This is a genomic window from Pedococcus sp. P2_E4 (genome assembly GCF_056403935.1).
Genome location: NZ_JBFUEO010000022.1, coordinates 1 through 56,652, shown reverse-complemented (window position 1 = coordinate 56,652; position 56,652 = coordinate 1). Strand labels below are relative to the sequence as shown.

General features: G+C 70.9%; 51 protein-coding genes (1 of these 51 only partly in view). 14 read left to right on the top strand and 37 right to left on the bottom strand.

Annotated elements, in window-relative coordinates; translation table 11 throughout:
* Together AC1DV7_RS11855 and AC1DV7_RS11850 are read right to left on the bottom strand one after the other, a co-directional pair.
* Nucleotides 1–314, bottom strand: partial view of a response regulator gene (locus AC1DV7_RS11855; protein WP_477597328.1) — the beginning only. 364 nt of this gene lie to the left of the window's left edge; only the first 314 of its 678 coding nucleotides appear in the window; its start codon is at nucleotides 312–314; its stop codon lies off the left edge, out of view.
* Nucleotides 307–1,965, bottom strand: coding sequence for a sensor histidine kinase (locus AC1DV7_RS11850; protein ID WP_477597327.1), 1,659 nt, complete (start codon nucleotides 1,963–1,965; stop codon nucleotides 307–309). Before AC1DV7_RS11850 ends, AC1DV7_RS11855 begins: the two co-directional genes overlap by 8 nt.
* A 116-nt stretch (nucleotides 1,966–2,081) precedes the next feature.
* On the opposite strand from AC1DV7_RS11850, the gene AC1DV7_RS11845 reads away from it, so the two are divergent.
* Complete coding sequence (locus AC1DV7_RS11845) at nucleotides 2,082–3,452, top strand: cation:dicarboxylate symporter family transporter (RefSeq protein WP_477597326.1); 1,371 nt, start codon at nucleotides 2,082–2,084, stop codon at nucleotides 3,450–3,452.
* A 75-nt stretch (nucleotides 3,453–3,527) separates the two neighbouring features.
* On the opposite strand, the gene AC1DV7_RS11840 is transcribed toward AC1DV7_RS11845, so the two are convergent.
* From AC1DV7_RS11840 to AC1DV7_RS11825, 4 genes are read right to left on the bottom strand one after another with little or no spacing between them, the layout of a single operon-like run.
* Nucleotides 3,528–4,298 carry a hypothetical protein gene (locus AC1DV7_RS11840; protein ID WP_477597325.1) on the bottom strand — a complete coding sequence of 257 codons (771 nt, stop codon included), beginning with the start codon at nucleotides 4,296–4,298 and terminating at the stop codon, nucleotides 3,528–3,530.
* The gene (locus AC1DV7_RS11835; protein WP_477597324.1) at nucleotides 4,295–5,716 is read right to left on the bottom strand and encodes a wax ester/triacylglycerol synthase family O-acyltransferase; all 1,422 of its coding nucleotides are present in this window, start codon (nucleotides 5,714–5,716) and stop codon (nucleotides 4,295–4,297) included. The genes AC1DV7_RS11840 and AC1DV7_RS11835 overlap by 4 nt, the downstream gene beginning before the upstream one ends.
* Nucleotides 5,704–7,986, bottom strand: a complete 2,283-nt coding sequence (locus tag AC1DV7_RS11830) for a molybdopterin-dependent oxidoreductase (RefSeq protein WP_477597323.1) — start codon at nucleotides 7,984–7,986, stop codon at nucleotides 5,704–5,706. The genes AC1DV7_RS11835 and AC1DV7_RS11830 overlap by 13 nt, the downstream gene beginning before the upstream one ends.
* Nucleotides 7,983–8,945 (bottom strand): alpha/beta fold hydrolase, encoded by a 963-nt coding sequence (locus AC1DV7_RS11825; RefSeq protein WP_477597322.1) that lies wholly within the window; start codon nucleotides 8,943–8,945, stop codon nucleotides 7,983–7,985. The genes AC1DV7_RS11830 and AC1DV7_RS11825 overlap by 4 nt, the downstream gene beginning before the upstream one ends.
* A gap of 126 nt (nucleotides 8,946–9,071) precedes the next feature.
* On the opposite strand from AC1DV7_RS11825, the gene AC1DV7_RS11820 reads away from it, so the two are divergent.
* On the top strand, nucleotides 9,072–9,626 hold the full coding sequence (locus AC1DV7_RS11820) for a GNAT family N-acetyltransferase (protein ID WP_477597321.1): 555 nt from the start codon (nucleotides 9,072–9,074) through the stop codon (nucleotides 9,624–9,626).
* Between the two features lie 18 nt (nucleotides 9,627–9,644).
* On the opposite strand, the gene AC1DV7_RS11815 is transcribed toward AC1DV7_RS11820, so the two are convergent.
* Nucleotides 9,645–10,064 (bottom strand): Hpt domain-containing protein, encoded by a 420-nt coding sequence (locus AC1DV7_RS11815; protein ID WP_477597320.1) that lies wholly within the window; start codon nucleotides 10,062–10,064, stop codon nucleotides 9,645–9,647.
* The gene (locus tag AC1DV7_RS11810; protein WP_477597319.1) at nucleotides 10,064–10,474 is read right to left on the bottom strand and encodes a response regulator; all 411 of its coding nucleotides are present in this window, start codon (nucleotides 10,472–10,474) and stop codon (nucleotides 10,064–10,066) included. Before AC1DV7_RS11810 ends, AC1DV7_RS11815 begins: the two co-directional genes overlap by 1 nt.
* A 274-nt stretch (nucleotides 10,475–10,748) precedes the next feature.
* Here AC1DV7_RS11810 and AC1DV7_RS11805 point away from each other — a divergent pair, with 274 nt between their 5' ends.
* Nucleotides 10,749–13,361, top strand: a complete 2,613-nt coding sequence (locus tag AC1DV7_RS11805; protein ID WP_477597318.1) for a response regulator — start codon at nucleotides 10,749–10,751, stop codon at nucleotides 13,359–13,361.
* A gap of 13 nt (nucleotides 13,362–13,374) precedes the next feature.
* Here the strand turns inward: AC1DV7_RS11805 and AC1DV7_RS11800 are convergent, their stop codons facing one another.
* The 5 genes from AC1DV7_RS11800 to AC1DV7_RS11780 form a co-directional block, all read right to left on the bottom strand.
* On the bottom strand, nucleotides 13,375–14,907 hold the full coding sequence (locus AC1DV7_RS11800) for an MFS transporter (RefSeq protein ID WP_477597317.1): 1,533 nt from the start codon (nucleotides 14,905–14,907) through the stop codon (nucleotides 13,375–13,377).
* 212 nt (nucleotides 14,908–15,119) lie between these two features.
* Nucleotides 15,120–15,938: an ABC transporter permease gene (locus AC1DV7_RS11795; protein ID WP_477597316.1), complete on the bottom strand. Its 819-nt coding sequence runs from the start codon at nucleotides 15,936–15,938 to the stop codon at nucleotides 15,120–15,122.
* On the bottom strand, nucleotides 15,935–16,852 hold the full coding sequence (locus tag AC1DV7_RS11790; RefSeq protein ID WP_477597315.1) for an ABC transporter ATP-binding protein: 918 nt from the start codon (nucleotides 16,850–16,852) through the stop codon (nucleotides 15,935–15,937). The genes AC1DV7_RS11795 and AC1DV7_RS11790 overlap by 4 nt, the downstream gene beginning before the upstream one ends.
* Before the next feature lie 34 nt (nucleotides 16,853–16,886).
* A complete protein-coding gene (locus AC1DV7_RS11785; protein ID WP_477597314.1) occupies nucleotides 16,887–17,633 on the bottom strand; it encodes a DUF4386 domain-containing protein in 747 nt (248 codons plus the stop codon).
* Nucleotides 17,634–17,685: 52 nt separating this feature from the next.
* A complete protein-coding gene (locus AC1DV7_RS11780) occupies nucleotides 17,686–17,937 on the bottom strand; it encodes a hypothetical protein (RefSeq protein ID WP_477597313.1) in 252 nt (83 codons plus the stop codon).
* A 335-nt stretch (nucleotides 17,938–18,272) separates the two neighbouring features.
* Here AC1DV7_RS11780 and AC1DV7_RS11775 point away from each other — a divergent pair, with 335 nt between their 5' ends.
* Nucleotides 18,273–19,475, top strand: coding sequence for an MFS transporter (locus AC1DV7_RS11775; RefSeq protein WP_477597312.1), 1,203 nt, complete (start codon nucleotides 18,273–18,275; stop codon nucleotides 19,473–19,475).
* Nucleotides 19,476–19,529: 54 nt separating this feature from the next.
* On the opposite strand, the gene AC1DV7_RS11770 is transcribed toward AC1DV7_RS11775, so the two are convergent.
* From AC1DV7_RS11770 to AC1DV7_RS11760, 3 genes are all read right to left on the bottom strand, one after another.
* A complete protein-coding gene (locus AC1DV7_RS11770) occupies nucleotides 19,530–22,277 on the bottom strand; it encodes a winged helix-turn-helix domain-containing protein (protein ID WP_477597311.1) in 2,748 nt (915 codons plus the stop codon).
* Between the two features lie 181 nt (nucleotides 22,278–22,458).
* Nucleotides 22,459–22,734: a hypothetical protein gene (locus AC1DV7_RS11765; RefSeq protein ID WP_477597310.1), complete on the bottom strand. Its 276-nt coding sequence runs from the start codon at nucleotides 22,732–22,734 to the stop codon at nucleotides 22,459–22,461.
* A 76-nt stretch (nucleotides 22,735–22,810) separates the two neighbouring features.
* Complete coding sequence (locus AC1DV7_RS11760; RefSeq protein ID WP_477597309.1) at nucleotides 22,811–23,755, bottom strand: NAD(P)/FAD-dependent oxidoreductase; 945 nt, start codon at nucleotides 23,753–23,755, stop codon at nucleotides 22,811–22,813.
* An 80-nt stretch (nucleotides 23,756–23,835) separates the two neighbouring features.
* Between AC1DV7_RS11760 and AC1DV7_RS11755 the strand changes: the two genes are divergently transcribed.
* Entirely contained in the window at nucleotides 23,836–24,420 is a 585-nt protein-coding gene (locus AC1DV7_RS11755; RefSeq protein ID WP_477597308.1) for a helix-turn-helix domain-containing protein, read from the top strand.
* An 87-nt stretch (nucleotides 24,421–24,507) separates the two neighbouring features.
* Here AC1DV7_RS11755 and AC1DV7_RS11750 read toward each other — a convergent pair whose 3' ends face one another.
* Entirely contained in the window at nucleotides 24,508–27,255 is a 2,748-nt protein-coding gene (locus AC1DV7_RS11750; RefSeq protein WP_477597307.1) for a helix-turn-helix transcriptional regulator, read from the bottom strand.
* Between the two features lie 144 nt (nucleotides 27,256–27,399).
* Nucleotides 27,400–28,263 (bottom strand): CPBP family glutamic-type intramembrane protease, encoded by an 864-nt coding sequence (locus AC1DV7_RS11745; RefSeq protein WP_477597306.1) that lies wholly within the window; start codon nucleotides 28,261–28,263, stop codon nucleotides 27,400–27,402.
* Nucleotides 28,264–28,477: 214 nt separating this feature from the next.
* Between AC1DV7_RS11745 and AC1DV7_RS11740 the strand changes: the two genes are divergently transcribed.
* Nucleotides 28,478–28,741: an SHOCT domain-containing protein gene (locus tag AC1DV7_RS11740; protein ID WP_477597305.1), complete on the top strand. Its 264-nt coding sequence runs from the start codon at nucleotides 28,478–28,480 to the stop codon at nucleotides 28,739–28,741.
* Between the two features lie 20 nt (nucleotides 28,742–28,761).
* On the opposite strand, the gene AC1DV7_RS11735 is transcribed toward AC1DV7_RS11740, so the two are convergent.
* A complete protein-coding gene (locus AC1DV7_RS11735; RefSeq protein ID WP_477597304.1) occupies nucleotides 28,762–29,727 on the bottom strand; it encodes an NAD(P)-dependent alcohol dehydrogenase in 966 nt (321 codons plus the stop codon).
* Nucleotides 29,728–29,770: 43 nt separating this feature from the next.
* On the bottom strand, nucleotides 29,771–30,535 hold the full coding sequence (locus tag AC1DV7_RS11730) for an HD domain-containing protein (protein ID WP_477597303.1): 765 nt from the start codon (nucleotides 30,533–30,535) through the stop codon (nucleotides 29,771–29,773).
* A 228-nt stretch (nucleotides 30,536–30,763) separates the two neighbouring features.
* Here AC1DV7_RS11730 and AC1DV7_RS11725 point away from each other — a divergent pair, with 228 nt between their 5' ends.
* A complete protein-coding gene (locus tag AC1DV7_RS11725; RefSeq protein ID WP_477597302.1) occupies nucleotides 30,764–32,137 on the top strand; it encodes an alpha/beta fold hydrolase in 1,374 nt (457 codons plus the stop codon).
* A gap of 205 nt (nucleotides 32,138–32,342) precedes the next feature.
* Nucleotides 32,343–33,698, top strand: a complete 1,356-nt coding sequence (locus AC1DV7_RS11720) for a DJ-1/PfpI family protein (RefSeq protein WP_477597301.1) — start codon at nucleotides 32,343–32,345, stop codon at nucleotides 33,696–33,698.
* A gap of 77 nt (nucleotides 33,699–33,775) precedes the next feature.
* On the opposite strand, the gene AC1DV7_RS11715 is transcribed toward AC1DV7_RS11720, so the two are convergent.
* Entirely contained in the window at nucleotides 33,776–34,096 is a 321-nt protein-coding gene (locus AC1DV7_RS11715; RefSeq protein ID WP_477597300.1) for a hypothetical protein, read from the bottom strand.
* A 214-nt stretch (nucleotides 34,097–34,310) separates the two neighbouring features.
* Here AC1DV7_RS11715 and AC1DV7_RS11710 point away from each other — a divergent pair, with 214 nt between their 5' ends.
* The 3 genes from AC1DV7_RS11710 to AC1DV7_RS11700 are packed head-to-tail and all read left to right on the top strand — an operon-like array spanning nucleotide 34,311 to nucleotide 37,792.
* Nucleotides 34,311–35,048: an MFS transporter gene (locus tag AC1DV7_RS11710; protein ID WP_477597299.1), complete on the top strand. Its 738-nt coding sequence runs from the start codon at nucleotides 34,311–34,313 to the stop codon at nucleotides 35,046–35,048.
* The gene (locus tag AC1DV7_RS11705; RefSeq protein ID WP_477597335.1) at nucleotides 34,970–35,752 is read left to right on the top strand and encodes an MFS transporter; all 783 of its coding nucleotides are present in this window, start codon (nucleotides 34,970–34,972) and stop codon (nucleotides 35,750–35,752) included. The genes AC1DV7_RS11710 and AC1DV7_RS11705 overlap by 79 nt, the downstream gene beginning before the upstream one ends.
* A gap of 51 nt (nucleotides 35,753–35,803) precedes the next feature.
* Entirely contained in the window at nucleotides 35,804–37,792 is a 1,989-nt protein-coding gene (locus AC1DV7_RS11700; protein ID WP_477597298.1) for a thioredoxin domain-containing protein, read from the top strand.
* On the opposite strand, the gene AC1DV7_RS11695 is transcribed toward AC1DV7_RS11700, so the two are convergent.
* The 8 genes from AC1DV7_RS11695 to AC1DV7_RS11660 form a co-directional block, all read right to left on the bottom strand.
* Nucleotides 37,770–38,390, bottom strand: a complete 621-nt coding sequence (locus AC1DV7_RS11695; protein ID WP_477597297.1) for a histone deacetylase — start codon at nucleotides 38,388–38,390, stop codon at nucleotides 37,770–37,772. The two genes, AC1DV7_RS11700 and AC1DV7_RS11695, sit on opposite strands and share 23 nt — an antisense overlap.
* A 21-nt stretch (nucleotides 38,391–38,411) precedes the next feature.
* Entirely contained in the window at nucleotides 38,412–39,170 is a 759-nt protein-coding gene (locus AC1DV7_RS11690) for an FAD:protein FMN transferase (RefSeq protein ID WP_477597296.1), read from the bottom strand.
* Complete coding sequence (locus AC1DV7_RS11685) at nucleotides 39,167–39,688, bottom strand: FMN-binding protein (RefSeq protein ID WP_477597295.1); 522 nt, start codon at nucleotides 39,686–39,688, stop codon at nucleotides 39,167–39,169. The genes AC1DV7_RS11690 and AC1DV7_RS11685 overlap by 4 nt, the downstream gene beginning before the upstream one ends.
* Nucleotides 39,689–39,699: 11 nt before the next feature.
* Entirely contained in the window at nucleotides 39,700–41,142 is a 1,443-nt protein-coding gene (locus AC1DV7_RS11680; protein WP_477597294.1) for a ferredoxin reductase family protein, read from the bottom strand.
* Nucleotides 41,143–41,232: 90 nt separating this feature from the next.
* On the bottom strand, nucleotides 41,233–41,913 hold the full coding sequence (locus tag AC1DV7_RS11675; RefSeq protein ID WP_477597293.1) for a nucleoside/nucleotide kinase family protein: 681 nt from the start codon (nucleotides 41,911–41,913) through the stop codon (nucleotides 41,233–41,235).
* 5 nt (nucleotides 41,914–41,918) lie between these two features.
* Complete coding sequence (locus tag AC1DV7_RS11670) at nucleotides 41,919–42,701, bottom strand: TSUP family transporter (protein ID WP_477597292.1); 783 nt, start codon at nucleotides 42,699–42,701, stop codon at nucleotides 41,919–41,921.
* Nucleotides 42,694–43,494 (bottom strand): HAD family hydrolase, encoded by an 801-nt coding sequence (locus AC1DV7_RS11665; protein WP_477597291.1) that lies wholly within the window; start codon nucleotides 43,492–43,494, stop codon nucleotides 42,694–42,696. Before AC1DV7_RS11665 ends, AC1DV7_RS11670 begins: the two co-directional genes overlap by 8 nt.
* Nucleotides 43,491–45,275: a proline--tRNA ligase gene (locus AC1DV7_RS11660; RefSeq protein ID WP_477597290.1), complete on the bottom strand. Its 1,785-nt coding sequence runs from the start codon at nucleotides 45,273–45,275 to the stop codon at nucleotides 43,491–43,493. Before AC1DV7_RS11660 ends, AC1DV7_RS11665 begins: the two co-directional genes overlap by 4 nt.
* Before the next feature lie 191 nt (nucleotides 45,276–45,466).
* Between AC1DV7_RS11660 and AC1DV7_RS11655 the strand changes: the two genes are divergently transcribed.
* Nucleotides 45,467–46,087 carry a pyridoxamine 5'-phosphate oxidase family protein gene (locus AC1DV7_RS11655; protein ID WP_477597289.1) on the top strand — a complete coding sequence of 207 codons (621 nt, stop codon included), beginning with the start codon at nucleotides 45,467–45,469 and terminating at the stop codon, nucleotides 46,085–46,087.
* A gap of 125 nt (nucleotides 46,088–46,212) precedes the next feature.
* Here the strand turns inward: AC1DV7_RS11655 and AC1DV7_RS11650 are convergent, their stop codons facing one another.
* From AC1DV7_RS11650 to arfA, 6 genes are all read right to left on the bottom strand, one after another.
* Nucleotides 46,213–46,608: a DoxX family protein gene (locus AC1DV7_RS11650; RefSeq protein WP_477597288.1), complete on the bottom strand. Its 396-nt coding sequence runs from the start codon at nucleotides 46,606–46,608 to the stop codon at nucleotides 46,213–46,215.
* 28 nt (nucleotides 46,609–46,636) lie between these two features.
* Nucleotides 46,637–47,428, bottom strand: coding sequence for a carbohydrate ABC transporter permease (locus tag AC1DV7_RS11645; protein WP_477597287.1), 792 nt, complete (start codon nucleotides 47,426–47,428; stop codon nucleotides 46,637–46,639).
* Nucleotides 47,429–47,586: 158 nt separating this feature from the next.
* Complete coding sequence (locus AC1DV7_RS11640; RefSeq protein ID WP_477597286.1) at nucleotides 47,587–48,543, bottom strand: carbohydrate ABC transporter permease; 957 nt, start codon at nucleotides 48,541–48,543, stop codon at nucleotides 47,587–47,589.
* Between the two features lies 1 nt (nucleotide 48,544).
* Nucleotides 48,545–49,879, bottom strand: coding sequence for an ABC transporter substrate-binding protein (locus AC1DV7_RS11635; RefSeq protein ID WP_477597285.1), 1,335 nt, complete (start codon nucleotides 49,877–49,879; stop codon nucleotides 48,545–48,547).
* 47 nt (nucleotides 49,880–49,926) lie between these two features.
* The gene (locus tag AC1DV7_RS11630) at nucleotides 49,927–52,200 is read right to left on the bottom strand and encodes a glycoside hydrolase family 43 protein (protein WP_477597284.1); all 2,274 of its coding nucleotides are present in this window, start codon (nucleotides 52,198–52,200) and stop codon (nucleotides 49,927–49,929) included.
* A gap of 14 nt (nucleotides 52,201–52,214) precedes the next feature.
* Entirely contained in the window at nucleotides 52,215–53,762 is a 1,548-nt protein-coding gene (gene arfA / locus AC1DV7_RS11625; protein ID WP_477597283.1) for an arabinosylfuranosidase ArfA, read from the bottom strand.
* 217 nt (nucleotides 53,763–53,979) lie between these two features.
* Between arfA and AC1DV7_RS11620 the strand changes: the two genes are divergently transcribed.
* Nucleotides 53,980–55,044, top strand: a complete 1,065-nt coding sequence (locus AC1DV7_RS11620) for a LacI family DNA-binding transcriptional regulator (RefSeq protein ID WP_477597282.1) — start codon at nucleotides 53,980–53,982, stop codon at nucleotides 55,042–55,044.
* Here AC1DV7_RS11620 and AC1DV7_RS11615 read toward each other — a convergent pair.
* Both AC1DV7_RS11615 and AC1DV7_RS11610 read right to left on the bottom strand, forming a co-directional pair.
* Nucleotides 55,023–55,262, bottom strand: a complete 240-nt coding sequence (locus AC1DV7_RS11615; protein WP_477597281.1) for a hypothetical protein — start codon at nucleotides 55,260–55,262, stop codon at nucleotides 55,023–55,025. The two genes, AC1DV7_RS11620 and AC1DV7_RS11615, sit on opposite strands and share 22 nt — an antisense overlap.
* Before the next feature lie 17 nt (nucleotides 55,263–55,279).
* Entirely contained in the window at nucleotides 55,280–56,125 is an 846-nt protein-coding gene (locus AC1DV7_RS11610; protein WP_477597280.1) for a GNAT family N-acetyltransferase, read from the bottom strand.
* Between the two features lie 261 nt (nucleotides 56,126–56,386).
* On the opposite strand from AC1DV7_RS11610, the gene AC1DV7_RS11605 reads away from it, so the two are divergent.
* Nucleotides 56,387–56,652 (top strand): hypothetical protein (locus AC1DV7_RS11605; protein WP_477597279.1); only part of this gene is annotated, 266 nt, incomplete at its 3' end.

The following is a 56,652-nucleotide window of genomic DNA, read 5'->3' as shown; positions in this document are numbered from 1 at the left end:
AGGAGGTACTGCACGACGCCGAGCGAGACGGCCGACCGCACGATGTCGAGGTCACGCGCCGAGGTCACGGCGATGACGTCGGCGGCGTGACCGGCCGCGCGCATCGCACGGATGACTTCGAGCCCGTGGCGGTCGGGCAGGAACATGTCGAGCAGGACCACGTCGACGTCCTCGGCCTGCAGTGCCCGCATCGCCTCCTGGCTCGTGGCGGCCGTCGCCGCCACGACGAAGCCCGGCACCCGGGCGACGTATGCCGCGTGGGCCTCCCGCGCGACCGGCTCGTCCTCGACGACGAGGACCCGGAGGTCAGGCACGGGACGGCTCCCCGGCGGCGGTGTCCGAGCTGGGCGTCGGCTCGGACGGGGTCACCGGCAGCCGCACCGTGAAGCTGGCGCCTGGCGGCCCGGCGACCTCGAGCTCACCGTGGAGGCGACTCACGGACTGGGCGACCAGGGCCAGGCCGATCCCTCGGCGCCCGGCGCTGCCCTGCTGCTTCGTGGTGAAGCCGCGGCGAAAGGCGTCGTCGACGGCATCGGGGGGCAGTCCCGGGCCGGAGTCGCTCACCCGGAGGACGACCTGGTCGTCCTCGAGACGCGATGCCACCTCGACGACCCGCTCTCCGTCGGCCGAGGTCACTGCGTCGAAGGCGTTGTCGATGAGGTTGCCGACGATGGTGACCACGTCGCGGACCGGCGTGCTGCCGGACGGCCAGACCGCACCCTCCACGATCCGGAAGTCGATCCCGCGCTCGCTGGCCTGGGCGGCCTTGCCGAGCAGCAGGGCGGTCAGCGCCGGCTCACTGAGCGACCCGACGAAGCGGTCCGTGAGGCGTTGCGAGAGCGCCAGCTCGTCCGTCGCGAAGGCCATCGCACGCTCGGGGTGACCGAGCTCGATCAGCGACACGATCGCGTGCAGCCGGTTGGCGGACTCGTGGGCCTGCGAGCGCAGTGCCTCCGTCAGGCCGCGAGCCGAGTCCAGCTCACCCGTGAGGTGCTCGAGGTCGGTGCGGTCGCGCACCGTCGCGACGAAGCCGAGCTGCCGACCGCCCCACTGCGCCCGGGCCTTGTTGAGCACGAGCACCCGCGCTGAGGTCACGTGCAGCTCGTCCTCCCGCGGCTCGTCATCGGTCAGGGCTGCCACGAGGGCGTCGGCCAGCCCGAGGTCGGCGACCGGTCGGCCCCGGGCGTCGTCGGGCAGACCGAGCAGCCGGACCGCCTCGTCGTTCGCGAGCCGTAGCCGCCCCTCGGGGTCGGTGAGCAGGAGCCCCTCGGTGACGGCGTGCAGGACGGCGTCGTAGTACTCGACCATCTCCTGGAGCTGTCGCTCCCCCAGGCCGTGCGTCTGCCGCCTGATGCGTCGGGCGACCAGCGCCGTGCCGATCCCGGAGAGGACGGCCGCCGCGAGCCCCGCGAGGAGCAGGGCAGGCAGCTGGCTGCGCAGCCGCTCGGTCACCGCCGCCTTGCGGATCCCGACGGCGACGAGCCCGACCACCGTCCGGTCGTCGGCCGCCAGCACCGGCACCACGACGCGGCGGGACGGCCCCAGCGTGCCGGTGTAGTCCTCGACGACCCGGCCCCCGGCGACGGCGGCCGCGATGTGCCCGAGGAACTGTCCGCCGATCTGCGCGGGGTCGGGGTGGGTGTAGCGGATGCCGCGCGGCGACATGATCACGACGAAGTCGGTCCGGGTCTGCGCCCGTACGTCCTCGGCGAAGGCCTGCAGCTCGTGGCGTGGGTCTCCCTGTGCCACGGCGGTGGCGACGTCAGGCGTGCTCGCGACCGTCTCGGCGACTGCGGTGGCCCGTGCGGTCGCCTCCTGCGTCCCTGCGCGCTGGGCCTGCACGTAGGCCGCGCCCATCCCGATGCCCACGACGAGCAGCGCCACCAGGACCTGGAGGGCGAAGGTCTGTCCCGCCACGCTCCACCGCGCAGGTGCCGTGAGCCAGCGAGGTGCACTCACCGGCATACCGCGGCGCTGCGGAACTCAATGAACACAACCGTGACCATAGTCACTGCGGGGACCACGATCAGCCCTGTTCACCTCCTCCCCGGCCCGCCGGGGACCGAATCCCTGGAGACACCGTGAGTTCCAGCGCCGACAACGTCGTCGAACGCCCCGCAGCGAAGCGGGACCGCACCCACTACCTCTACCTCGCCGTCATCGCGGCGATGGTCCTCGGCATCATCGTCGGGTTCGCCTTCCCCGAGTTCGGGGTCAAGCTCAAGTGGCTGGGTACCGGCTTCGTGAACCTCATCAAGATGATGATCACGCCGATCATCTTCTGCACGATCGTCCTGGGCATCGGCTCGGTCCGGAAGGCCGCCCAGGTCGGCAAGGTCGGTGGCCTGGCCCTCGGCTACTTCATCACCATGTCGACCTTCGCGCTGGCCATCGGGCTGGTCGTCGGCAACATCGTCAAGCCCGGCGCCGGCCTGCACCTCACTGACGAGCTGGCCGCCTCCGGCCAGAAGGCGGTCGGCGAGGAGCACCTCACCACCGTCGACTTCATCCTGGGGCTGATCCCCGACACCCTCGTGTCGGCGCTCACCTCGGGCTCGGTCCTCCAGGCCCTGCTCGTCGCGCTCCTCGTGGGGTTCGCGCTGCAGAAGATGGGCCGCGCCGGTGAGCCGGTCCTCGCAGGCATCAAGCACTTCGAGCGGCTCGTCTTCCGCCTCATGGCGATGATCATGTATGCCGCGCCGATCGGTGCGTTCGGAGCGATGGCTGCCGTCGTGGGCGCCACCGGGATCGACGCGCTCAAGAGCCTCGCGGCCGTGATGATCGCGTTCTACATCACGTGTGCGCTGTTCGTGTTCGTCGTCCTCGGCACGCTGCTCAAGCTGGTCACCGGTGTCAACATCTTCCGGCTGCTGAAGTACCTGGCGCGCGAGTTCCTGCTGATCCTGTCGACGTCGTCGTCCGAGTCGGCTCTTCCCCGGCTCATCGCCAAGATGGAGCACGCCGGTGTCTCACGTCCGGTGGTCGGCATCACGGTCCCCACGGGGTACTCGTTCAACCTCGACGGCACGGCGATCTACCTCACGATGGCGTCGCTGTTCATCGCGGACGCCATGGACAAGCCGTTCTCGCTCGGCGAGCAGATCTCGTTGCTGCTGTTCATGATCATCGCCTCCAAGGGAGCCGCCGGTGTGACGGGTGCCGGGCTGGCGACCCTCGCCGGTGGCCTGCAGTCGCACCGCCCCGACCTGGTCGACGGCGTGGGCTTCATCGTCGGCATCGACCGGATGATGAGCGAGGCCCGGGCGCTGACCAACTTCGCCGGCAACTCCGTCGCGACAGTGCTCATCGGGCACTGGGTCGGCGAGCTCGACCGGCCACGGCTCGACGCGGTGCTCGCGGGCGACCTGCCGTTCGACGAGGCGACGCTCATCGACGACGGTGACGAACCCGACCGCGTCGGCGACCCGGCCTCGGTGACCCAGGGTCACTGACGCCCCCTGCCGGCCCGCGCGATCTGACGGCCCCGCCCTCCTGGGTGGGGCCGTCAGGCTGTCTGCCTCGGGACGTCAGGCCGGCCGGTCGACCGTGAACACGGCCGCCATCCCCCGGGGCGGGGCGAAGGGGCGCCAGTCGGACGGGTCCTGTGCCAGGCGGTCGGCAACGACCCAGAGCACCGCCGGGTGGTGACCGAGGCCGAGGTGCGAGGCAGGGACGGCGATGCTCTCGCGTCGCTCTGCCACGTCCTCGCGGCAGACGCGCCACGAGACGATGCCGTCCAGGCGGGAGTAGATCGAGGTCGTGGGCATGCTCAGGGCCGACGACGGGTCGGGTCCGTCGGAGGTCGCCTCGCGGAACCGCCGGCGCGACAGCAGCCGGTAGGCCGCGTCGGCGTGCGTCTGGCCCGGCTCGCTCGTGGCATAGGGACTGCCGAGCGTGATGACCTGCCGGACCAGCTCCGGCGAGCGCACGGCGAGCGCCCTGGCATAGATGCCACCGAGGCTCCAGCCGATCACCGTGGCCGGGGCTCCGGCCGCGTCGGTGAGGGCCTGGAGGCGGGCCGGGAGCCGGCGGACCACGTCCTGGGTCGGCCCGGTGTTGAGCCCGAGCTGCCACCCCGTGGCCTGGTAGCCGAGGCGCCGCAGGAACCGCCGCAGCAGCACGGTCGAGCTGTCGGACGCCAACAGGCCGGGGAGCACGAGGACCGGGTGGCCGTCCCCGCGCGGCGCCCGGGCGAGCTGTGGCGCCGTCACCGTCGTCGCCCCGAGCTCGAGAATGCTGCGCCAGGGCTCGGTGACGAGCAGCAGGGCCGACGGGCGCCGGCGTCCGGCTGGCGTCACCGCGCACCCCTGGCGGGTGACGGCCCCTCGGCCACGGCCACCAGCTCGTCGAACCCGGCCCGGATGCCGTCGGCGAGCACGCCGACGTCGGGGAAGCTGTCGAAGTCCGCCGTGATGCCGAAGCTGAAGCGGTCGAGGTAGGAGAAGATCCCCGTCGCCACCCGGACCCCGGCGAAGACGGGGACGTAGGGGTGCGACTCGACCAGCCGGTGGCCCAGCAGGAACAGCGGGACTCGCGGCCCCGGGACGTTGGTCGTGCCGGTCTGGGTCAGCCGGTTGGGCACGACCGACATCGACCGCGCGCCGAGTGCCAGCAGCGTCGGGGCCGCGAAGTCCGCGAGCCCGACGATGGCGGCGGCGTCGACGGCGCCCATCCCCCGCTTGTTGCGGTCCATCTGCTCGCGGATCAGCGTCAGGCGACGCACGGGGTCGTCCTCGGCCACGGGCAGGTCGACGACGACGCTCGTGACCTGGTTGTTGACCTGTCCGCGGCCGGCCTCCTGCCGCGTGGAGACCGGCACCAGGGACCGCACCACCATGCCCGGGACCAGCTCGCCCCGGCCCTCGACGAGGTCGCGGTGGCCGCGGGTCACCGCCGCGAGGATGACGTCGTTGACCGTGCCCCCGAGAGCCGTCCTGATGGTCTTGACCTCGGCCATGGTCGCCTGCGTCCAGACCCACCGGCGATGCGGTCCCAAGGGGCCGTTCATGCTCCTGGGCGTGGGCTGGCCACGACCGGGGACCAGCTGCGAGATCTGTTGCGGCACCAGCTCCTTGGCCGCGACCGCGACCCCCGCCAGCGCCACCGGGAGCCTGGTGAGGGTGCCGACGCTCGGCGGGCCGAGCCGTCGCAGGGGTTCCTCGACGAAGTCGCGCACCGAGCCGGCGGCGACCGCGAGGGTCGACGGGGCAGGACTCGGGGACCAGGGCGACGGCTCCGGCCGGGGCGGAGCGGGCTCGAGGTCGAAGATCACCTGCATCAGGTCGGTGCTGCCCTCGCCGTCGATCATGCAGTGGTGGACCTTGGAGATCAGCGCCCACCGGTCGTCGGCGAGCCCCTCGACGAGCCACGCCTCCCACACCGGTTTGGTCATGTCGAGCCGCTGGGCGAACACCCGCCCCGCGAGGTTGCGCAGCTGCTCCGGCCCACCCGGGTGCGGCAGCGAGGTGTGGCGCACGTGGTAGAGGATCTGGAAGTGCGGGTCGTCGACCCAGATGGGACGCCCCAGCTGCAGGGGGACGGGCTTGATCACCTGCCGGTAGCGCGGGACGAGGTCCAGCTTGCCGGCGAGCAGCCGCACGAGGTCGCCGTAGGCCGGAGCGGGGCCCTCGAGGACTGCGACCCCACCGACGTGCATGGGGGTGTTCTCACCCTCCAGGTGGTAGAACATCGCGTCCATCGCGCTCATCCGGTCCATGTCGCGTCCTCCCCCGGGACTCCCGCGTCCTCCTTCGTGGCTCCCGCGTCCACACCCACGACCACCGCGGCCGGGTCGGTCGGGGTGATGGTGACGGGGATGCCGTTGAGGGCGGCTGTGCCCGTCGGCACGTCCACGAACAGGTCGTCGGCGAGCACGTTGCTGTTGACCCCGGCGTGGGCGGCGGCCACCCGCAGGCGCGCCCCCACGGTGTCGTGTCCCCAGCCGTGCGGGATGCTCACGACGCCCGGACGTACCGAGTCGGTGACCTCCACCGGGACCGTGATCGCACCGGTGCGCGACTGCACGAGGGCAGGCGCTCCGTCGCCCAGCCCCAGGCGCTGCGCGTCGCTCGGGTGCACGTGGACCGTGCAGGTGTTGGATCCGCGCACGAGGGGTGCGAGGTTGTGCATCCACGAGTTGTTCGAGCCCAGCTGCCGGCGCCCGATCAGGACCATCGCCTCGGAGTCCCCGGGGCCGTGGTCGAGGGTGGCCACCAGGCGTGGGACGTCCGCGGTGACCGGCTCGGGCGCCAGCTCGATTCGACCGCTGGCCGTGCGCAACACCTCGGGGACGCGCGGCTGCAACGGACCGAGGTCGAGCCCGTGGGGCGTGGCCTCGAGGTCGGCCAGGGTCAGGTCGTAGGGGCCCGCCCGCAGCAGGAGGTCGACCAGCCTGGCAGGGCCGCGACGTCCCTTCGCGACCGTGGGGTCGAGGCCGTACCGCTGGGCAGTCTGGGCAGCGACGTGGTCGTCGAGCGCGCCGAGGTCGGCATTCGGGCCGAGCCCGGCGGCGATGCCTGTGAGGCGCAACAGGGTCTGCCACTCCTGGAGGAGGTCGGTCTGCATCGCCGCCGGGCTCCAGTTGGCCATGTTGCGGACCGCGAGCTGGGTGAAGGTGAGGTCGTAGTGGTCCCTGGCCAGCGGTGAAGGCCCCGGCAGGATCACGTCGGCGTGCTCGCTCGTCTCGTTGAGGTAGACGTCGAGGGACACCATGAGGTCGAGCTGCTGGACGGCCTCGCGCAGGCGGCCCGCGTGCGGGGTGGACAGGCAGGGGTTGCCACCGACCACGAAGAGCGCGCGCACCTGCCCCTCCCCCGGGGTCAGGATCTCGTCGGCCAGGGTCGCGACCGGGAGCTCCCCCATGACCTCGGGCAGGCCGCGGACCCGGCTGCGCCAGCGACCGTGCTGCCACCCCCGAGCCGAACTGCCTTGTCCCGCAGTTCTTTTCGCCTGTCCGAAAGGTGCGATGCTGTTCGCTTGACCGGCCGCCGCGAGGGGAAACATCGCGCCGCCTGGGCGGTCGAGGTTGCCGGTCACGACGTTGAGGACGTCGACGAGCCAGCTCGCGAGCGTTCCGAAGGCCTGGGTCGTCGTGCCGATGCGGCCATAGACGGCCGCGCTCTCGGCGCTCGCCAGCTCACGCGCCATCCGCTCGATCTCGCCGGCGTCGAGGCCGGTCAGCGGCGCCACAGCAGCCGGGGTGAACGGCGCCGCCAGGTCCTGCAGCGCGTCGAACCCGTTGACGTGGTCGGCCAGTCCCGCGAGGTCTGTCAGCCCCTCGGCGAGGATGACGTGCAGGACCGCGAACAACAGGTGGGCGTCCGTCCCGGGCCGGATGGCGTGGTGCTCGTCGGCCAGCTCGGCGGTGCGGGACCGCCGCGGGTCGACGACCACGACCTTGCCACCGCGCGCACGGATCGCCTTGAGCCGACCGCGCGCGTCGGGCGCCGTCATGAGCGACCCGTTGGAGACAGCGGGGTTGGCCCCGAGCAGCAGCAGGTGCTGGGTGCGGTCGAGGTCGGGGATGGGGATGCTCAGCGGGTCGCCGAACAGGTAGCCCGACGAGAAGTGCTTGGGCAGCTGGTCGACGCTGCCCGCGGTGTAGATGTTCCGAGTGCCCACTGCCTTGTAGAGGGCCCTGCCGTAGAGGGTCACCCCGAGGTTGTGCGACGACGGGTTGCCCAGGTAGAAGGCGACCGACTGCGGGCCGTGGGCCGCGAGCAGCGGGGTGAGGCGGCGGTCGATCTCGTCGAACGCCTCGTCCCACGTCGCAGGCGCCCACCGCCCGTCGCGCTTGACCATCGGAGTCCGCAGCCGGTCGGGGTCCTCGTGGAGCGCCTTGATCGACACCCCCTTGGGGCAGATGAACCCGTGTGAGAACGCGTCCTCGGTGTCACCGCGGACCGCCGTGACCTCCTCGCCGTCGATGGTCACCTCGAGGCCACACGTGGCCTCGCACAAGGGACAGGTGAGGTATGCCGTGCTCATGGGCGCGGCGCGAAGTCGTGGTCGCCCAGCCACGTCACCACGCGGGAGACCACCTGTTCGGGCGCCTCCAGCTGAGGGGTGTGCCCGACGCCGGGCAGGAAGGTCGTCTCCCACGCCGGGTTGGCGGCCGCGACGGCACGGGCGGCGGCGATCGGGACCAGCCGGTCGCGTTCCCCGTGGACCAGCAGCACGGGCTTGTCGATCGCCTGCATGAGGGACTGGTACCGCTTGGGGGTGGCGAGGACCTTCATCAGGGACCGGGCAGCGGCAAGGAACGCGACCTCCTGTCCGGGCACCTCTCGGCGACGTTCTGCGAGCAGGACGCCGGCGTCGACCACCTGCGCGTCGGCACGGGCCGGGTCGGCGAAGCAGAGGTTGACGACACTCTGCACCCGCTGGCGGTCCGTGAGTCGACGGTTCAGGAGCTGCAGGTACTTCTCGCCGAGGTAGGGCGTCGAGTACAGCAGGAAGCTCGCCGCCACCTGCGCGTCCGGGACCTGCCGGGGCACAGGGATCGACGGGTCGACGAGGACCAACCCCTCGACGAGCTCAGGGTGAGCAGCGGCCAGCAGCAGCGAGACCATGCCCCCCATCGAGTTGCCGACCAGCACCACGGGTCGCCCGACGACCTCCCGGACGAAGCGGGCCAGGAGGTCGGCGTTCGCGTGCACCGAGGTCGAGCGGTGCGTCCCCGGGGTGAACCCGAAACCGGCCTGGTCCACGGCATACACGTGGTGCGCGCTCGTGAGCGCGGGCGCGGTCCCCACCCAGTTGAGGTGCGAGCCGCCGAGCCCGTGCACCATGACGATCGGCACCCCGGCGGAGGGGTCGTCGGCCCGGTCCGGGCCCCCGAAGTCCACCCAGTGCACGGGACCCCCGAGGTCGCTCTCCCAGCCCTGGCCACCCCAGGGGGTGGCCAGCTGCAGGCTCGCCGGCCGCGCTGCCGTCTGCGCTGTCACGTGTTGACCACCGTCCGCACCGCCTCACGTCCGGTGCTTGCAGGGGCGCCTCGCGAGGTGAAAGAAATGGGAGTTGACGCACGACCGACCCTAGGCGTCGGCCCCACCCCCGGCAAGGACCACTGGATGACCGAGCTGCGCACCGACCGACTGATCCTGCGGCACTGGCGCGAGGAGGACCTCGAGCCGTTCGCGGCGCTGAACGACGACCCGGACGTCATGGCGCACTTCCCGTCGCACCTGACGCGGGAGGCCAGCGACGCGATGGCCGACCGGATCTCGACCTTCCTCGACGACCGCGGGTGGGGCCTGTGGGCCGTCGAGGTGGCGGGGACCGGGGAGTTCGCCGGGTTCACCGGCCTGTCGATCCCCCGCTTCGAGGCGCCGTTCATGCCCGCCGTCGAGATCGGGTGGCGGCTCGCGCGCGGTGCGTGGGGCCGTGGGATCGCCTCGGAGGCGGCCAGGGCGTCGATGGAGCACGCCTTCGCGGTGCTGGACCTCGACGAGGTGGTGGCCATGATCGTCCCTGGCAACCTCCGTTCCCAGGCCGTGGCCACCCGGCTCGGGATGGTCCGCGACGAGGGCGCCGACTTCGACCACCCACTGGTCCCCGAGGGCTCCCCCGGCCGTCACCACTGGCTCTACCGGATCACGCGGCAGGAATGGTCCGCCGCCGCCTGAGCCGACGTGCCGGGACGGTCAGGAGGTGGGCTGCGGACCGGTCGTCTCAGCCAGCGCTGCGCGCAACCCTGCGACCAGCTCCAGACCCCGAGCCGCCCTGACGTGCGCGGCCTCGCTGCCGTCGTCCTCGTGCAGGAGGGACTCCAGGCGGCGGGCGAGGCGGCTCGCCTCACCGAAACCGAACGTGCCGGCCGAGCCGACCACCGTGTGGGCGGTGCGGCACGCGGTCAACCGGGCGTCCTCGGTCAGGACGCCGCCGCGCAGGAGGGCGAGGGCGTCCTCGAGGACCTCCACGCGCGAGAGGTTCGTGGCCCTGGCGCGGTCGCGGAACGAGGCCATGGCATCCACCGCATGTCGCTCGGCGTCGCGCTCCGCGCCCTCCCGGTCCGGATCACTCGATGTGCCGCCTGCCCCGTCGCCGGGCGGCACGGTCGGCATCACGACCAGCCGAGGATCGCGGACAGCTCCGCCGGGAGCAGCATGGGGTCGAACGGCTTGCCCAGAACGCCAGCCACGGGCAGGTCCGCCAGCGAGGCGCGTTCGGACGCCTGGACACTGGCCGTCAGCAGCACGACGGGTATGCCGGCCGTCACAGGATCCGCTCGAAGCGCCAGTGCTGCGGTGGGTCCGTCCATGCGAGGCATCATCACGTCCATGACGATCGCGTCAGGCTGTTCGGCTCGCGCACGATCCAGTGCTTCCTGACCGTTGCTGGCGGTCGTCACCGTCCATCCGCCGACCACCTCGAGACTCATCTGGGCCACCTCGAGGATGAGCTCGTCGTCGTCGACCACGAGGACTCGGCGGGGACCCCCGCCGAGGGAGTCGGTCCGCTCCGGCGCGTTCACCCGCAGGAATGGTGCAGTCGGGGTGGGTTTGCGGCCATTGCGCCAGTCTGCATCACCGGCACCTCGCGCGCACTCCCGATGCCCGCCTGCCGCGGTGGCGCAGCGCCGGATAAGGGGCACACTGGGCGCATGAGGGCAAAAACACCCGCGAGCGACCAGCGCAGGCGATGAGGGACACCAAGGGGACCGCAGCCGAGGGGCTTGAGCGGGCTGCCTCATTGCTTGAGCGGGCTGGCTCCTTGCTTCAGCGGGCTCCCTCACTGCCGGACCGGCCGTGACGGCCGCTCCGGCCGCCGACCGGCGCGGTGCGCCGACGGAGGTGCGCAGGTTCAGCAGGGCCGACCCCCTCGGGGGCCTTCCGTTGCGCCAGGCCCTGCTCGTCGCGGCGGTGGTCGCTGTCCTGCTCCCGCTGCTGGTGGTCACCACCGCTCTCACCGGCTTCACCGCGGTGGAGCGCGCCCACGCGAATGCCATCAGCCTGCTCACCGCCCAGCAGTACCAGCAGGACGCCAACCTGATGTACGCCACCATCCACGGCGACGTGCTCGAGTCCCTCGAGGCGTTCGAGGGCAACAACGAGAGCCCCGACGAGCTCGCGGCTCGCACCCGCCTGCACGTCGCCCAGCTCCAGGGCGACCTGGGCAGGCTGAGCGAGACGACGACGGCGACCTCGCTGGCCCCCGACGTCCGAGCCCTGCGCACGTCACTCGAGGCCTATGGCGCCGAAGCAGTGCGGCTGACCGCGCCGGCGGTGACGTCGCGCGGCCAGGCTCGCGACCAGCACATCGCCTTCGACCGCGGCTTCGACGACCTCGCCGAGTCGCAGTCGGCAATGACGGACGCGTTGGCACGGGAGGCCCAGCTGGCCAACCAGGCTGCCGACCGTCGGCAGGAGTCGGCCATCCGCTGGACCGTCATCGTGGCGGCTGGCACCTTGGGCGCGATGCTGCTGCTCGCGTTCGCGCTCTATCGCCTGGGCGCGGGCAACGAGGTCCTCGTGCGCCGCGTGCAGGAGAAGGCCGACCACCTGGCCTTCAGCAACGACGAGCTCGAGGATGCCCAACAGCTCGCCCACATCGGCAGCTGGCAGTGGGACCTCACGACCGGGCAGACCCAGTGGAGCACCGAGTTCTATCGCATCCTCGGCCTCGACCCGGACACGCAGGGCGACCACCAGGACCTGTTCCTCGCACGCGTCCACCCCGACGATGCTGCCGAGGTCGTCCGAGCCCAGGACGAGGCTGCCACCGCGCACGATGACATCCACTCCGATTACCGCGTCGTGCGCCCCGACGGCACGGTCCGCGACGTCCGCGCCATGGGCCGGGCAGTGCGCGGCGAGTCCGGCACCGTCGTCCGCCTGGTCGGGACGGTGCAGGACATCACCGAGCAGCGCGTGGTCCAGCGGATGAAGGACGAGTTCGTCGGCGTCATCAGCCACGAGCTGCGCACGCCGCTGACGTCGATCCGCGGCGCGCTGGGCCTGATGTCAGGTGGTGCGGTCGGGACCCTGCCGCCCAAGGCACAGCGGATGGCTGACGTGGCGCTGAACAGCTGTGAGCGCCTGGTCCGACTGGTCAACGACATCCTCGACGTCGAGAAGCTGAGTGCCGGGAAGCTGGAGCTCGACCTGGAGCTGCTGCCCGTGCAGGTGCTGGTCGAGGGGGCCCTCGAGGAGATGCGCGCGATGGCGCACGAGGCGGGTGTGACGCTCACGGCGACCCACAGCGACGCCGTCGTGTTCGCCGACCGGGACCGCATAGCCCAGACGCTCGCCAACCTGCTCAGCAACGCGGTCAAGTTCTCCCCGGAGGGAGGCGTGGTGAGCGTGTCGGCGGGGCCGGCACCGGCCGGGGAAGGCGGTGACCGCGTCGTGCTGTTCACGGTGACCGACCAGGGCCCCGGCATCCCGGCTGACAAGCTCGAGAGCATCTTCGACCGGTTCGCCCAGGCAGACGCCTCGGACAGCCGCGCCAAGGCCGGCACCGGCCTCGGACTGCCCATCTGCCGCGGCATCGTCGAGCAGCACGGCGGCCGCATCTGGGCGACCAGCACCCCCGGGTCAGGCAGCACCTTCACCTTCGTCCTGCAGGCTGCCACCACCACGCCGGCGGACGACCAGCAGGGCGGCCCCAGTCCGGTCGGCGCGGTGCTGATCTGCGACGACGATCCGGACATCGTCGAGGTCCTGGCCGCCATGCTCGGAGCGCACGGCTACTCCACCCTGAAGGCGCACACCGGGCAGCGCGCACTGGAGCTCGCGGCCGACCAGGCGCCCAGCCTGATCCTGATGGACCTGCGCATGCCGGGCATGTCGGGGTGGGAGACCATCGCCGCCCTGGGCGCGAACCCGGCGACGGCGCACATTCCCATCGTCATCCTCAGCGCTCTGGCCCCCGACGACATGTCCGTCCCCGCGGCGTCCTCCTGGCTGACCAAGCCCGTCGACCAGGGAGCCCTGATGAGCTCGCTTCGGGAGGCCCTGGGCACTGAAGCCACCACCAGCGTGCTGGTCATCGAGGACGACGAGGACCTCGGCGACGTCCTCAAGACCTTCTTCACCGAGCACGGGGTCCACGCCCGCGTCGCCCACACCGGGATGCAGGCCCTGGCCATGAGCCACGAGGTCCCACCCGACCTGCTCGTGCTGGACCTCGGGCTGCCCGACATCGACGGCTACGCGGTCGTCAAAGCGTTGCGGCGCGACGAACGGCTGCGCACGCTGCCCATGGTCGTCTACACGGGACGCGAGCTCGAGGAGACCGACCGACGTCGGCTGCGGCTGGGCGAGACGCGGTTCGTCACGAAGTCGGGCGAGTCGCCGGCCGACTTCGAGCGGCAGGTCATCGGTCTCCTGCGGTCCATCACGTCGCCGACCGCCGGGTGAGGTGGTCGTCGCGTCAGTGGTGCAGGTGCATACCGGCGCCGCCTTCGACGCGCGCGGCAGGCATCCGCAGGTAGGCGAAGACAGCGAGCAGGGCGGCGATGCCGGCAGCCGCGAGGAACCCGCGGGGAAAGCCGTTCACGACGCCGGTCGCGCTGGCCAGGTTTCCCGCACTGCTCGCCACGGCGGACAGGACGGCGACGCCGAGGGCGGCGCCGACCTCGTGTCCGGTCATGAGGAACCCGGACGCCATGCCGGCGTGCTGGGGTGGGATGCCGGCCATGGCGGTGATGGACACGGGAGCGAACACCATGCCGACGCCGAGGCCGATGATGGCCAGGCCGGGCAGCACTCCGGTGACGAAGCTGGACCCGGCGGAGGTCTGCGCGAGCAGGACCGCTCCCCCGGCCACGATGACCAGGCCGACGGCGGCGACGGCCCGCGGGGTTCCGTGAGCCAGGGCGTGCCGGGCGATGACCGTGCCGACGGTGATGGCGAGGGCGAACGGCACGAACGCGAGACCGGCGCGGATGGCGGAGTACTCCATGACCGTCTGGACGAAGATGGACGTCAGGAACACCGTGCCCACCAGCACACCGGTGACACCCAGCATGACCGGGGTGCCGGACACGAGGGACTTGACCTTCCAGGTGTGCGGCGGGATGAGCGGGCTCGCAGCCTTGTCCTCCCGGACCTTGAACGCCACCGCGAGGACTGCCGAGGTGGCGAACGCGATGACGACGCGGGCGGAGAGCCAGCCGTGCTGCTCGCTGGCGCCGAGTCCGTAGAGGAGGGCGGCAAGGCTGCCGATGACGGTCACGGCACCGGCGACGTCGAACTGCTTGAGGGTGGTGCGCGCGGTGGAGGCGGCGGGGATGACCTTGAGGCCGACCAGGAGCGCAGTGGCGCCGATGGGGGCGTTGATGAAGAAGATGGTCTGCCAGCCGGCCCAGGTGGTGAGGGCTCCGCCCAGCAGGACGCCGGCGGCGACGCCGAGCGATCCGACCGCACCCCACAGGGTGAGCCCGAGGCGGCGCTGGGCGCCCGAGTACGTGGTCATGATGATGGACAGTGCGGCGGGGGTCATGAGGGCGGCCGACAGCCCCTGGCCCGCGCGGGCCGTGATGAGCTCGCCTGCCCCGCCTGCGAATCCGCTGACGATGGACGCGGCGGTGAAGACGGTCAGCCCGGTCAGGAACACCCACTTGCGGGACAGCAGGTCGGCGATGCGGCCTCCGAACAGCAGCCCGCCGCCGGACATCATCAGGTAGGCCGTGACGACCCACTGCAGGTCGGACCCGTCCAGCTGCAGGTCGCGTCCGATGGAGGGCAGGGCGGTGTTGACCACGGAGATGTCGAGGACCACGAGGATCTGGGCGGCGAGGGCGAGGGCCAGGACGACCCAGGGCTTGCGGGGCCCRTCGTCGGTGTCTCCGTGGTGGCCGTGGGTCGGTGCGTGGTGCGCGGTGCCGGCTGGGGCGTGGGCGGTGTATGACGTGGGCGCGGGGGTGTCGACCGCGGGCGGTCCGGCGGTGGGCTTGGCGTGCATGACGACTCCTGGGGCGGTCTCGGGGAAGCTCTGCTTCTGGTCCCACCGCTGAGGTTGCGATGGTGAGACCTACCTTCGTCGGAGTGCCAAGGGCTCGCGCCGGTCAAATGGCCGGGGTGGGCGTGAAGCCTGCAATGTCTCGGACAGTGGCCGACCGGCGCGCCACCCTTACCTGGCGGCTTGGTGGAGGGCGGCGCGGCGCGTTGGGTCTCTTACTTCACCTCGGACCGGAGCAGGCTGGCCACCCCGAGAGCGAGTGGGGCCACGAGCCAGACGGCTGAGGTGACGGCTAGCTGGGTCCACTGCTGGGCGTCGAAGCCGCCTTGGAACAGGGCGTCCTGGCTGTAGTTCGGGTCGACCCAGGGCTGGGCCTTGCGGAACCAGTCCTGGCTCATGGCCAGGAACGTCAGGAGGGTGGGCGCGACGAAGGCATAGATGAAGTAGACGACGATGGCGCCGGCGGAGGCGCGGATGAGGACGCCGAGCATGAAACCGACGGCCATGAGCAGCGTGTTAGCGAGTGCGAAGTAGGCCAGGTCAGAGGGGTTCTGGTCCCAGACGATGGGCAGGTCGTGGATGGTGGTGCCGGCGAGGTTGCCGAGCGCTCCGAGGGGGAACGCGAGCAGCATCGCGGCCACGCCTACCAGCAGCATGGCGATGCCCTTGGCGAGGATGACGCGGCCGCGATGTGGCACGAGGGTGAACGTGGTCAGCCCGCTGCGTTGGGTCCATTCGGCGGTCACGGACAGGACCGCGATGAGCGGCAGCAGGACGCTCATGGGATAGCCGATGGCCAGCGTGAACGTGCTGTAGGTGAACTGGTCGTCAGGGGCGAATGCGATGACGAGGAAGGTCGCGAGGACTGCGGCGATGCCGGTCCCGGCCAGGAGCCAGAAGCCGGAGCGTGTGTCGACCGACTTGCGCAGCTCGACGGCGACGATGCGTCGCAGGGGGATGCGGGCCGGGGCCGCGGTGCGTGCCTCGGTCGGCGCCATGGTGGGGGTGTCGCTGAGGGCGGTTGCGGTGCTCATGCCGCTGCTCCTTCTCGTTGGGTGGTGGCGGTGAGCTCGAGGAACATTTCCTCCAGGCCGGCGCCTTCGGCCGGCCGAAGCTCGAGCAGGGCGATGCCCGCGCGGGCGGCGTGGGCGCCGACGTGTTCGGTGTCGGCGTCGACGCGCAGGGTGACGACGGCGGTTCTGGTGGGCGTGCCGTGCTCGCTGTACGCGGTGCCGGTGTTGGCCAGGGCGGCGACCAAGCCCTCGCGGTCGCGGGTCTTGACGAGGGTTCCGGCCCCTGCGAGCAGGTCCGTTTTCGTGCCTTGGGCGACGATGCGGCCGTGGCCGATGACGACGAGGTCGTCGGCGATGACTTCGATCTCGTGGAGAAGGTGGGAGGACAGCAGGACCGTGCCGCCGCGGTCGGCGTATCCGCGCAGCAGGTCTCGCATCCAGCGGATGCCGGCGGGGTCGAGCCCGTTGGCTGGTTCGTCGAGGATGAGGATGTGGGGGTCGCCGATGAGGGCCGTGGCGATGCCGAGCCGTTGCCGCATACCGAGGGAGTAGTCCCGCACGCGCCGGTTCGCTTCGGTCTCGGTGAGGCTGACGATGTCGAGCAGTTCCTCGACCCGCGACTGGGGCAGGCCCATCGTCTTCTGGGCGATGGTGAGGATTTCGCGCCCGGTTCGTCCGGCGTGCTGTGCTGAGGCGTCGAGGAGTACCCCCACCTCCCGTCCGGGGTTGGGCAGGTCGGTGAACCGGCGGCCAAGGACGGTGGCGGTGCCGGTGGTCGGTTTGGTGAGGCCGACCATCATCCGCATGGTGGTGGACTTGCCTGCGCCGTTGGGCCCGAGGAATCCGGTGATGCGTCCCGGGTGGGCGGTGAAGGTGATGTCGTCGACGGCGACAGCGGGTCCGTAGCGTTTGGTGAGTCGTTCCACGGTGAGCATGAGCGGTGTCCTCTCGAAGCCTGGGCCAGTGGTGTTACGACTGGGGCGGGGTGGCGGTCAAAGCGTTGGGCTTGAAGCCCTTGACGATGAGGTAGATGCCGAAACCGAGCTCCCAGAAGAACTCCGGCGCAGCCGAGAGGCTCTGGACCGCGCCACCGGGCTCGATGAGGTGCAGGACGGCCGCGGAGCCAGAGGCGATGATGAGCGGTCCGCCGATGAGGCCGAGGACGGCGAGCCGGCGCGGCACCAGACCGGTTCGGAACATCATCCAGCCGAGGATGCAGCCGTTGCCGACACCGACGACGAACTGCGGGCCGAGGTTGAAGGTCCAGTGCTGCATGGCGAGGAACGCGTCCCCGACGGTGGCCAGGCCAGCGGCGGACTGGTCGCCGGCGGCCGCGTAGTCCTGACGCAGGGTGACGACCGTGAGGACGGCAAGGATTCCGGCACCGATGAAGACGCTCTCCATGATGCGGGCGGCGATGAAGCTGAGGCCGAGGTTGGGGTACCGGTTCTTGACGACCGTGTACAGGGCGGTGGCGCTGCCGATGTTGGCGATGATGAGGATGGCCTCGGCGAATGYGCCCCATAGGACGCGGGAGTCATGTCCGGGGCCGGTGACGTAGTTCCCGTCGAACAACGGCGGGTAGAACCAGACCTTGGCCGAGATGGAAGTGACGTAGGTGACAACGAACATCCAGCCGACGATGGTGGCGGCGCGACGTGTCGGGTCCGCGGCTGGCTGACGGTCGACGGTGCGGGTGTGCTGGGTGGTGGTCATGGGTGTCTCCTGGTGGGTGCGCTCGGGTGGGCTGGATTGGATGAGGGTTGGTTCAGGTCGATGGGCTGGGTGTGTCAGGGTCGGTCTGGGTGACGGACAGCAGCGGGATGCCGACGTCGGAGAGGCGTCGAAGGAGCCCGTGGAGCGCCGCCTGGTCGGTGACGGGCCCAACCAGGACGGTGGTGCCGTCGTCGAGGGCGTGAAGGGTCATGCCCTCGAACCGAGCTGCCCACCGGGGTCCGAGCCGCCCTTGGAGACGGATCTCGTACCAAGGGGTGGCTGGCTCGGGCGGCTGGTCGTTCATGGCTCTCCTCGAAGGTGGCCCGAGGTTGGCTTTGGCGGGCCGGGGGTCTTGATGCGGTACGCCGCAACGTAGGAGCCGATGTGGTGAGCAGCCATCACCAGATCTGGTGAGGGATGGGGTGAACTTCGTGCTCCGCCTTGGCGGGCCGGGACCTGGCTCTCGGTCCTCGCACCGGCCGACCTCTAGCCCCCAGTGCGCCGACTGCCTACCGTGTGGGGGGTGGGCGGACTTGGGCCGCAACCATTCGCGTTCGCGCGGGAAGGCCGCACATGCCCGACAATGAACCCGCAACTGTCGCTGCGGCGACAGAGCCAATCCCGCGTGAGGTTGGGTGGGTGTTCGTCGCCCTGTACACGCTGTCCTACCTGGGTACGTGCCTGCTGTTCATTGCACCCTTGGCGGTCACGTTGGCGTTGAAGGTGAACGACCTGGTCGGGCAGAACGCGGCACCGGGGCGTCTTGCGGTGGTGGTCGGGACGGGGTCGGTCGCGTCCCTGTTCGCCAATCCGTTGTTCGGTCGGCTGAGCGACCGCACGTCCTCCCGCTGGGGGATGCGCCGCCCGTGGATGATCGGGGGTCTGCTTGGCGGGACCGTTGGAATCCTCATGGTGGCGACGGCGACGAACGTGGCAATGGTGGTCCTGGGTTGGTGCATTGCGCAGCTGTTCTTCAACGCCGTGCTCGCCGTGCATGTCGCGGTGTTGCCTGACCAGGTTCCGTCCGCGCAGCGCGGCCGGGTCTTCGGTGCGCTGGGGGTGTGCCTACCTGTCGCGTCAGTGGGTGCGACGTTCGTCGTCAAGGTGTTCAGCGGGCACCAGCTCGCCATGTTCATGCTGCCCTGCGCTATCGGTGGGGTCCTCATCGTGGTCTTTGCTGCGACGTTGAAGGACCGGCGTCTGCCTACCGACGTCACGCCTCGGTGGACGCTGCGCGAGGTCATCAGCACGTTCGTCGTCAGCCCGCGCCGGCACCCGGATTTCGCGTGGGCGTTCCTGAGTCGCTTCCTGCTGGTGATGGCATACGCGTTCCTTACCACCTACCAGGTGTACTTCCTCCTCCAACGGCTGCACCGGGACGAGGCCGACATCCCTGACCTGGTGTTCCTGGGGACGCTTGCCCAGTCATCTGCGGTCGTGGTCGCTTCCTTGGTGGGAGGCCGGCTCTCGGACCGGGCCGGCAGGCGCAAGGTGTTCGTGCTGGCTGCCGCGCTTGTGTACGCATTGGCGATGGTGCTGCTGAGTGTCGCAACAACGTTCCCGGCGTTCTTGGTTGCGGTGGCGCTGAGCGGGTTGGGGTTCGGGCTGTACTTCGCAGTCGACCTCGCCTTGGTGGCCGACGTGCTCCCGAACCCGGACGACTCCGCGAAAGACCTGGGTGTGTTCAACTACGCGGGCGCGCTGCCGTTCGCGTTGGCGCCGGCGGTGGCGCCCAGCATTCTGAGCCTTGGGGGTGGCAGCTACGGGTTTCTGTACGGCGTGGCGGCGGCCTGCGCGGCAGCCGGGGCGTTCGCTGTGCTCCCGGTCAGGGCCGTGCGGTAGGAAGCTGCCGCATCACACCGGGCGAGCTCAAGTCAGAGAGAACCAGTTGCAGTGCTACCGCGTGTTGCCAGCAAGGAGTCCGAGCTCGCGGGCTCGGCTGACCGCAGCTCGTCGTCCACTCACGCCGAGCTTGGTGTACACGTTCCGCGTGTGCGTCCGCAGCGTGTTCAGGGACACGACGAGGTGCCGCGCAAGCTCGGGGCCGGTGAGGTCCGTGGCCAGCAGGCGAAGCACGTCAAGCTCGCGTGGACTGAGCGGGTCGACCAGGCCCTGACGCGGCCCGGGCAGCGACTCGTGAGCGCTGACCGGCATTTCGCCCGAGCACGCTGCTCGCAGGGCGAGCACGTAGGCGGTGTTCCGTTGCTCGGCGCGCAGCACGGCCAAGACTGGGAGAAGCGCCGCGCCGTGCTGGGCGAAGGGTCGGACATAGCCTTCGGGTGCGGCGAGCGTAACCGCTTGCTCGAGGTGTGCGGCCGCGGCGGCCTCGTCACGGCCGGCAGCGTCCGCCATGAGAGCTTGCAGGACCTTGATCTCGATGAGCGTGCCCAGGCGACCGCCGCCGTGCGCCGAGTCATGGAGACGGCTCAGCAGTTCGGAGGCGTCCGTTATGCCGTCACGGCCATGGTCGGTGCGTGACTGTGCTACCAGGAGCATGGCCAGCGTGACGTGTTCGTACTCACGCACATAGCTCAGGTCGTCCGTGGGCGAGAGGCGATGCTCGCCGGCCCAGCTACGGGCTGCCTCGAGGTCGCCGCCGGCCAGCAGGACGCGCGCAGCGGTGGCGTGCACCGGCCGCACGTCGGGAGCAAAGTCAGCGACGTACACCCGTTCGGCCTCCTCGAGCAGCGCTGCCGCCTCGTCAAGGTCGCCGCGTGCCTGCCGCAGCAGGGCCATGGCCACGCGCAGCCGGTACGGGTGCCGGGGCAGCCCGGCCCGTTCGCCGACGTCCTGGGCGGCGCGCAGCTGACTCTCTGCTCCGGCAAGGTCGCCGCGCTCCAGCAGGACGTCCGCCAGTCCCGTGTGCATGTCGGCCGTGCCGCGTTGCACTTCAGTCTGGCCGAGCGTCAGGTCCAAGGCTCGTTCCAGCGTTGCCTGGGCCTCACGCAGGCGACCTTGCGTGACCCTCAGGTCCGCCAGCGTGGTTGAACAGCCCAGGACGTCGGGGATGTAACCGACCAGCCTCAGTTCTTGGACGCAGCGGGTGTAGCACGCGTGTGCCGCGTCGAGGTCGCCCACCGTCCAGTGCGCCAGACCGGCCACGCCCCAGGTGCCCGCGCGGGTCGGGTGGTCGTCGGCGGGTGCGAGGGCTCTCGCTTGTTCGACGTGCCGGTGGGCTGCCGGCAGGTCACCGGCGAGCAGTGCCAGCCCGGCCCGGTAGAGCTCTGCCTTGCCAGCCAGCTGCGGCAGCTCCGCCGGGTCCTGCGCCACCACCTCGGCTTGAGGCCACGAGCCGCCCTCAACCTCGGCTGGGGAAGGCCGGAGGGGTTCTAGGGCGTCCAGGCGTGCGGGGATGCTGGTGAACTCGTTTCGTGACATCAGCGCTGAGATGAACCCCATCGCCAGTACTGGGCGGGCCCGGACGACGTCGTCGGGCAGGACGTCGACCCAGCCGACCACGGTCGCTTCTTGGCGCTGGCGCAGGAGGTCGGGGACGGCCTGCTCCATGAGTGCTGCCGCCCTGACGTGGTCTTCGGCCGCGACGGCGTGGCGTACGGCGGGGAGGAGCTGACCGTCGTTCTCCAACCAGGTGCTGGCGCGGCTATGTAGCTCGGCCGCCGTCGGGCCTGCGGTGTCTGCGGTCAGGTGGGCGCGCAGCACGTCCGCGAACAGGTGGTGGTAGCGGTACCAGCGTCGTCGGCCGTCGAGCGGTATGACGAACAGGTTCTGCCGTTCCAGGTCCAGCAGCGTGTTGGTGCCAGCGGTCTGTCCGGTGACGGCGTCGCACAGTGGTCCGGTGAGCTGGTTGAGGATGGACGTGCGGAGCAGGAAGTCGCGGATGCTGGGTGGTTGGCGACTGAGGACTTCGTCGACGAGGTAGTCGACGATGAACCGGTCGTCGCCGGCGAAGTCCGCGACGAACTGGCTCACGTCGTCCAGGCCACGCATCGACAGAGCAGCCAGCTGGAGCGCGGCGGCCCATCCTTCGGTCCGGTCCTCCAGGACCTGCAGGTCCGCCGTGTCGAGGTTCAGACCGGCCTGGTGGAGGTACGTGGCGGTCTCGGGTGCGGTGAACCGCAGGTCGGCGGCGCGTACTTCGATGACGTCCCCGCGGGCACGGAGCCGGCTCAGCGGTAGGTCCGGGTCGGCCCGCGTGCTGAGAATGAGGTGGACGTGGGGGGGCAAATTGGTGAGCAGAAACGTCATGCCTTGGGCGATGGGGGCGCTGTCGACCAGGTGGTAGTCGTCGAGGATGAGAACGACTGGTTCGGTGCTGTCGGCCAGCCTGTTGACGACCTCGGTCAGCACAGCCGACATTGGCGGCCCGGACCCATTCAGCAGGGGCAGGACACCGTCTGCCAGGTCTGGCACCAGCGGGGCCAGCGCGGTGACGACGTAGGTCCAGAACACGTCGGGTTGGGCGTCGCTGGGTTCCAGGGACACCCATGCGACGTGGTCGGTTCCGGGACCCTGGTGGACCCAGGTGGCGATGGCTGTGGTCTTGCCGAAGCCCGCTTGGGCTGACACCAGGGTCAGCCTGGTTTGGGCGCCTGCGTCGAGGAGCGCGGTGACCCTGGGTCGGGCAACGGTGCCGGTTCGGGCGTGCGGGATGAATAACTTGGTGCTGAGCAGGGGGCCCGGCATGCCTGCTCCATCCTGTCCTTCGGCTCGGTGCTTGCAGCGTAGGGCAGTGTTGGCGGGCGGTGCCGCAGACTTCACGTCGAGCGTGCGCGCCATTCAGCGCGGTGTGGCGGGGGCCCAGGCCCTCGTCGGGGGCTGGAGGGTCTGGGCTGTCTTGGGGTCGGCCGACTGGGTCCCTGCAGGGTTAGCGTCCGGTCTTGCTCGTCAGCATCCGGGCCCGTGCCTCGTGGAGCTGGGGCATGAGGCCGTAGATGACGACGGGGACGGCGATGGTCGCCAGGACGAACGTGCGCAGCACGGGGTTCATGGGCCGCAGCCAGTCACCGAGGGTGAGGTTGATGATGGTCAGCGTCGGGAACACGCACAGCCAGATCATGAGTGCCAGCTGGTGCTTGGTGGGCGGGCCCACTCGGGGCGGGGCGGCCGGCGTGGTTGTGGTGGGCGTGGCGGGATGAGACATGGGTCTACTCCTGAAGTGGGTGTCGTGGTGGTGGAGTCGGCTGGCCAGTGCGGCCAGCGGAGTGACGCGGTGCTGGCTACTGCGAGTCGGCGACGAATCCCTGGCTGAAGAGGTCGACCGCGGCCTGGATGTCGTCGTCGACCAGGTCGGCGTTGATGGCGATGGCTGCAGCGGAGCCTTCGCCGGCGGCGGTGATGACCTGTGCCCGCGGGTTTGTGACGTTTCCTGCGACCCAGAGGCCGGGGACGCTGGTGGCGCCGTTCACGCCGGCGGCGACCCAGCCGTTCTCGTCGACATCGGCGCCGACGCCGACGAGCAGTTCGGAGTGCGGAACGAAGCGGGGTGGGACGAACAGAACGTGTCTGGGGATGACCCGCCCGTCGGTCATGGCGACTCCGGTCAGGGTGTCGTCTTCGATGACGAGTTGGTCGACTGGCCCTTCGACGATGCCTATGGCGCGGGCGACCAGCTGTGTCCGGTCGCGTGAGGTGAGTTCGCCCTGCGGGGCGAAGAGAAGGAGGTCGTGCGTCCACTGGCGAACGATCTGGGCGTACCTGACGGTCTCCGGTCCGTGCCACAGGACACCAGCGGGGCGGTCGCGCACCTCCCAGCCGTGACAGTACGGGCAGTGCAGCACGTCTTTGGCCCACCTGTCACGCAGCCCGGGAACGTCCGGCAGCTCGTCGCGCAGCCCGGTGGTGACCAGGACGCGGCGGGCCTGCACGCGCTGGCCGTCGGCGAGGAGCGCCTGGAAGCCGGTGGACCCGCACCTGACGAGCTCTGTGACGGTGCCGGAAGCGGTGGTGGCGCCGTAGCCGGTCACTTCGGCGCGGCCCGCCTCGAGGAGGTCGGTCGGGGTCATGCCGTCGCGAGAGAGGAATCCTTGCATGTGCGCGGCGGGCGCGTTGCGTGGTGCCCCGGAGTCGACGACGAGGACGTCTCGTCGGGCTCGGCCGAGGACGAGGGCTGCCGAGAGGCCGGCGGCTCCGCCGCCGACGATGAGGACGTCGTAGCTGTTCATGTACCCGAGAATGCTCCCGGGTTCTTGACATCGGCAACATCCGTTGCCGTTTCCGGGAAGGGAGGGGTCAGAATGTCAGGATGGATGACACTTCAACCACGATTGCGAGGGCCCTCGACCAAGTCGGGCCCCGGCTGAAGCAGCTTCGGGCGCAGCGTGGGATAACGCTCACTGCGCTGGCCGAGACGACCGGCATCTCCAAGAGCACCCTGTCCCGGTTGGAGACCGGTCAGCGTCGCGCCAGCCTGGAGCTGTTGCTGCCGTTGGCTGCGGCGTACCGGGTCCCGCTGGACGACCTGGTCGGCGCGCCGGAGGTAGGTGACCCTCGCGTCCGGCTGAAGGCAAGCAAGCGCAACGGGCGCACCGTCATGCCACTGACCCGACAGCCCGGTGGGGTGCAGGCATGGAAGATCATCGTCCCGGCCAGCAACAGCGCACCTCGGCCGCGTGCGCATGAGGGGTACGAGTGGCTGTTCGTCCTGTCCGGGCGGATGCGTCTGGTACTCGGTGACCACGACATCGTCCTGGGCCCTGGGGAGGTGGCCGAGTTCGACACACGGGTGCCGCACTGGTTCGGCAGCGACGGCACCACGGCGGCAGAGGTGTTGAGCCTGTTCGGCCCGCAGGGCGAACGCGTCCACGCGAAGGCGAGCACCCAGACCTGAGCGTCGGCCGGGTTGGGGTCAAAGTCTCTATGACGTGTCCCGAATTTCTCAGACGGCTAGCGGATGGCATCCGGTGAGGTGCTGAGGTCAGCTGAAGTCGAGCTGGGCGAGCTCGGTCCGGGAGCTCACGCCGACCTTGGTGAACACGTTGCGCAGGTGGAACGCCACCGTGCGCGGTGACACCCAGCACTGGGCGGCGACGTCCTTGTTCGACAGGCCGGTGCTGACCAGTTGGGCGACCTTGAGCTCCATCGGCGTCAGGTCCAGCAGGGTGGACGGGTCGCGCTTGCGGGCGGTCTCGCCAGACGCCCGCAGCTCCTGGGTGGCGCGCTCGACCATCGGGGTTGCACCCAGGTCGGTGAACGTCTCCAACGCAGCCCGCAGGTGCGTGCGGGCGTCAACGCGCCGGTTGGTGCGGCGCAGGAACTCCCCGTAGGCAAGCTGGGTGCGCGCCAGGTCGTAAGGGCGTGACGCGTTGCGGTAGTGGCCGACCGCGCGCTCGAACGCCGCGGTCGCGTCAGCCGGGTCTTGCGTGGTCAGTGCGCGGCCCAGGTCGACTGCGCCGAGGGCCCATGGATGGCCGGTTCCGGTGGCGAACGGGACGAGCTCGTCGACCCAGGCCCGTGCCTGGTCGGCGTCGCCGGCACGAACGGCGGCTTCGAGCCGGTCGACGGCGGCCAGCCGATGCAGGGCCGGCACCCACATCCCCGACAGCTGGTGCAGGGCTCCTGGCGCATCACCCTGTACGGCGGCGCGGCTGCCCCTGGCCCAGCACATGACGTCGTGCGTCGGGCCCGTCATGATGCCCAAGGGGTGTCTGGCCGTGACGCCCTCGAGCGCTGCGAGGTGACGGTCGAAGTCGTCGCTTCCGGTCAGTGCAGCCAGGAGGGTCAGCGAAGCCAAGGGGGCGGCGGTCAGGGTGGGCTGGCCGACGCTGCGAGCCAAGGTCAGGGCTTCGTCAGCGGAGCTGCGCATGAGGGTCCAGGGGCCGGTGGGGAGCTGGGCGAACATGAGGCGTTCCAGCGCATAGAGGACGACCATGCCGGCACCCGCCTCCCGGGCGGTGGACACCATGGCCGCGTAGTAGAAGCTCGCTCCTTCGTCGTGGCCGAGGTGCAGTGCGGTGTTGCCGAGGTTGCCCATCACGTCCAGGTCCTCAACGAAGCGGCCGGCATCGAGGGCCCGCTCGAGGGCGGGAGCGGCGCGAGCCCAGTCCTGGTCCCCGGACGCAGTCAGGGTGCCCAACAGCAGTCGCAGGCACGCCGTGCGCGCGGTGTCCTGCTCGGTCGGGGTCAGCAGTCGGGTCAGGATGTCCGTGCCCAGGGTGGCTCCGCTGTCGGCACCGTAGGTGCGGTTGAGCGCGGCAGCGCACGCCATCTCCAGTGCCCGGCCGGTGTCGTGGTCGGCGACGGTGCGGGCCGCGACGGTGAAGATGCGGTGCGCGTCGACGGCCGAGCCGACGTTGACCTCGATGCGGGCCCGGAGCCGGTCGATGTCGGCGCGCTGTGGCGGGTCAGCGGCGAGGTCACGAGCTGAGGCGGCGAGGGTGCGCGCACGGACCGCTTGCCCGGCCGCCCACGCAGTGCGCGCGGCTCCGAACAGACGGGTGGCGCGGTCCGGTTCGCTCACGGTGAGTTCGGCTGAGCGTTCGAAGGCGTCGGCAGCGGCGAGGTGGCCGCCGCGCTGCTCGGCGCGAACTGCGACATCGTGCAGGGCATGAGCGACATCGGCGTCCGGTCCGTCTGCCGCGGCGGCCCGGTGCCACGTTGACCGCTCCGGGTCGTGTGAGGCGACAGCATCCGCCAAGGCGCTGTGCACCTGGCGCTGCTCGTAGCTGGTGGCCGCCTGGTACACCGCCGAGCGGACCAACGGGTGCCGCACCGCCACCGAGTCGCCGTTGATGGTCAGCAGGTTCGACCTCTCGGCGTCCGCCCACGCAGCCGCGTTGACGCCGAGTGACGCGGCTGCTTGCCGGACGGTGGCGCCTCGGCCGGTGGCGTCGGCTGCGGCAACCAGGAGCAGCGTCTGCACCTGTTCGGGCAGGCGACGGCACCTGTCCAGGAACGCGCGTTCCACTCCGGCGGTCAACGTGAGCTGTTGCGGCAGCGGCGCTTTCCCGTGGAGCTGCTCGGGACTGAGCCCGGTGGGCAGCTCCAGCAGGGCGAGTGGGTTTCCTCCGGTGTCGCGAACGAGGCGTTCGGCGACCTCACCCGGCAGTGGGTCACCGCCGCGTTCGTCGAGCAGCTGGCGGGCGGCGTCCTCGTCGAGGCCCCCGATCTCGAGGGTGGGCAACCCTGGCGGCGCGAACGCCCGCCCGGCGGTGTCACCGGTGCGGGCGGCGAAGACCATGGCAACCGGGTCCGCGGCCAGCTGACGGGCTGCGAAGAGCAAGGCGTCCGCAGATGCCGAGTCGAGCCAGTGCGCGTCGTCGACCACGCACAGGAGGGGCTCGTCCGGTTCGGCTGCGTCGGTCAGCACGGACAGGGTGGCGACGCCCACCAGGAACGGCTCGACGGTGAGGCCGTCTTCGAGGCCGAACGCGACCCGCAGCGCCCGCGCCTGCGGGGGCGGAAGACGGCCGAAGTCCGCGACGGGGCGCAGCAGGCGGTGCAGCGCGGCATACGGCAAGGGCGACTCGGACTCCACCCCCGCGGTGCGCAGCACCCGGACGTTCCCATCCTGACCGGGCTGCTGGAGCGTGGACAGGTCGGCCAGCAGCGCGGTCTTCCCCACGCCGGGCTCTCCGACCACGACCAGGACGGCGCCGGTTCCGGCGCGAGCCTGTGCCACCAGGGCGGCAAGCTGCGCGCGTTCGGGCTCACGGCCGTGTAGCACCAGCCGACCGTACCGCTGGCCCGCGGCGCTCCACCCGGCATCCCGGCACATTGCCCGTGGCCAGCCCTGCCACACGGAGCGCCTCGTGGACCTACCGAAGAAGCCCGTGCGCAGACCGAAGGATCCCGCATGACCTGGTGCGAGTCAGAGTCCGAGCATGGTGGCGTTGCGGACGGCGTCGATGACGGCGTGCGCCAACGCCGGCCCGCCGAGGTTCCGGGTGCGGCGCCATGCCAGCGACAGGCCCACCCCCAGGGCGACGTGGACGACGACGAGCTCCACGACCATCAATGGCAGCGGGAAGCCCGAGGAGACCGGAAGGTGCCACAGCCCCCAGAGGGCGGACACGAACGCGGCGGACTGCCAGCGGCGTGTGTCCCCGTCGTGGTGCACGTGGGCGTCGATGGCTCCGCGGAACGCGACTTCCTCGAGCAGGAACGTGGCCGGGTAGTACAGGGCGGTGTACTTGGCCAGGGCTGCGAGGGCAGCCATGGCGGGTAGCGGCGTCCCGGTCGCGATGTGCACCACCCCGTAGACGGTTGCCATTCCCGTGGCCCCGATGGCAACGGGCAGGGCCGCTGAGCGGAGGGTGGCAAGGATGGAGCTGGCGCGCAGGGAGAACGCGGCGGCGACGGCGCCGGCCATGGCGGCCAGGTACCAGCCGAATGTGGTCCAGTCGCCGGCGGTGAAAGCCTGTGCTGCGTAGCACCCGGGGGTGATGGCCAGGACGGTTGCCATGGCGGCCCCCGTGCGGTCCAGAGCGAACCGGGTCGTGCCGCCGGCGAACAGCTCACGCAGCGGGCGGCGGCGCACACTCAGCTGGAACGCGGCGGTCAGCGGGATGCCGAGTAGCAGGTACCCGTTGGAGCTGAGCCCGAGCAGGTATCCGGCGGTTACCCAGGTGGCCACGAACGCGACCGCCTCGATGGCTCGACGCTGCTGGGAGGTGTCCGGGCGCTGCCCGCTGTTGGCGTGCGCCGTGGTGCGGGGGTTGGTGTGGAGGGCCATGGCCGTCATCTCCGTCCGAAGGGTTCGAGTGTCGCGATCGTTGGCGTTCTCGACTGTGCTCCCGAGGGGAACCGCTCGCCCCGGCACAACAGCCGGGATCGTTGCCCGCCGCCGGAGCACGCTGCAGCGGGTCCTTCGTCCCTGCCCTCCGATCCGCGTCAGCGCAACGATGGCGCTAGTCCCTTGAACAGGGTTGAGCGGAAGGAGGCTCGCGATGATGTTTGACGACGCCGGCTGGACCTGGTGGCTGATGGGTGCGGGCGCCTTGGTCTTGCTGCTGATCCTCGTGGCGGGGAGTGTGGCGTTGGTGCTCGCGGCGCGTCCCCGGCCTGGGCCAGCGGGCACGACGACAGAACGGGCGTCGCAGGCTTCCCCTGCGGCGTTGGAGGCGCTAGACGTGCGGTTCGCGCGCGGCGAGGTGGACGAGGAGACGTATCGGCGCAACCGTGACCTGTTGGTACGTCCGCCTGGTTGGTGAGGAGTGCGCGCCGCGCTCGGTCAGATGGTGAGCACGAGCCGTCCCGGCGTTCCTGACTCCTCCAGGGCGGCAACTGCGTTTGGTGCGTCGACGAGCGGGTGGGTCTGGATCTGCGGGGGCTGGACTTTGCCCGCAGCGATGAGGTCGTTCATCCGCTCGAGGGTGTCGGTGTTCTCCTTGGCGACGAACATTCGCAGCGTCTGGCTGATGAACGGGGTGAGGAGCATGGAGCCGAGCTGGCGCTGGATGCCGCCGACCCACCGGTCGCCTTCACCGCAGACGATGACGAGCCGGCCACGGGGCGTGAGCGCGCGGCGGAGCCGCCGGGTGGCGGTGCGGCCGAACACGTCGATGATGACGTCGTAGGTGCAGGGGCCGTCGGTGAAGTCGCCCTGGGTGTAGTCGATGGCGTGGTCGGCGCCGAGAGTGGTGGCAGTCTGCTGGTTGCGGGGTCCGGTGACTGCGGTGACTTCGGCGCCGGCCGCCTTGGCTGCTTGGACGACGATGCTGCCGACGGCTCCGGTGCCGCCCACGACCAGGACGCGTTCGCCAGGTTGCACCTTGGCGTGGTCTTGGACTGCCTGCAGGGCAGCGAACGTCGCATACGGCAGGACGGCGGCTTGTTCGAAGGTGAGCTCGGCGGGCTTGTGGGCCATCTTGGTGGGTGAGGCAGCGACGTACTCGGCATAGGTGCCGCGGGCCGCCCCGTAGACCTCGTCGCCGACCGCGAAGCCGATGACGTTCGACCCGATGGCTTCGACGCGTCCGGCGTAGCTGACGCCGGGGACGCGCACCTTGGGCGTTCGAAGCCCGGTGCGGAGCCGCATGAGGTACGGCTGCCCGGTCATGAAGTGCAGTGCGCCGCGGTCGACGCCGGCGGCGACGACCTGGACGAGCACTGTGTCGTCGCCAACTTCGGCGCGGTCGATGTCGTCGAACCGGAGCGAGGTGGCGTTTCCGTAGTGGTCTTGCACGATGGCTTTCATGACGGGTCCTTTGCGAGTCGGGTGAGTGGCCGGGTCAGGCGATTCATTCGTCAAACGGGGCGAGTGCGATGGCGAGGGTGAACGCGCCGTACCGGCGTAGGAGGCGGGCGCGGCCTTGTGGGACGCGCGCTGCTTCGTCGGCCCAGGCTTGGGTGAAGTACTTCTTGAACCCGTCGCGGGGGTGGTCGCTGACGGCCGTGGTGAGGGTGGCGGCGGGCAGCTGCCAGCTGCGGACGCCGAAAACGTCGACAGCCGCGCCGGCGGAGAGCAGGTAGGCGACGGGTCCGGCGTCGAGGGTGACGCGAGGGTTGTGGTGCATGGTGATGGCGGTCTGCAGGGTGTCGGTGGCGGCGGTGGACAGGCCGACGTGTTCGGCGACGTCGCGGGCGATGCGGGCTGAGGTGAGGGTGAAGTCGTTACGTCCGGTGGCCGTCCCGAGGCCGGTGTCGTGGAGGAGCGCGGCGGCGTACAGGAGCTCGGCGTCGACGTCGAGGCGCTCGAGCTCGCCGATGGCGCGGCCGAACTGGTAGGTGCGGTAGCTGTGGTTGAGCAGCGCTGTTGGCAGGACCTTGGTGGCGGCGTCGGTGGCTGCGCGAGTCAGGGCTGAATTCGGGGGGACGAGCCGGCCGGCTGGCACGTACGCGTTCCTGCCAGGGTGCAGGTGTGCCAACAGGGTGAGGCGGCCGACGGCGTTGGTGGCGTGGGCGCGGGCGAGGTCGACGAGGAGTCGGCGCGTGTCTGCGGGTTGCAGGTGGCCGCCGGTGCGCATCGTCCAGGCGTGCGTTCCCACCCGGGTGTCTGCGTTCATGTGGCCCTCCTCCTTCACGGCGTTGGTCTGCTTCGAGGGTGACCCAAGGGGCGGGGGTTCGCCCCGGTCAAGTGACCGGGTTCTGCCCGCGGCCGCCGCCAGCAGCGACCGCCACCGCCCCAGCCGAGTCGCGATCCCGGCCATGTGACCGGGGCGAGCAGATCCGTTCACCGCGACCGTGGTGCCTGTGGCCGACCACCTCCGGACGGCCAGGAAAGGGGAACCGTCATGACCACCACCGCCCGCACCACCCCGACCGAGGTCGCGAACAGCTCGCCGGCCACCCGGGTCGGCCCGATGGCTCGCATCACGTTCGCGTCCATGGCCACCGGCCTGGTGGGCGCAGTGGCTGTCGTCGGAGGTGTCGTGCCAGACGCGTCCGAGGCTCGAGTCGTCGGCGCTGTACTGGTCGCGTTCGCGGCCGGGTGGGCCATGCTCGCGTTCCTCACCACCCGCCGGACGACCCGCCCGCAGAGGTGGGCGTCCGTGCCCGCCACCGTGATGGCTACGGCCGGCGTCGTCGTGGCAGCCGTCAACCCGGGCGAACCGGCCATGTCCCGCCTCGCATGGGTGTGGGCGCCCGCCCTCGTGGTGTTGGCTGTGTGGGTCGAGCGCCGCACCCGCCGTGACATCCCCGGCCGCGCCCGGCTCTGGGTGTACCCGGTCACCCTCGCCATGCTCTTGGCCGGGGTCGGCGGCCTGTACCAGGCCACGACCAAGGACCCGACCACCGCGGCCGGCCCGATGCCGGGCAAGCTCGTCGACGTCGGCGGCTACCGCCTCCACCTGAGCTGCACCGGCACCGGCTCCCCGACCGTCGTCCTGCTCAACGGCCTGGGCGAGACGTCCCCCTTGTGGGCGCGGGTCCAGCCGGCCGTCGCGGCCACCAGCCGTGTCTGTGCCTACGACCGCGCCGGTCAGGGCTGGAGTGACGACTCCTCGAACCCGGCTGACGCCACCACCGCGGCGACCGACCTGCACAAGCTGCTGACCGCGGCTGGTGAGACCGGCCCGTTCGTCCTGGCCGGGCACTCCAGCGGCGGCGTCCACGCCCTCACCTACACCCACCTGTACCCGAACGACGTCGCTGGTGTGGTCCTGCTCGACAGTGCAAGCCCGCGCCAGGTCGAGCTCGTGAAGACGTTCAACGGTGAGTACCAGGTCATGCGACGCGCCCTCGCGGTCGCGCCGACCCTGTTCCGGTTCGGGGTCGGCCACGCCCTCAGTGCCCTGAGCACGCCGTCGCTGCCCGGGAACGCCGGCGCGCAGGTGGCCGCGTTCTCGAACAGCCCGCGAGGGTGGGCGAACACGCGCGCCGACCAGGCCGCGCTCCCCGTCGCGTTCCGTCAGGCACAGGCACTGACCACCCTCGGGGACACCCCGCTGGTCGTGCTGACCGCGAAGGACAACGTCGATGCCAAGCCCGGCTGGGGCACGGCCCAGGACCAGATGGCCGCTCTGTCGACCAATTCCCGGCACACCGTCGAGAACCAGTCACACGTCGGGCTCCTGACCGACCCGACCGGTGCAGCCCAGACAGTCACCGCCATCACCGACGTCGTCACCGCCGCCCGTACCCACGGCCCGCTGCCCACCCGCTGACACACCCCTCAGCGTCCACGCAGCACCGAAGCTCCCGGTCACCCCAACCCCCTTCCCGGGTGACCGCCGAGGCCCGCCGCCACACCCTGCACGGTGACGCCGGCCCGGGGAGCGGCCCGCCATCAAGCGGCGGGCCGCTCCGGACCCACCCAGCCTCACGCCGTCCCCGGCGACAGCACCACCCGACCCGAACGGAACGACTCCCATGCGCACTCGCACCCACTGCGCCATACGCGTCGCCGCCTCCAGCGCGCTCGCGCTGCTGACGCTGGGCGCGCTCGCCGCCTCCGGAGCCTGGCTCACCATGGCCCAGGCCACCACCCCGGCGCCCACCCACACGAGCCGCCCCACACCGACCCTCCGGCCCTCGTCGAACGGCCCCATCAAGGTCGCCGTCGTCCTCGGTGCGTCCGGCACCGTCGGCAGCGACGCCCTCGCCCCCTTCGAGGTCTTCGCGAGCTCACCGAAGTTCGCCGTCTCCACGGTCGCGGCCACCCCCACCCCGCAACCGACCCAGGGGGGCCCGGCCATCCTGCCCACCTCCACGTTCGCCGACACCACGTCAGGCCGCGCGCCTCGCCCTGACGTGGTCGTCGTGCCCGCCGTCGCCACCGCCGACGGACCAGCCGAAGCGTCGCTCCGTGCCTGGGTCACCGAGCAAGCCGGCGCTGGGGCGCGCATCCTCAGCGTGTGCAACGGAGCCGAGGTCCTCGCCGCGGCCGGCCTCCTCGACGGCCGCACCGCCACCGCGCACTGGTCCCGCGTGGGCACCTACGCCAAGAAGTACCCGAAGGTGCACTGGGTTGCCGGGAAACGGTTCGTCCAGGACGGCCGCATCACCTCCACCGCCGGCGTCACGTCCGGCATCCCCGGAGCGTTGCGCGTCATGGCCGACCTCGCCGGCGGAGACGAAGCCACGCGCATCGGGCAGCTGGTCGGCTACCCGAGCTGGTCGCTGACCCAGTCACCCGACATCCCCACCCAGTCCTTCGCGCGCACCGACCTGCCCGTCGGACTGAACGCGCTCCTCCCGTGGGGCAGGCCCACCCTCGGCATCACCGTCCCTGATGGGGTCAACGAGATCGACCTCGCCAGCAGCTTCGAGGTCTACGACGTGTCCTACGCCGCCCGACCCATCCCACTCAGCGCGACCGGCACCGCGATCACGCAGCACGGGCTGGTGCTGCACACGAGCACCTTGGGCGACGGCCACACCCCGACCAGGCTCGCCGTCCCCGGACCGGACGGCACCGCCAACCTCGACCCCACCATCAAGGCATGGGCCACCCATCACCACGTCCCCGTGGATGCCATCCACGGAGCCGGCAACTCCCCCGGCTTCGACGGCGCCCTGCAGTACCTGGCCTCGCACGCCGGACGCGCGACGGCATTGTCAGCCGCCAAGATGATCGACTACCCCACCACCACGCTGCCCCTGCACGGCGACCCACGCGGCCGCATCCCGATGCTCCTCGCCCTCGAGGTCGCACTGGTCGGCTCTGCCGCGGCCCTGCCGACGGTGCTCCGCCGGGCTCGCCGGCGTGGAGTCGACCGCGCCTGAGCGCACCCCGTCAGTCCGCTGTCAGCCCTGAACGGCGACGACCACGGTGAGAGCGCAGAGCAGCAGAGCGACGGGAGTCATGACGAAGCGCTCGGAGCGGCTCCGTGAAGCCAGGTTGCCGCCGCGCCGAGGAGGAAGAAGCCAGCGATGACCCACGTGGCCACACCCAGGAGGCGAGCGCCGCCGCTGTCCTGCCCGGCACGAGCGAGGATCACCCAGCCGATGGCGGCGTACATGACGATGGAGACAAGGCTCCCCACCCGCAGCCGCGTCGGGATGACCTCGTGCTGACCACCCCACGCGAACCGTCCCAGTGGCGCTCCGAAGACCAGCAGAGCCTGGAAGACCGCCAGGGCTCCCAGGAGGACGCAGGCGGCGACAGCGGCGGAAGTGGTCACATCCAGTGAGGGTACGTTGCGCGGCTCCCGGTCAGGTGGGCAGCGCTGATCGGTGGGCAGTTCTCCTCCGGGTGCAGCCCGTAGCGAGGCACCTCGACCCGGGTATGCCGGCACGACCTGGCGAGAACCCGGCCATTTCACCGGCGCGAGCACCCACCCCGCACCGGCACCGTGGACGTGCACGACATCCCGAGCCACAGCCAAGGAGCCCACCGTGTCCGCCACCCTCGTGACCAGCACCAACCGGCCAGACCCCACGCAGGCAAGCGCCGTCGACGCCGCGGACCGGCCTGCGCGGCGCCGCCGCTGGGTCGCGCTCGGACTCCTGGTGTCCGCCCAGTTCGTCGTCATGCTCGACACGTCCATCGTCAACGTGGCCCTGCCCTCCATCCAGAGGGACCTGGGCCTCAGCGCCACCGCAGTCACCTGGGTCGTCAACGCGTACGTCCTCGCCTTCGGGGGCCTGCTGCTTTTGTCCGGCCGCGCCGCGGACCTGTTCGGCCGCCGCCGCGTGTTCGTCGCCGGCTCCGCGGTGTTCACGCTCGGGACCCTGCTCGCCGCGTTCGCCACCAACCAGGGCCTCCTGCTCTGTGGCCGCATCATCCAGGGCTCCGGCGCTGCAGCACTCAGCCCGGCCGCCATGTCGCTGCTCCTGTTGACCTATCCCGGGCAGCAGCGAGCCCGCGCCATGAGCACCTGGGGGGCCGCCTCGGCCCTCGGAGGAGCCACCGGAGTCATGGCTGGCGGACTCCTCGTCGGCAGCTTCGGCTGGTCGTCGGTCTTCTTCGTCACGGTGCCCGTCACCATCGCCGCCGTCGCCACAGCGCACCACGTCCTCCCCGAAGGAGCACAGGGTGCCGTCCGCCGGGTCGACTGGCTCGGCGCCGCCGCCATCACCGGCGCCGTGATCGCCCTCGTCCACGGCGCCCTGGGCATCGCCGAGCGTGGCTGACGTCCCCGACCGTTCTCGCGAGCCTCACCGCCTCCGCCCTCCTGCTCGCGGTGTTCATCACCGTCGAACGCCGCGCGGCCGACCCCCTCGTGCCCCTCGAGCTCTTCACCTCGCGAACCCTGAGCACCGGCGTGGCGCTGGCCGTGCTCGGTGGCGCGGCCCGAGCCTCCACGTTCGTCCTCGTCGCCCTCTACCTCCAGCAGGCCCTGGGCATGGCCCCTCGGCAGGCCGGCCTGGCCATGGTGCCCACCTCACTCACTGGCTTCGCCTTCTCCCTCGCCCTGTTGCCGCGGATCCTCCGCGCACTGGGTCCGCGGCGCACCCTCGTCGCCGGACTCGTGGTCCTCGCCACGGGGCACCTGTGGCTCGCCTACGCACCGCGAGACGACGGGTACGCCGTCGCCGTCCTCCCGGGGCTCCTGCTCGTCGCCATCGGCGTCGCGCTCAGCTTCACCCCCACCACGATGGTCATCGCATCAGCGGCCCCCGCCTCGCACGCCGGACTGGCGTCCGGTCTCGCAGGCTCGGCATCCCAGGTCGGCGCGGCGCTCGGCACCGCCAGCTTCACGGCCATCGGCATCTCGCTTGGAGCTTCCGCCACCAACCAGCTGGGTGCCACAGGCTTCTCGGCGGCGTTCACGGCAGCCGCCGTGGTCGCACTGACGACCGCTGCCCTCGGGTCCACCTTGGCGCGAGCGCGGTGACGACGGGTCCGGCATTCGCCGTCAGGGGACCGGTGAGGGAGAGTGACACGTATGCCGAACCGCCTCGCCGACTCGACGTCCCCCTATCTCCTGCAGCACGCCGACAACCCGGTCGACTGGCAGGAGTGGGGTCCGGACGCGTTCGAGGAGGCGCGGCGTCGCGACGTCCCCGTCCTGCTCTCGGTGGGGTATGCCGCGTGCCACTGGTGCCACGTGATGGCGCACGAGTCGTTCGAGGACGAGGACGTGGCTCGGGTGGTCAACGCCGACTTCGTGGCGGTCAAGGTGGACCGCGAGGAACGCCCCGACATCGACGCGGTCTACATGGCGGCGACGACGGCCCTGACCGGGCACGGCGGGTGGCCGATGACGTGCTTCCTCACCCCCGACGGCGACCCGTTCTTCGCCGGCACCTACTTCCCGAGGGGTCAGTTCCTCCAGCTGCTGGCCGGAGTCACGAGCGCGTGGACCGACCAGCGGGACCGGGTCCTGGAGTCGGGCGGCCACATCGCGTCGCGGCTGCGTGAGCTGTCGGCGCCGGTTGCCGGACACCCGCTGGACGCACCCGCCCTGGACTCGGCCGTGACGCTGCTGCGCGGCCAGTTCGACCACGCCGCAGCGGGATTCGGCGGAGCACCGAAGTTCCCGCCCTCCATGGTGCTCGAGTTCCTGCTGCGACACCACGCCCGTACCGGGTCCCCGGACGCCCTAGCCATGGCGACCAGCACCTGCGAGGCCATGGCGCGCGGAGGCATGTACGACCAGCTCGGGGGCGGCTTCGCGCGGTACGCCGTCGATGCCCGCTGGGTGGTCCCCCACTTCGAGAAGATGCTCTACGACAACGCCCAGCTGTTGCGCGTCTACTCCCACCTGCACAGGGCCACCGGTGACCCGCTGGGCCGTCGCATCGCCCTCGAGACGGCCGAGTTCCTGCTTCGCGACCTGCGCACCCCCGAGGGTGGTTTCGCGTCGGCGCTCGATGCCGACACCGACGGAGTCGAGGGCCTGACGTACGCCTGGACCCCCGAGCAGCTCGTCGAGGTGCTCGGAGAGGACGACGGCCGGCGCGCCGCGACCCTGCTGTCGGTCACACCCGAGGGCACCTTCGAGCACGGGTCGTCGACGCTGCAGCTGCTCGCCGACCCTGACGACGAGGCGTGGTGGTCGCAGGTGCGGGACCGGTTGTTCGCGGCTCGTCAGGACCGCCCCCAGCCCGGTCGCGACGACAAGGTGGTCACGTCCTGGAACGGTCTCGCGATCGCCGGGCTCGCCGATGCCGGGGCGATCCTGGAGCGCCCGGAGCTCGTCGAGGCGGCCGTCGCCTGCGCCGAGCTGGTGGTCTCGACCCACTTCGTCGACGGCCGCTTGCGACGCACCTCGCGCGCCGGCCGCGCGGGCACGGCAGCCGGGGTGGCCGACGACCACGGCAACCTCGCCGAGGGCCTCCTCGCCCTTCACCAGGCCACGGGCGAGGCCCGGTGGCTGGATCTCGCCCGAGACCTGCTCACCACCGCGGTCGCGCGGTTCGGCGCCGACGACGGCGGCTTCCACGACACGAGCGACGATGCCGAGGCCCTCTTCACCCGCCCGCGCAGCGCGGCCGACAACGCCGAGCCGTCCGGGCAGTCCTCGCTCGCCGGCGCCCTGCTCACCTGCTCGGCCCTCACGGGTGACCCGGCCTTGCGCGAGCGTGCCGACGCGGCGCTGGCAGCTTGTGGCCAGCTCGCCGCTCGCGACCCGCGGTTCGGTGGCTGGGCCCTGGCCGTCGCCGAGGCGGCGGTGGCCGGGCCGCTGCAGGTGGCCGTGGTCGGCACCGGCCCGGAGGCCGACACCCTGATGGCGATCGTCCGGGCGGACCCCTCCCCCGGCCTCGTCACTGTGGCGGGATCCCCTGGCACGCAAGGGGTTCCGCTCCTTGCCGACCGTCCGCTGGTCGGCGGTCGCGCGACGGCATACGTGTGCCGGGGGTTCGTCTGCGACGCACCGGTGACCGACGCGCCTGCCCTCGCGGCGGCGCTCAGCCGCGCCGGGCTGGGCTGAGCAGGGCGACGAGCGCGTCGCGCGACCACGCCGGGGTGGTGCCCCGGCAACCGAGGAGGTAGTCGGCGACCGCCCGCGCGCCCAGGTCGTGCGTCTGGGCGAGGCCGGCCGCGACCGTGCGCAGGTAGGCGGCGACCGGGGCGTTGGGAGTCAGGTTCGACGGGTCCCTCGCGGTGAAGGTGAGCACCGGGTCGCCGTCGAGCTCCCCCACCAGGTGCAGCGTCTCGTACCGGCCGGGACCGAGCTCATGCCGTGCGTGCTCCAGGACGTGGCCGAGGTCGAGGTCCTCGCCGGGCTCGCGGTGCATCTCCTGCGCAGCGACGTCGGCGAACTGCTGCTCGGTGAGCCGGTAGGCGCGGGCAAGCACCGTCCCCTCCGAAGTGCTGTCGTAGAAAGCGATCCCGCCACCCCACGTCGGCGACTCCCACGAGAAGAAGACCTGCCCCGACATGGTGAACGCCACGTCAGCGGTGGGCAGGCTCGTGTCCCTGGCGCCCGGGTAGGTCCGCGTCGCGCCGGCGGGCGGCCCACCACGGACGTAGGTCAGGAACCGGTCGCGGCTCAGGTTGGAGCCGTAGGCGGCGTACCAGACGGACATCCGCCCACTGTGCCACGGCCGTCAGAGGACCAGGGACCGGTATGCCGGCGCCTCGGCCCGCAGCCGCGCCTCACCCTCCGTCGGGGCGACGAACAGAGCGGTGGCCCAGACGTCCGCCCACAGCAGGGACGGCCCCCAGACGGTGGCCGACCCCGCGCGGTCCACTCCAGCACTCGTACGCGGGTCGCGGATGTGGGCCCCACGCGCAGCCGCCCCACTCGTGGCCAGGCCCCCGGTCGTGAGGTCCACCGTGGCGGCGACGCGGCGGCGGTCGCTCGGGTCCTCGATGCCGATGCGCCAGGTGGACGCCGTCGCACCGGTCCCCGCCCCCGCCACGAGGTCGCCACCGGCGTTGAGGCAGTAGGAGATCCCGGGCACGTGGTGGAGGTACTGCGAGGCGCCCTCGACGGCCCAGCCCTTGACCAGACCCGTGGGGTCGTAGCTGCCGTCCGGCGTCGCGAGCGCACTGAACAGGCCGCCGGTCCTGCGCTCGGCGAGGGTGCACAGGTCCCACACCTCCTGCAGCCACGGGTGCTGCGACCGTGTCGGCAGCTCGCCGCGCAGTGACCGCATCAGGTCGCTGTCGGGGCGCCACAGGCTCAGCACCGTGTCGACCTTGCGCAGGTGGGCGAACGCCTGCTCGACACCGACGACCAGATCCCGGCCCTCGACGGCCCCGCGCACGTGGATGGACACGGGCATTCCCATGACGTGCTCGACGAATGCCCGGCGTCCCGGCTCGTGCTCCGTCGGGGCGATCTCGGCCACCGCGGCGCTCACAGGTTGGCCTTGTCGATGGCGCTCTGCAACGACGACAGGTAGCCCTCGGAGGTCACCGTGGCACCCGAGACCATGTCGATGCTCGCGCTCTGGGCCTGCACCGCCTCGTCGTTGAGGGCAGGCACCGCATAGCTGTTGATCTCGACGTCCCGGTGGTTCTCAGTCGGGTAGACGACGGCATCGGCTGCCGTGATCTTGCCGTCCGTGACGGTGATCTGGACCTGCACCGGTCCCCACCGCGTCTGGACGGAGTCACCCGTGTAGGTCTTGGTTCCCGAGGTCGAGGTCCCCGAGGTCCCCGAAGTCGAGCCCGAGGTCCCCGAAGTCGAGCCCGAGGTCCCCGAGCCGCTGCTCGAGCTGCTCGAGTCGGAGCTGCTCGAGCCCGATCCGGCCACGGCCGGCGCTTGCGCCGATGTCGCCGAGGCCACGGCCGCCCCTTGGTTGGTGGAGGTGTGGTAGCTGAACAGCAGGACCACGGTGGTGAGGGTGGACAGGGCCCACAGGGTGATTCGTCGCATGGGTTCGGTTCCTAGTAGGCGAAGCGTTCGAGGTGGATGTTCGAGGAGGGCACCCCGCAGGCGAGCGCGGCGTCGCGGACGGCGTCCATCCAGGCCGGCGCGCCGCAGATGAACACGTCGTGCTCGGCCACGTCGGGGACCAGTTGCGCGAGGGCCTCGGCGTCGGAGAGGTGGGCGGCGCTGGCCGGCAGCCAGGACGACCGTCCGGGTGCGCGGTGCCCCTCGACCGTGACGTACCTGGCGCCGCGCTGTGCCGCGATGGCGGTCAGCTCCTCGCGGAGCCACAGCTGCGAGGCGTCGCCTGCCCGGTGCACCACGGTGACGTCACCCGGCGCCTGGTCGAGACCTTCGAGCAGGGCACGCATCGGCGTGATCCCGATGCCGGCACCCACCAGGAGCACCTTGCGGCGGGTACGCACGCCCTCGTGCAGCCGGCCGTACGGGCCCTCGAGCAGCACGCGCGAGCCCTCCTTGAGCGTGGCGAGCCGGGCCGACCCGTCGCCCACCGTGGAGGCCGTGATCCGCAGGTAGTCGCCGACGGGTGCCGCCGAGATGGAGTAGGGGTTGGCGCGCGACGAGCCGAACCCGTCGAGGAAGCGCCACTGGAGGAACTGGCCGGGGCGCACGGCGAGGCCGCCCAGCCCGGACCCGTGGACCACGACCGAGGTGACTCCCGGCGCCTCGTCGCGGACGGCGACGACATGGATCGGCGAGCGCAGCGAGCGCCACAGCGGCAGGCCCACCCGGAAGACGAGGACGGTGCCGAGGCACACCGCATACAGGGTCCACCAGGTGACCGTGGTCGTCCTGGACGCGAGGAACTCCTGGCCGGTCCACAGCTGGTGGGGCAGCGCCAGCCCCGCGCCGAGGTAGCCGTAGAGGTGGATGAGGTGCCACGACTCGTACCGCAGCCTGGCGCGCGCCTTCTTGACCGAGGTCACCACGACCATGCAGAGCGCGACCGTGCCCGCCACTGCGAGCAGCATGCCCGGGTAGTTGACGACGAAGTCGACGATGGTGGCCCACAGGCCCTGCGGCGAGGCGGCGGCGTAGCCGAGGGTGATGAGGACGATGTGCGCCCACAGCAGGTTGAACGACGTGAACCCGACGAGGCGGTGGGTGCGGGCGAGCTCGTCCTGGCCCCAGGCCTGCTCGAACCACGGCACCCGGGCCATGAGGAACACCTGCACGAGGAGCAGCGCCGAGGCGACCAGCCCGGTGACCCGGCCGGTGCTCGTCAGGGCTCCCGAAAGGCTCGTCAGGTCCTGCACGCCTCCCCCGGAGACCCACGGAGCCGTGACCCACAGCAGCACGCCCCAGAACAACGCCACGGACGCGTCGCGCCACCAGCGCGGCACCGCCCGCGCGTTCCGGTATGGCGAGTGCCCGACCGGGTGCGCTGGTTCGCCGCGGTGGGTGGCCCCCGTCACGAGGGGCGCCTCTGTCGTCGTCATGCAGGCAACGATGGGGCCGGAGTCTGGAGGTTTGCTGTGGGGATCCCATGACCGGCGCATGAGCCGGGAGTCTTTGGTGGATCCGCTACGTCAGGGCGTGGCGAACCCTTCAAACACCCGTCCGTCGACGAGGACGACATCGGCAAGGGCGGCCCCCTGCGCGACCAGCTGCGCGTTGGCCTCGTCGGACCGGTGCACCCACGCGGTCGCGTCGTCGGGCTCGCGCCCGGCGGCCACGTGCCTGCGCACCAGCCGGTCCCGGCGCACGTCGTCGCCCAGGGCGCAGAACCACGTCTCGTCGAGGGTGGTCCTCACCGCGAGCCACTGCGGGTCGTCGAGCAGCAGGTAGTTGCCCTCCGTCAGCACGAGGTCGGCGTGGGTCGGCACCATGAGGGCGTCCGGCTCGGGCTCCCCCACGGCGTGGTCGAACGCCGGGGCCGTGACCACGCGCCGCGGGACCTCGCGGGCGGCGGCCAGCACCGCGGCATACGCAGCGGCGTCGAACGTGTCGGGCGCACCCTTGCGGTCGCGCCGCCCCAGCCGGTCGAGCTCGGCGTTCGGCAGGTGGAACCCGTCCATCGGCAGGTGGGCGACCCGGCCCCCGAGCCGCGGGTCCGCTGAAGCCGCGCCCAGCACCGCCTCGACGAGGGTCGTCTTGCCCGCGCCCGGGGGCCCGGCGATGCCGACGACCCGGCGCGGCTCCCCCTCCGCCGGGAGCAGCGCGACGAGCCGCTCGAGCAATGGCTCGAGGGAGGCTGCAGGTCCGGACACGGTGCTCACCCCCACACGCCCAGGACCTGGCCGCCGATGCGGACGATGAACGCGATCAGCACACACACGAAGACCACGCGGACGAACCGGCTCCCGCGGGCGACGGCGGTCCGGGCGCCGGTGTAGCCCCCCACGAGGTTGGCGGCGGCCATGACCCCCGCGATCTTCCACATCACGTGGCCGCCGGGCGCGAACACCGCGATGGCCCCGAGGTTGGTGGCGAAGTTCGCGATCTTGGCCTTGGCGCTGGCTTCGAGGAAGGCGTAGCCCATCAACCCCACGAGCGCGAAGACCAGGAAGCTGCCGGTGCCCGGTCCCAGCGCGCCGTCGTAGACGCCGATGCAGAAACCCGTGACCATCGCGATCACCGTGTGCCGGTGCCCGTCGAAACGCAGGGCCGTCTCCTGTCCGAGCGACGGCTTGGCCACCGTGTAGGCGCCGACCACGACGAGCATCACCAGGATGATCGGGTTGAACGCCGACTTGGGGATGTGCAGCCCGATGAGGGCGCCACCCGCGGAGCCGACGAAGGCCACAGCGGCCATGGGCAGAGCCGTGCGCAGGTCCGGGTGCACCCGTCGCCAGTAGGTCACCGAGCTCGTTGCGGTGCCGGCGATGGATGCGACCTTGTTGGTCGCCAGCAGCTGGGCGGGGGTCGCCCCCGGGAAGCCGAGGACCAGCGCGGGCAGCTGGACGAGGCCGCCACCTCCGACGACGGCGTCGACCCAGCCCGCGCCGAACCCGGCGAGGGCCATGAGCAGCAGCGTCGTGAGGTCGGGATCAGCCACGCGTGGCCCCGCACCAGCGGTCGACGACCTCGAGGACGTCGAGCAGCTCGTGCGCCTGCGCGTCGGGGGTCGCGTCGACCGAGACCTGCTGCGTCGCAGGGATGTCGCTGTGCGGGACCCAGATCGCCCGCATGCCGACCTGCTGGGGTCCGTGCACGTCCTCGAACAGGCGGTCGCCGACGTAGACCGCGGCCTGCGGCTCGACCCCCACCGCCTCGCAGGCCGCGAGGAAGGCCTCCGGGTGCGGTTTCACGACGTGGATCTCGGAGGAGTAGACGTCGCCGTCGATGAGGTCGAGGACGCCGTCCCGCTCGAAGACCTCGCGGTGGTAGTCACGGCTCCAGATGGTGTTGGACAGGACGCCGACCTTGATCCCGCGCGCGTGCAGCCCCTCCCAGAGTGGCCGGACCTGAGGGTCGGTGTGCGTGTGCGGCTCCCAGAACCGCCGGTATGCCGCGAGGGCCAGCAGGTGCCGGTCGTGCGCCGCGTCGACGCCCGCGTCGGCGAGGATCGCCTCGATCGAAGCGCTCTCGTGGCTCTGCCGACCGCGGGACCAGGCGCGCTCCTCGGCCTCGTGGATTCGGATGGCCAGCGAGTCGGCCTCGGCGAGGTCCTCCACCGGCATCTCCGGTGCCTCGACCGGCAGGCCGTGCACCTCGCGGGCGAAGACGCGCCACTGCTGCGGCAGGTCGACGTCGTGCCACGGGGTCAGCGTCCCGCCCCAGTCGAAGATCACCGCCTCGACGGTCTTGCTGCGGTCGTCGCCCCCGGCCGAGGTGGTCGGCCTGGTCACGACGCGCTGCCGCGGACCTCGCGGACGACCTCGGACACGACGTCGTCGACCAGCACCTCGCGGCGATCGCCCGTGCGACGGTCCTTGACCTCGACGACGCCGTTCGCGAGCGACTTGCCGACCACGACGATGGTCGGGATGCCGATGAGCTCGGAGTCCTTGAACTTCACGCCGGGGCTGACCTTCTCGCGGTCGTCGTACAGCACGCTGAGCCCCTGGCCCTCCAAGCCCGCGACGATCTCGGCGGAGCGCAGGAACACGTCGGGGTCGCGCGTGGCGTCCTTGCCGGTGGCGACGACGTGCACGTCGGCGGGGCTGATCTCGCGCGGCCACACGAGCCCGAGCTCGTCGTGGTTGCCCTCGGCGACGCACGCGACGGCACGCGAGACGCCGACGCCGTAGGAGCCCATGATGACCGTCTGGAGCTTGCCGTTCTGGTCGAGCACCTTGAGGTCGAGCGCCTCGGCGTACTTGCGGCCGAGCTGGAAGATGTGGCCCATCTCGATGCCACGGGCGGCCTCGAGGTCGTGCCCGCAGCTGGGGCAGGCGTCGCCGGGACGCACCTCGGCGGCCTCGATGGTGCCGTCGGCGGTGAAGTCGCGGCCGGCCACGAGGTCGATGACGTGCTTGCCCGACTCGTCGGCGCCGGTGACCCAGCGGGTGCCCTCGACGACCCGCGGGTCGAGCAGGTAGCGGATCCCGGAAGCCTTGTCGGTGCCGAGGACGCCCGGCCCGATGTAGCCCTTGGCGAGCGACGGGTTGGCCGCGAAGTCCTTCTCATCGAAGGCCTGCACCTCGGCGGGCTCGACCTGCGCACCGAGCCGCTTCTCGTCGATCTCGCGGTCGCCGGGGACGCCGATCGCGAGGGGCTCGCGAGTGCCGTCGGGCTGCACGAGCGTCACGAGGACGTTCTTCAGGGTGTCGGCGGCGGACCAGGGCCGGTCGTCCCGGGGGAACCGCTCGTTGAGGTGGGCCACGAGCGTCTCGATGGTGGGGGTGTCGGGAGTCTCCTCGGCGTGCGCGGCCGGCACGCCGGCATACTCCACGGCGTCGGGGACGGGCACCCGCACGGCCTCGACGTTCGCAGCGAAGCCGCAGTTGCGGCAGTGGACGTAGGTGTCCTCGCCGTTCTCGGCCGTGGCGAGGAACTCCTCGCTCTTGCTGCCACCCATCGCCCCTGCCATGGCCTGGACGATGACGTAGTGGAAGCCGAGCCGGTCGAAGATCCGGATGTAGGCCTCGCGGTGCAGCTGGTAGGCCTTGTCGAGCCCCGCCTCGTCGATGTCGAACGAGTAGGAGTCCTTCATGACGAACTCCCGGCCGCGCAGCAGGCCCGCGCGCGGACGCGCCTCGTCGCGGTACTTGGTCTGGATCTGGTAGATCGAGAGGGGCAGGTCCTTGTAGCTGCTGAACAGGTCCTTGACCGTGAGAGTGAACATCTCCTCGTGGGTCGGCCCGAGCAGGTAGTCGGCGTCCTTGCGGTCCTTGAGCCGGAAGATGTTGTCGCCGTACTCCTCCCAGCGACCCGTCGCCTCGAAGGGCTCCTTGGGCAGCAGCGCGGGGAAGAGGAGCTCCTGGGCGCCCATCGCGTCCATCTCCTCGCGCACCACGGTCTCGACGCGGCGCAGCACCCGCAGGCCGAGCGGCAGCCAGGTGTAGATGCCGGGGCTCACGCGGCGGATGTAGCCGGCCCGCACGAGCAGCTTGTGGCTCGGCAGCTCGGCATCGGCCGGGTCCTCGCGAAGGGTTCGCAGGAACAGGGTCGACATGCGCAGGGCCACGGGGCACTCCTCGGTGGGCTGGTGGGTGGTGCAGGGCGCTGACCGGCCGGGTGTCGGCTGGGCAACCACCAGAGGATATCCGTCGGTATGCCGTGTGCTCACCGCGGTTTCCCCGGGTGGCACGTTCCCGGTGGCACGTTCCCGGGTGGCACGTTCCCCGGTGGCACGTTCCCGGGTGGCACAGTGGGGGCGTGAGCACGACGACGCGGATCGAGACCGTTGACGAACTGGTGGGCCTGCTCGGGGAGCCGCTGCCGCGGGTCCGCGACAAGGCCCGGCCGGCGCTGCACCAGCTGGACCGCGACTGGCTGGCGCACTCGCCGTTCTGCCTCGTGGCCACGTCCGACGACCAGGGCCGCTGCGACGTCTCGCCCAAGGGCGACCCCGCGGGCTTCGTGAAGGTCCTCGACGACACGACCATCGCCATCCCGGAGCGGCTGGGCAACAAGCGCGCCGACGGCTACAGGAACGTCCTGTCCAACCCGCACGTCGGGCTGCTGTTCCTCATCCCAGGACGCGGTGACACCCTGCGCATCAACGGCCGGGCCCACCTCGTGTCGGATGCGCCGTGGTTCGACGAGATGGTGGTCCAGGGGCATCGGCCTGTGCTCGCGCTCGTCGTCGAGGTCGACGAGGTCTTCGGCCACTGCGCCAAGGCGTTCATGCGCAGCAAGCTCTGGCACCCGTCCACGTGGGACCCGACGGCTGCCGACTCGCGGCCGCAGATCGCCAAGGCGCTGGAACGGCCGGAGGACACGATCGAGGAGCTGGAGCGCTACTACGGGACGCAGTACTCGACGGGCCTCTACTAGGTCGTCGGCGGGCCCTCGCGGCCCCTGCTGCGCGGCCCCTGCTGCGCGGCCCCTGCTGCGCGGCCCCCTGCTAGCGGCCGGCGGCCCTGAGGGCCGTGCTAGCGGCCGGCGGCCTTGAGGCCGTGCTAGCGGCCGGCGGCCCTGAGGGCCGTGCGGATCAGGGGCAGCTGCAACGGCAGCCGCGCCAGCGTCCCCGCGAAGGCGGCCTGCGCGCCCGTCGTACCCTTGCGGGCCGCGCGCTTGCCGTAGTTGGCGCTCATCTGGACGTTGCCCGGCAGGATCCCGACGAGGAGCGCGGCACTGGCCCACCCGGCATACCGGCGGGTCCTGGGGTGCAGCAGGCCGGCGGCGCACACCAGCTCGGCCACCCCGGAGGCGTAGATGATCCCGCGGCGCCTCGGCAGCTGGTTCGGCACGAGCGGCTCGAACACCTCGGGCTTGACCAGGTGGGTGGTCCCCGAGGTGAGGAACAGGCCGGCCAGGCCGACGATGTCCTTGGTCAGGGGCGGTGTGGTCGACATGCGTCGATCCTGTCACGCCGGCTCGCGGTCACCCCTTGAGGCCCGAGCGCGAGACTCCCTCGATGATGAACCGCTGCGCGAAGACGTAGATGAGCAGGACCGGGGCGCTGGCGATGACCGCGCCGGCCATGAGCAGGTCGTAGCGCACGTTGTTCGCCGACTGGAGCGTCGAGAGGCCGGCGGGGAGGGTTTGCGACTCCGGGCTGAACAGGACGTAGACAGGCCACAGGAAGTCGTTCCAGTTGGTGAGGAACGCGAGGACCGCCAGGGTGACCAGGGCCGGCTTCGACAGCGGCAGCACCACGCTGAAGAACGTCCGCCAGGCGCCCGCTCCGTCGAGGGCGGCCGCCTCCTCGAGCTCCAGTGGCAACGAGAGGAAGAACTGCCGCAGGAAGAACACCCCGAAGGCGCCTGCGGCGGTGGGCACGATGACTGCCAGGAGCGTGTCCAGCCACGCGAGCTCGCCGACGATCAGGTAGTTGGGGATGATCAGGATGACCGGGGGGACGAAGATGGTCGCCACGATCAGCGCGAAGACGAGCCGCTTGCCGCGAAACTCCATGCGCGCCAAGGGATAGGCGGCGAGAGCTGCCGTCACGACGACGAGTGCGGAGTTCGCCGTGGCGGCGACCATCGAGTTGACGAACCAGTGGAGCACCGGTGTGCCCTCGGTGCTCATGATGCTGCGGTAGGCATCCGTCGTCGGCTCGTGGGGGAACAGCGTCGGTGGCACCGCAGCCGACTCGACCCGGTTCTTGAACGACGTCAGCGCCATGAAGACAAGCGGGCTGACGAAGAGGAGCCCCAGCAGGGTCAGCACCGTCGCACGCAGGACGCGGCCAGGACGCAGAGGTCGCTTGTCGGGTCCGGTCCCGGTCGTCGAGCTCGTCGAACTCGCCGACGTCCTCGGAGTCCTCGGAGTCCTCGGAGTCCTCGGACTCGTCGGCGTCTCCGGCGTCGGGGTGGTCTCGGTCGACATCAGGCCCTCCGCTCACGGAAGATCCACGTCACCAGCAGGCTGGCGAGCACGAGCACGACGGTGAGGATGTAGCTCATCGCTGCTGCGCTCCCCATCTGGTAGTTCCGCAGCCCCTGGTCGGTGATGTAGTAGATCGCCGTCCGGGTCTCGGTTCCCGGCGCGCCACGGGTCATCAGGTAGGGCTGACCGAAGACGTTGGCGGAGGCGATGATCGTGATCATCGTGACGAAGGACAACACCGGCCGCAGTCCGGGGATGGTGACATGTCGGAACCGCTGCCACGCCGAGGCGCCGTCCACCCGGGCAGCCTCGTAGAGCTCCTCGGGGATGTCCTGGAGCCCGGCAAGGTAGATCACCGCGTTGAACCCCAGCGTCCACCAGACGGTGACGAGAACCAGCGCCAGCCAAGCCGCGGGCGTCGAGGTCAGCCACGCGGTGTCGTCCGGCAGGCCCACTGCACCCATCACCTGGTTGACGAGGCCGATGTTCGCGTCGAGGAGGAACCGCCAGAGCACCGCCACCACGGCGACACCCAACACGTAGGGCGCGAAGAACAGCGAGCGGAACAGGTTGCGGCCACGGAACTTCTCGTTCATCGCCAGCGCCACGGCCAGCGGCACCACGAGCAGCAACGGCACGCTCAGCAGCGTGAAGATGCCGGTCGCCCGCATGGCCGCCCAGAAGTCGCTGAAGACGATGGAGTCGGACGAGAAGAGCGCCGTGTAGTTGTCGAGGCCGACGAACGGCTTGCCCGGGAGCGTGTAGTCGTAGTCGTGCAGGCTGATCCACAGCCCGTAGACGATCGGCAGCAGGACGAAGGCGCCGAACAGGAGGAGGTAGGGGGCCAGGAACATCCACGGCACCCCCGGGGCAGGTGCCCCGGGACGCTTGCGCGCGGCCCCGGGCCGGCGCTCCTTCACCGTCCCGGGACGCTCCTCCACCAGCACCTCGGCCATGTCAGGCGCCGAACTTCTTCTTGTTGGCCACCATCTGCGTGGTCGCCTTGGACGCCGCAGCCTTGAGGGCTGCCTGAGGGCTCTGCTTGCCCAGCACGGCGTCGGCCACGGCGATCTCGAGGGTCTGCGCCTGGACGTCGCCGAGACCCGGCACCGGGGGCAGGAACTTCATCGTGTCGATCGTGGCCGCGATCGGCGCCTGCGTGCTGTCCTTGACGGCCGCACCCTCACGCACCGACTTGCGCGCGGGGATCATCCCGGCACCAGCCCAGTCCGCCGAGTGCTTCGACATCCAGTCGATGAAGACCTTCGACGCGTTGAGCTTGTTGTCGTCCGTCTGGGCCTGCTTGCTGATGTAGAAGTTGTGGCTGTTCGCCCAGACCGCGGCCGTGTCGCCGACCTTGGGGATCGGAGCGATGCCGAACGGCATCTTCGCGGCCTTGAGGTCGTTGATCTGCCAGATGCCGTCCCAGGTCACGGCGAGCTTCTTGTTCTTGAAGCCGACGTACTGCGTGTCCTGGGCGACGTTCTTCGGGCTGTAGCCGTTCTTGACGACGTCCGCCATCCACTGCAGCGCTGCCACTCCTGCCTCGGAGTCGAAGGTCGCCTTGGTGCCGTCCTCGGCATACGGCTCGCCACCGTTCTGCCACAGCAGCGAGAGGAACATCAGGTGGGCCGGCCAGCGGCTCGGCATCCAGAACGGCTGCGCCACCGAGCCCTTGATCTTGTCGAGCGCCGCGGTGAACGCCGCCTCGTCGGCGGGTGCGTCGGACACTCCCGCTGCCTTGAACTGGTCCGTGTTGTAGTACATGGCCAGCGAGTGCACGTCGAGCGGGATGCCGTAGCGCTTGTCCTGGAAGATCCCGGCCTTCCAGACCTCGGGGGTGAAGTCACTCTCGGCCAGGCCCAGGCTGGAGGCGAGGTCGTCGAGCGGCAGGATGATCTTGCGGACCGCGTTGGTGGCGAGCTGGTCCATGTGCATGACGCCGACGTCGGGCCCCTTGTTCGCCGTCACTGCGGCGGGCATCCGCTGGTAGTACTGCGCCCACTCGACCGTGTTGGCCGTGACGGTGATCTTGGGGTTCTCCTTCATGAAGTCGGCGACCATCTTCTTCATGAACGGACCGTCGCCGCCGGTGAAGCCGTTCCAGTAGCTGAGGGTCACCTGGGGGCCGTCGTACTTGCCGCCGAAGGTGGTGCTGGGTGCCGCACCTCCAGCCGCATCCTTCGCGGACTTGCCACCACCGCATCCTGTGAGCGTCAGCCCGGCGAGTGCCGCGCCGCCGACGATGAGTCCGCGGCGGGTGACCGGGGCGCTGAGAGAGGTGTCGTTCATGGAGTGCCTTCCTTGGTTGGTGCCGAGTGGGGTTCTGATCGGGGTTCTCATCGGTAGAGCCGGAGGTAGTCGAAGCGCGCGGTTGCTCCCGCGCCACCGTGGGAGACGAGTCCGACGCGGAGGTCGGCGTCGGCAGGGAAGGTCCACACCCCGCCCTTGACCCAGGTGGTGCCGTCCCGGCTGCTCCAGGCGCGGAGCTCGTGCTCACCGTCGGACGGGTCGACCCGATGGGTGAGCCGCAGCCACGTGGTCTCGGCCGGGGGGCCGACGATCGTGCCCCCGTAGGAGAGCCGCCCGGCGTACGGCAGCTCGCGCCCGAACTCGACCTGGCGGGTGTTCCAGATCGCGACGTGGCTCAGCCGGGCGAAGTCGTCGTCGCTCGACCAGGCCACGAGTCCGGCCTGCTGGTAGTTGCGGACGGTGTCGGTCCCCAGGTCGATGCTGACCTTGGTCTCCACGGTCCACGCGCCCTCGCCCGGGTCGCGCATCAGGATGCCCGCGTCGTTGCTGGGTCCCACGAGGTCAGCCGCCTGCGTGGGCCACCGCAGCGCGCCGCCGACAACCGTGGCGGCGGGGTCCGGCCGGCGCCAGGTCCAGCCGGAGAGGGTCGAGGACGTGAACTCGTCGGATGCCGCAGGGTCCAGCCGGCTCGGCACCTGGTCGGTGACGACCGAGGCAACCGGCGCGGGCTGGTCGACGCTGAGGTTCGCGACACCGACGCCGCTGCCCGCCGCCACGGCTCCTGCGCGAGAAGGCGGCGTGACACCGCGGCTGTCCAGTCGCAGGGTCAGGTACGGGTCACCCAGCCGCGCCGGCGAGAGGCTGGCCACGACGTGTCCGCGGCGGACCTCGAGGACGGCGGCCTGCCAGCGGGAGAGGTCCGCCAGGGCAGGAACGGCTGTCGTGGCGGTGCTCGTCACGCGCGAGTGACGCACGTGCTGCAGCTGGGCGGTACGCGCGGCGGGGTCGATGGTCAACCGGACCTCGCTGCCGTCAGGACCCCGCGCGACCAGGCCGTACGCAGAGCCCGCAGAGCGCAGGTCCGCCTCGACTCGCACCCCGTCGTGACCGGTGACCCCGGTCAGCAGTGACCCGGCGGACGTGGAGGTGTAGGCGGACCCGGCCTGGGCGTCCGGTGTCCGGGTCCAGTCGCCAGGGGATGCCGTGGCGGTCGCCAACGCCGTGGTCGGTCCGGGCTGCTGCGCCTCACTGGGTCCTTGGTCGGAGCGCACCACGGGCCACCCGTCCACCCAGTCGAGCCGGTCCATCAGCATCGGGCGTTCGTTGATGCCATCGGTGCCGTCGAGGTACGGGTCGGCGCGGTCGATGGCGTGGTAGACGATCCAGTCCTGCCCGCGGACGTCGGTCGCCACCGCGTTGTGGCCTGCGCCGATCCAACGGTTGCCGTTCTGGACCAGGGTCGGGGTGCCGCCTGCCCGGGACGCATTCAGCGGCACGCCCTGCTTGTCGACGTAGGGCCCGGCGATGGCACGGGACCGGCCCACCTGGACGCTGTACCCGGTGGTGGGCCCGGCGCAGCAGTTGGCCGTGGAGGCGAAGAGGTACCACCATCCGTCGCGCTGCACGGCATACGCACCCTCGAACTTGTTGTCGACGGCGACCATCGTCGGCGCCCCGACCGTGGTCCGGCCGTCGGGACTCAGCTGGGTGACCCAGATGCCGCCGTAGTACGAGCCGTAGAAGAGCCACTGGCTTCCATCCGGGCCGGTGACCGCGGACGGGTCGAACGTCCACAGGAAGTTGCCCGGCTCGCCGCCGCCTCCGCGGCGTGGCCCGACGACGGGTGCTCCGGAGTCGGTCCACGGCCCGGTCGGGGTCGGGGCCGTCGCCATCCCGATGGCGTTGTCGTTCGGCTCATCGGTCACCGTGGTCTCGGTGACGACGTAGTACATGCGGTACTCGCCGTTGACGTAGCGGATGTCCGGTGCCCAGAGCGACGCGTTGCGCGCGGTGTCGGCCCAGGCCGGCTTGGTCGGCATCGCGTCCGCGACGAAGTCCCAGTCCACGAGGTTCGTGGAGCGGGCGATGGGAAGGACGTGCGCCGTCCCCTCACCCTCGCGCAGCGGGTCAGAGGTGCCGAAGGCGTACCACGTCCCGTCCTTGCCGCGGATGACCGAGGGATCGGCGAAGGTGTCGGCGAAGTCGGCCGAGACGGGGTTCTGGTATGACGGCGCGCCAGCAGTCCGCGTGCCCGCCTCCGCCCCAGGGGCGGCCTGCGCCGCCGGCAAGGCGAGCGCAGCCACGGCCGTGGCGGCGGCGGTTGTGGTGGCGAGGATCGCAGCGACTCTGATGCGTCTCATTGATGGGCTCCTGGTCAGGTCTGGGCGGGCGGGGAGGCAACGAGGGAGACGGCTGCCCACGAGACGGGCGGGAGGACGAAACGCAGCCACCCCTCGGTGACGGAGGCGGTGGCAAGCGGTTGCGGACGCACGCGGTCCGGTTCCGACTGCGTGTTGGACGCGTGGATGTCGTCGTCGGCCAGCAGGTGGGCCTCGCCCAGGACCAGCTGGGGGAAGCGACGCACGTCGATCTCCACCGGAAGGGAGCGGTCCTGGAGCCGGTTCACCGCGAAGACGGCGAGGGCCTGGTGCTCCGCGTCCCACGTCGCCGTCGCGGTCACGGCATCGACGCGGCCGAACCGCTCGGTCTCGTAGCCGGGTGTGCGAACCGCCACGTCCAACACCTCGCCCCGGGCCAGCCGGGCGGTGATCGCGAAGGGGTGGAAGATGGTCTGGCGCCACGCAGGTCCGCCCGGGCGGGTCAGGATCGGCGCGATGACGTTGACGAGCTGCGCCTGGCACGCGATCGCGACCCGGTCTGCGTGTCGCAGCAGGGTGATGAGGAAGCTGCCGACGACGACGGCGTCGAGCACCGAGTACTCGTCCTCGATCAGCTCCCTCGCGTACTTCCAGTCGAGGTTGCTCTGGCCGACGAACCGGGCCTGGTACCAGACATTCCACTCGTCGAACGAGATGCGCAGCTTCTTGCGGCTGCGCAGCTTGGCACCCACGTGGTCGGCCGTGGCGATGACGGCCTCGATGAACCTGTTCATGTCCACCGACGAGGCGAGGAAGCTGGACAGGTCGTCGCCGACCGGCTCGTAGTAGTCGTGCATCGAGATGTAGTCCACGACGTCGTAGGTGTGCTCCAGGACCTCGGCCTCCCACGCCCCGAAGGTGGGCATGGTGCTGTTGGAGCTGCCGACGGCGACGAGCTCGATCTGGTCATCGACCATGCGCATGGCCTTGGCGGTCTCGGCGGCCAGGCGTCCGTACTCGCCAGCGGTCTTCTGCCCCATCTGCCACGGGCCGTCCAGCTCGTTGCCGAGGCACCAGAGCTTGACGGCGTGCGGCTCGGGCACGCCGTGGGACTTGCGCAGGTCCGACAGGTACGTTCCCGACGGGTGGTTGCAGTACTCGAGGAGGTCCATGGCCGCCTCGACGCCCCTCGTCCCGAGGTTGACCGCCATCATCGGCTCTGCCCCCACCTCACGGGCCCAGCCCATGAACTCGTTGAGACCGACGTCGTTGGGCTCGATGGCGCGCCAGGCCAGGTCGAGACGGGTGGGCCGTGACTCCCGCGGGCCCACGCCGTCCTCCCAGCGATAGCTGGAGACGAAGTTCCCGCCGGGGTAGCGGATGGTCGTGACCCCCATCTCCCGGGTGAGGTCCAGGACGTCGCGACGGAACCCGTCAGCACCCGCCGTGGGATGACCCGGCTCGTAGATGCCCGTGTAGACGCAGCGGCCCATGTGCTCGACGAAGGACCCGAAGAGCCGACGGTCGATCGTCCCGACCGGCTGGTCCGGGTCAAGGACCGCCCGCACGAGGTCCTCGGACCGCAACCCTGACGCTTCGCCCACGCCGACTCCCATGTCTCGTCCCATGTCTCGCGCTGAGGCGGTTCACCCGGGCTGGTGCGCGACTGACCAGCGGCCCGGTGGCTTACAACGTTGTATACCGGGTCTTTGTACGCCGTCTTTCCATCGTTGTAAAGGGTTTGCATCCGGACAGATCCCCCCTGTGCTCCGCTGGGTGTGGGCGGCGTTGCTCGGCCCTTTACCCCGGTAGCCTCGGTTCATGCCTCCCCCGCGCGCCCGCTCAGTCGGCCTCCGCGACGTCGCAGAGCGGGCCGGGGTGTCGGTCAAGACCGTGTCGAACGTCGTCAACGGGTACGCCCACGTCTCACCCGTCATGCGCGGGCGGGTGCAGGCGGCCCTGGACGAGCTGAACTACCGACCGAACGTCTCAGCCCGCCACCTGCGCCAGGGACGTACCGGACTGATCGCGCTGGCCCTGCCGGAGCTGGACTTTCCCTACTTCGCAGCCCTGGCCAACGTCGTGGTGCACGCGGCCGAACGGCGGGGCTGGACGGTGCTCATCGAACAGACCAGCGGGCAGGCCGACCGCGAGCGGGCGGTGCTCGCGGGCGTCCGGTCACTGCGTGTAGACGGCATCATCTTCAGCCCCATCTCCTCGCTCACGGACGAGCTCGAGGACCGCACGGACTCCACTCCCCTGGTGCTCCTCGGTGAGCGGGCCGTCGCGGCGCCGGTGCACCACGTCAGCGTCGACAACGTCGCTGCCTCGAGAGAGGCCACCGAGCACCTCATCGCACTCGGCGCGCGGCGCATCGCGACCATCGGCCACGAGCCGCACCGGCAGGGCACCGGCACCTTGCGCCTGGAGGGGTATCTCGCTGCCCTGCAGGCAGCCGGCATCGCGCCGGACGACGCCCTGATCGCGCGGACGCAGGGCTACCACCGCGAGGAGGGCGCACGCGCGATGCGCACCCTCCTCGCCCAGCCCGAGCCGCCCGATGCCGTCTTCGCCTTCAACGACCTGCTCGCCCTGGGGGCGCTCCGGGAGGCCATCGACCAGGGTCTGCGGATCCCCGAGGATCTCCGCATCATCGGCTTCGACGACATCGAGGAGTGCCGGTTCAGCTGCCCGCGCCTGTCGTCGGTGCGTCCCGACATGAGCGGCCTCGCCGAGACGGCGCTCGACCTCCTGGCGAGCAGTCTGCGCGACGGCCTGCCCGAGCCCGATGCGCTCGAGCACCTCGTTCGCCACGAGGTCGTCGGCCGCGAGAGCACCGTCGGCGCGGACGTGCCGTCCGCGGGTCAGCGGTCCCGTCGCCGGTAGGCCAACCGGGCTCGGAGCGCCCTGGTGAAACCCACGGCTCCCACCACCGCGAGGACCAGTCCGACCCAGAGCCAGGTGCGCCCGGCGGTCTCCCGGCCCGGGACGCCCACGAGGAAGACGCCGAAGGCGAGAAGCGAGCCCCAGAGGTAGAGCAGGGCGTTGCCTGCGGCGGTCGTGTCCGGTCGTGGCTGGGACCGCAGCTCGGGGTCGTCGGTCACGCTGTCACCCACGCCGCTCAGAGCAGGACGGTCGCGAAGGTGCCGACGTCCTCGAAGCCGACGTGCTCGTACGTCGCCCGCGCGCTGGCGTTGAAGTCGTTGACGTACAACGTGACCCACTTCGCGCGGGTGGCCATGACCTGCTCGACCACCGCCGCCATCATCGGCACCGCGAGGCCCTGGCCGCGCAGGTCGGGGTCGAGCCAGACGCCCTGCAGCTGGGCGCAGCCGAGCGCCACCGAGCCCACGTCGGCCTTGAAGAGGACCCTGCCGTCCTCGATGACGACGAAGGTGTGGCCACGGTCGATGAGGGCCTGGAGCGCGGAGCGGTACGCCGCTCCTGAACCGGTGAAGGGTGGGTAGCCGATCTCGGCCTCGAACATGTGCGCCGCGGCGGGCATCACCAGGTCGACCTCGTCCAGCGTCGCGGGCCGGACGCGCTCGTCGAGGGCGATGCCCAGCTCGGAGGGCCGCGTCATGGTGCTCATCAACGGTTGGGTCGCACGGACCGCCCGGGCCGGCCCCCACGCACCCGAGAGCAGGCGCCACAGCTCGTTGACCTGTTCGGCCGGGCCGAGAATGGAGGCGCAGTGCCGTCGCCACCGGCGCACCCGGTCGGCGAAGTACGCCAGCGACGTCTCGTCGGCCTCGACGGGGACGAGGTTGGCGCTGGACCAGCACAGCGACTCCAGGTGCCCGTCGACCTTGTGCCCCAGCAGGGACCCCGGTTGGGTGTGCAGCACGCCCTCGAGCAACCGTGCTGCGACGAAGACGTTGGCCGGCAGGTCGCGGGCGCACACCTCCAACGCGGCGTCGCGGTCCGAGGGCGACAGCGCGTGGACCGGGTTGCGGGTTCGCAGCACCCCGTCAGCCTAGGTCGTGCCGCTGGTGGGCGCGCTGCATTGAGGTCCGAACCACCCGACTGGGCCATGTCGGGGCAGCTCGCGGGCTACTCGTGATGCTGTCCACAGGCGCGCTTGGTGTCCGGTCGTCGTCCACAGACTGACGCCTTCCCCTTGCCCCTGCGGGGCTTGGTATGCCGCGTGATTCCGTTGCGCTGCAACGGAACTCGCATCGTCCTTGGGTTTGGGGGGCTGTCGGTGGTCTCTCATAGTGTGGTGGTCATGCAGGGGGATCTGACGTTGGAGCAGCGACGCGACCGGGTCGCGGCTGCCCGTGAGGCCTTGAGGGGTCTCGACGGGTCCTTGTGGCAGGCGCCCAGTGGTGGCGGGCCCGAGGGTTTGGCCGGTTTGCTGAGCGAGGTCGACGCGTTGGGTGCGGCGTGTGATCTGGCGCGGGTGACGGTGACGGCCGAGGCGATGGACCGGGGCGAGACCTCCGGCGGTGCGGCGGCGTTGACGGTCACCCAGTGGGTGCGGTGTCACGCGCC

Excerpts from the sequence above, each read along its gene's own strand:
- AC1DV7_RS11850 (WP_477597327.1), bottom strand. The coding sequence starts at position 1,965 with ATGCCGGTGAGTGCACCTCGCTGGCTCACGGCACCTGCGCGGTGGAGC.
- AC1DV7_RS11835 (WP_477597324.1), bottom strand. The coding sequence starts at position 5,716 with ATGGACCGGATGAGCGCGATGGACGCGATGTTCTACCACCTGGAGGGT.
- AC1DV7_RS11830 (WP_477597323.1), bottom strand. The coding sequence starts at position 7,986 with ATGAGCACGGCATACCTCACCTGTCCCTTGTGCGAGGCCACGTGTGGC.
- AC1DV7_RS11820 (WP_477597321.1), top strand. The coding sequence starts at position 9,072 with ATGACCGAGCTGCGCACCGACCGACTGATCCTGCGGCACTGGCGCGAG.
- AC1DV7_RS11815 (WP_477597320.1), bottom strand. The coding sequence starts at position 10,064 with ATGCCGACCGTGCCGCCCGGCGACGGGGCAGGCGGCACATCGAGTGAT.
- AC1DV7_RS11795 (WP_477597316.1), bottom strand. The coding sequence starts at position 15,938 with ATGAGCACCGCAACCGCCCTCAGCGACACCCCCACCATGGCGCCGACC.
- AC1DV7_RS11790 (WP_477597315.1), bottom strand. The coding sequence starts at position 16,852 with ATGCTCACCGTGGAACGACTCACCAAACGCTACGGACCCGCTGTCGCC.
- AC1DV7_RS11780 (WP_477597313.1), bottom strand. The coding sequence starts at position 17,937 with ATGAACGACCAGCCGCCCGAGCCAGCCACCCCTTGGTACGAGATCCGT.
- AC1DV7_RS11770 (WP_477597311.1), bottom strand. The coding sequence starts at position 22,277 with ATGCCGGGCCCCCTGCTCAGCACCAAGTTATTCATCCCGCACGCCCGA.
- AC1DV7_RS11765 (WP_477597310.1), bottom strand. The coding sequence starts at position 22,734 with ATGTCTCATCCCGCCACGCCCACCACAACCACGCCGGCCGCCCCGCCC.
- AC1DV7_RS11760 (WP_477597309.1), bottom strand. The coding sequence starts at position 23,755 with ATGAACAGCTACGACGTCCTCATCGTCGGCGGCGGAGCCGCCGGCCTC.
- AC1DV7_RS11755 (WP_477597308.1), top strand. The coding sequence starts at position 23,836 with ATGGATGACACTTCAACCACGATTGCGAGGGCCCTCGACCAAGTCGGG.
- AC1DV7_RS11745 (WP_477597306.1), bottom strand. The coding sequence starts at position 28,263 with ATGGCCCTCCACACCAACCCCCGCACCACGGCGCACGCCAACAGCGGG.
- AC1DV7_RS11740 (WP_477597305.1), top strand. The coding sequence starts at position 28,478 with ATGATGTTTGACGACGCCGGCTGGACCTGGTGGCTGATGGGTGCGGGC.
- AC1DV7_RS11735 (WP_477597304.1), bottom strand. The coding sequence starts at position 29,727 with ATGAAAGCCATCGTGCAAGACCACTACGGAAACGCCACCTCGCTCCGG.
- AC1DV7_RS11730 (WP_477597303.1), bottom strand. The coding sequence starts at position 30,535 with ATGAACGCAGACACCCGGGTGGGAACGCACGCCTGGACGATGCGCACC.
- AC1DV7_RS11725 (WP_477597302.1), top strand. The coding sequence starts at position 30,764 with ATGACCACCACCGCCCGCACCACCCCGACCGAGGTCGCGAACAGCTCG.
- AC1DV7_RS11720 (WP_477597301.1), top strand. The coding sequence starts at position 32,343 with ATGCGCACTCGCACCCACTGCGCCATACGCGTCGCCGCCTCCAGCGCG.
- AC1DV7_RS11700 (WP_477597298.1), top strand. The coding sequence starts at position 35,804 with ATGCCGAACCGCCTCGCCGACTCGACGTCCCCCTATCTCCTGCAGCAC.
- AC1DV7_RS11695 (WP_477597297.1), bottom strand. The coding sequence starts at position 38,390 with ATGTCCGTCTGGTACGCCGCCTACGGCTCCAACCTGAGCCGCGACCGG.
- AC1DV7_RS11685 (WP_477597295.1), bottom strand. The coding sequence starts at position 39,688 with ATGCGACGAATCACCCTGTGGGCCCTGTCCACCCTCACCACCGTGGTC.
- AC1DV7_RS11680 (WP_477597294.1), bottom strand. The coding sequence starts at position 41,142 with ATGACGACGACAGAGGCGCCCCTCGTGACGGGGGCCACCCACCGCGGC.
- AC1DV7_RS11650 (WP_477597288.1), bottom strand. The coding sequence starts at position 46,608 with ATGTCGACCACACCGCCCCTGACCAAGGACATCGTCGGCCTGGCCGGC.
- AC1DV7_RS11640 (WP_477597286.1), bottom strand. The coding sequence starts at position 48,543 with ATGGCCGAGGTGCTGGTGGAGGAGCGTCCCGGGACGGTGAAGGAGCGC.
- AC1DV7_RS11635 (WP_477597285.1), bottom strand. The coding sequence starts at position 49,879 with ATGAACGACACCTCTCTCAGCGCCCCGGTCACCCGCCGCGGACTCATC.
- AC1DV7_RS11630 (WP_477597284.1), bottom strand. The coding sequence starts at position 52,200 with ATGAGACGCATCAGAGTCGCTGCGATCCTCGCCACCACAACCGCCGCC.
- AC1DV7_RS11620 (WP_477597282.1), top strand. The coding sequence starts at position 53,980 with ATGCCTCCCCCGCGCGCCCGCTCAGTCGGCCTCCGCGACGTCGCAGAG.